Raw genomic sequence first — 42,221 nt, 5'->3', positions numbered from 1 at the left:
CGTACGCGCACCGACTCGCCGCCCGCGGGGACGTGTCCGGGCGGGACCTCGCGGCGCGCGAGGGGGGGGGGGGCGGGCGGGGGGGGCGCCGGCGGGGTGGGGGGGGGGGGGGGCAGGGGCGGTGGCCCAGGCGGAGATCGCCTCGAAGACTGGGGCGAGTGCCCGGCCGCTCGCGGTCAGCTGGTATCCGCCGCTTCCGCTGGGCCTGACGAGTCCGTCGGCGGCCAGGCGTTCCAACGGCTTGTAGACGGCGGTCAGTCCGTAGCCGGGCATGGCCTCACTCGCCAGCGTCTTGGCGGTCGCGGTGCCCCGGGCCTGGAGGGAGAACAGGATCGGGGTGGCGTGCCGCGGTGCGAGCAGCGCGACGGCGTCGTCGATGTTCTGGGCCGGCGCGATCCGCTCGGGTTCCAGCTCGCCGGTGTGCTTGTTGGCGACCAGCTCCTTCTCCAGATACGTGTCGCCCCAGGACGCGATCAACGAGAGGACGGGCAGCAGCGCGGCCCCGCGGCGGGTGAGGCCGTAGGTGACGTGGCGCGGGGCGTACTCCGTGCGCTCGATGACGCCGGCGTTGGTGAGGTGACGCAGCCGGGGGTGGAGCTGCCCGTCCGCCAGCCACGGCAGCCTCGGCTTGAACTCGGCGTAGCGCAGTGACTGGGAGGAGACGGTCATCAGCACCCACACGCTCCAGCGCGGGGCGAGCAGGTCCAGGGTCTTGGTGACGCCCAAGAGATCGTTCGGTGTGGCGGGCGGCGCGGTGGTGGCCAAGAAGGTGGCTCCTCAAGCGGTACGGGTGGGTCAGCGGGTGCGGGAGGTGGTCGCCGTCGGTGTGGCGGGGGCCGGTACAGCCGGCGGGTGGGTGTCCGGGGCAGACACCCGGCGCAGGCCGCCCAGGACCGCGCTGGTGCTCTTGGCGTAGGCATCGCGGGTGGCGACGGACTCGGCGATGCGGCGGGCGCAGTCGAGGATGTGGCCGGCGGCGAACCGGCCGATCTCCTGGTCGGGGGCGGTGAGTTCGCGCAGCCTCTGCAGCTGGAACGCGATGTTGCGCTCAGCCAGGGCCAGGTCGCCGTGGGTGCCGGTCAAGGCGGCGAGCAGCGTGGTCTCGCCGGAGGCGTCGGCGATGGCTTCGAGTTCGGTGAGCGGCTGTCCGTACAGCGCCTCGATGCGACGGGCGACGAGCTGGGATACGGCTTGGGCCGGGGTGTCGGGCTGGGGCAATCGGTGGACTTTCAGGGACGTCGTATCCGCACCGCCCCGGCGCGGGGTGCTGCCGGGGCGGGCGGAGCGGTGGCGGCGATCTTGGGGCTCAACCCGGGGCGTGCCGGGCCTGCTTGGTTCGGCGCCGGCATGGTGCGCAGCAGCTCGTCGAGCGCGGCGGTGCAGCCGTCGCGGCCGGCCAGCGCCGCCTGGAGCCAGTCCGCGTCCCACCGCAGGTCCTCGGCGGACAGGTCGCCCATGTCCCCGTCGGGTCCCGTCGCGGCATGGACGCGGTCACGGACGCGGGCCACCTGCTCCTCGGCGACGGCGAGGAAGCTGCGCAGTTCCAGCGACCGCTGGAGTGCTGCAGTGGCCTCGCCGCGGGCGGCTTGCGCGTACAGCTCGGCTACCTCGGCGCCGAACGCTTCCTGCAGTGCCGCATCACGGCTGCTTGACTTGTCGATGACGCTCACCGCGTGGCCCCGCGCGCCGTGGTGTTCCGCGTGCTGGGCAGCGTGGGCGGAGAGGTGGGCAGGGCCGGAGCGCGACGAGCAGCCGGGGACGCGCCGCGCCACACTCCGGGTCCGCGCTTGCCGGGCGCGTTGGGGTCAAGGAGGTACTTCACGACCATGGCGCGGCCGTCGCGAGAGGCGACCGCGGCGTTGACCTGGTGGGCCAACTCCATGACCGGATCGTCGAGTACGTCCGGCGGCTGGGTGCCCAGCGCCTCGACGAGCGCGTCCTCGGCGGTGTCGAGGGCCTGCTGCGTTTCGGCGAGCAGGCCGAACCAGTGCACGACGGTGGTGGCCTCGGGGTTGGCCTGCGGTGCCGCCTCAACAGCCCTGAGCAGGTCGGTGAGCGGCATCTGGAATCGGTCCTCGATGCGCTCGGTGATGACGCCCATCACGTCTTCGCTGGCGTCGAGCACGAAGAAGCTCCCTTCGTTGCGGGTATTCCGGTGTGGGAATGGGGAATGGGGTGCCGGTCGGCTAGTCCAGGCACATGTAGACCTCGCGGTAGACGTACGTTCCGGACACCCAGCCCTTTACGCCGGTGGTCTTGTCGGTGATGTAGTGCCAATTGCCGTGGGTCTTGTGGACGGTGAACTTGTGGCCCCGGTAGAGCACGCCGTGGGCGGTGGACTTGCTGGTCGCCTTCGAGCGGATCGTCACGGCCTTTGCGCCGATCACCCACGGTCCGAGCCGGTCACACGGGCGGGTGGCCGGAGCCGAGACCGCTGGTCTGGAGGGTGCGGCCATCGCGCTCGGAGCGGATATGACCGGGAGGGCCAGTGCACCCAGAACGGCAATGGATGCGGCGAATTGGGTGGTGCGCATGCGGAATTGACCTCCATGGCGTGGAGAGGGAATGCGGAAGCAGCCCCAGGCAGATGCCGTGCGGGCTGAGAACAAGAGTCCGGAGAATCCCCGGTTTCGGTAACCGGGGATTGCGTGCTATGTTCCGCGCCGCCTCGCGCGACTGACAGCAATTCACCGTGGAAGGAAGGTGAAATACCCACCGGATAGTGGGAGTTCAGCGGCTCGGCCCGCGGGGCGGGGCGGGGCGTGCCAGAGGGCCGGGGACGGCGGTGACGGGCCGGGTCGCCGGCGAGGCCGTCGGCAGCGAGGGCTTGTCTCCGTTCCAGTGCGCTTCCCACCACTGAGTGGCTGCCTCGAAGCTCTGGAAGCCGCCCTCGCGCAGCGTGTGCGTCCACTCGGTGGTGTCGACCTCTTCGAGCAGCACGCGGAAGGGCATGGCCGCCTTCTCGTCGACGGCACGCAGCATCACGGTCGTCTGGATCGGTTCGTCGTCGCGTGTGTAGCTGGTGAGCAGGGCGAAGTGGTCGCCGTCGCTGCGCAGGCGCTGCTCCAGCACGCGGGTGGCGTCGTTCGCGGCCGTGGTGCCCATGCCGGGCAGGAGGATCTTCTCCTCGGGGCAGCCGCGGGCGATCAGCCAGGACTGGGCTATGGACGGAAGCGGCAGCTCCGCGTGGTCGAACTGGTAGGTGCGCGCGGCCGAGTCGCGTTTGAGGTGCAGAGCGACCAGCTGCGGTTCACCGGGGATGCCCCAGGTGACGGCACCGTTGTGCATCACGTAGAAGCTGTGCTCGGCATCGTCGCTGTGGTGCTCGGCGAGGACGGTCATCGAGCCCTGCTCGATGCCGATGTGTCCCCAGAACTGATCGGCGACGTGGTCGTTGACGGCTTCGTATCCGTCGAGGCGGAAATCGGGTTCGTGGGTGGGCATCGGTACTTTCGGACGTGACCCCGGCGGCGGCGTGCGCGGAGCACGGAGCGCGGTTCAGCGGCGGGTACGGGAGACGGTGGGGAGGGTCGGCGGCAGGGGCGCGGGCGTGGTCCGGGGCGGGCCCCCGCGGCGGGGCGCGGTCAGTAGGGCGCGGCCGGCATCGGTGAGCGTGACGGGCTGCCCGGCGTGCACCGGGTGCGCGGTGTCGCGCTGCACCAGGCCCATCTCCTCCAGGTGCTGCAGCTGGGCGTAGGAGATGCGGGTGCGGGTGGGCGTCGCCACGGCGAGGCGATGGGTGACGAGGTGCTCGTGCAGCTTGGCGCCCTGGGCGATGGCGAGCAGGGCCGCGACGTCCTTCGCCGGGATCTGCGGAGGCGTCTGCCGAGGAGCGGTGGCCTCGATCGGCTCCAGCACCGCGGCTGCCGCGGTCTGCTTCGCATCGCGGACGTCGGCTGCCGTCGCCAGCTGATCGAGAATGCGCTCGATCCGGGCGAACAGCGCCTTGTTTACAGGCAGTTCACTGGCGGCGAGACGAGCGAGACGGACACGGTGGAAGGTGACGTCCCGCTCGGCGGTCACCAGCTCGCGGTGCGCGTCGGCCAAGGCAGTGTGCGGTGCGTCGAGGAATCCGCCGTCGCGGTGTTGGCGCAGCACCTCGACGCCGTACCCCACGGCGGCCTCGATCCGCTGATCGAGGGCGGTGGGCATCAGCCCGTCGGGCGGGGGTGAGGTCATGTCGGAGCGGTTCCGGGGTCCGGGGCGAGCGCCTCCAGGGCGAGTCGGACTTCGACGTACGGTCCGTCGCGGGTATGCGTCGTCGGGCCGAGCCGGTCGAGGAGCCGGAGCATGGGCGCGTTCGACGCCTGCGTGAACGCGGACAGGGTGTGGGCCCCTCGCATGCGGGCGTGGCAGGCGGCTTGGCGGGCCAGGGCCGTGCCGATGCCCTGACGCTGACGGTGGTCGGCGACCTGCAGTCCGAGGTCGACGACCCCCGGCTCCCGGCTGACGGGCCCGACGCAGACAAGGGCCACAGGCCGCTCGTCGGCGCCGAGCCCGATCCAGCACTGCGCGTGGGCAAGCAGCCGGGACAGGTCGCGGGGCGCAAGGCGGGCGCGGCCCCAGCGGCGCAGCAGGTTCTGCTCGGAGCACTGCGCGTGGAAGGCGGCGACCAGGTCCCAGTCCGTCTCCGTCACCCGCTGGGTGAGCGCGAGGGCGGAATGCCTCAGCAGGAGCAGCTCTGGCAGACGGCCAGCAGGTCGGCGCGCCGGTAGGCCCGGTAGCGGCTGCCGTCGGCCGCACGCGGCTTGCAGGGCTGGACTCCGTAGCCGCGCAGGAGCAGACCCAGCCGCAGCGCAGTGAGGTCGGCGTAGCTCCAGCGTCCCTCGGCCTGGCCGGGCAGATCGCGCAGGCGCTCGACCAGCTCCGCGGTACTCACGTACTCCGGGGCGCCCCCGTCGTCAAAGACGGCAAGGCAGGCGCGCACGATCGTCTGCGGGCGACTGGGACAGGAAAGGAACTCCTCGCACGCGTCCTCGTGGAGGTCGTCGAAGTCGTCAAGATCGTCCGGCTCTTCGAAGTCGTCGAACTCGTCGAAGCCGTCGAGCCCCTCGAAGTCGTCGAAGTCGGGTTCGTAGTCGGGCTCCTCGTCGTCCAGCGGTTCGTACTCGGCCGAGGGCTCGGCCTCGTACGCGGCGGCGCAACAGCACGAGGTGGACAGGAGCGCGCTCAGCTCTGCCCCGGCCGCCATCCGCTCAACGAGCAGGTCGGTCAGGGTGTTCAGCTGCTCAGCGGGACTGACGCCGGGAAGCTCGGCGTCAGCCAGCTCGGTGAGCTGCCGGTCGAGGTCCTGGACTTCGACGAACACATCGACGATGGCGCGATGGTGCGGGTTCTCGGTCACCTGGGCCGGCGCGAGTACGGCGGCGGCGACCTGATCGATCAGGGTGGGGAACTGCTTCAACGAACGGGGCCCTTCAGGGGCGGGGGCAGTGCGGGTCGGGGAAGGCCGGGCATCGCGTAAGGCGGTGGTCCCGGCTTGGGTACGGGCGGGCGCGTGTCCAGCTGCGGCGAGCGGGTGCGGGCCGCGTGGGTGCGCTCGCCCAGGGGGCGCCGGCGGATGCCGAGGCGGGCGCGGGCGGTGTCGTACACGTCGTGCGCCTCGCGCGGGCGGACGGCCACGACGTGGATCTCGATGGTGTGCGTGGAGTTCGCGGGCGCCGGCCGCTGGGCGTAGACGATGCGCCAGGCGTTGCGGTGATCGACGTAGACCTTGCGGCAGCCGACGAGGTCGCGGGTGAGCTTGGCACCGAAGAGGCGCGCGTTGACGATGTCCTGAAGCTGGGCGAGCGCCAGGTCGCGGATATCGACGGGGGCTTGCAGGAGGTCAGTCAGGGCACGGGGATCGAAGGACAGGCCGAACTTCGGCCGGTCCTCGTGGCCGGTCATCCGCCGGCCTGGCCCGGCTCGCCGGTCTCCTCCTGGCCCCCGGGGTCTTCCGCCTCCTCGGTGGCGGCGGTGGTCCGGTTCGAGGGGCGGGGGCCGGGCAGCAGGCGGTGCGCGGGCCGGTCCGGATCGGTCATGCACGCGGACAGCGGTCCACCTGCGGCACGGACAGTGGCCATGGCGTGGGTGAGGAAGTCCCTATGCCACACGAACAGCCCGGACAGTCCGGCTTCGGCGTCCTTGTGCTGCTGGTAGGCCAGCCACAGGGCATGAAGCCAGGCGACGACGTCGGGGTGCTCCTGCCACTGGTCGCACCACGGCGCGGCGGTGGTGACCTCCGCGCCGTAGACCCGGAGGAGGAAGTCGTCGACCCAGTCGGACAGGGCGTCGAGTTCGTCCTCGTACTCCTCGTCCTCCAATTCAAGGATCGGACGCGGCTCGGGCGGCGCGGGGGTGGGAGGCAGGCCCGCAAATCCCGGCAGTCCGTATGCGGCGAACGGCGAGTCCGGTGGCGGTGGTGCGGCGGCGAGGCTGTCGATCTGGCGGCCGTGCTCTGCGGAGCGATCCAGCAGCATGGCGACGTTCGCCTCGACTCTCGCCAGATCGGCCTCCGGCAGCCGAACCGGCTCCATCTCTTCCCCCTCCGGGGGGAGATGGGCGTCAGGCATCTGGACCGGATCCTTCTCCGCGTCGTCCGATGGGTTTATGGATTCAGGCACGAAAAGGGGCCTCCTTGGGCCGCAGCCATAGGGCGTTAATTGCGGCTCCAACCATCCGGAGAATCCCCGGTTTCGGTAACCGGGCCTTCGCTGCTATAACGCTGCGCGCGGCACGACGCGAACACGCCGTACGCCGCACCGCACGGCAGAATCAGCCTCAGACGACGAGCGTCAAGTCTTCCTGAGAAAGAGTCTGTTGCAGTGTTTCGGTGAGACGGTCGGCTACTGGTGGAGTGTGGATATTGCAGATGGGCGCTATTCCTTGGTGTCGCGGGTGGAGTCCTGGTCTCTGACGGCGAGGTAAGCGGACCAGTTGGGTTGGGTGTAGGCCGCCCACTTGTGCGCGGTGTCGATCGAGATGTCCAGCAGCTCAGCGAGTACGGGTGCCGGCAGCTTCTCGGCGAGTGCGACGAGCGCGGCGATGCGTGCGGGCTGGATGTGGAAGCCGTGACGGCGCATGAGGAGGCTGAAGCCGGGTGCGGACATCGGCTGGCCGGGGATGTTGCCGGGGAACAGCCACTGCTGGGTCGCCGCCGCGGGCGGCAGCAATGGTTCGTCCCGGGTGGTGTCGGCGAGTTCGGTCAAGAGGTCGGCCATGCGGGGTGGGAGGAGGAGTGTGCTGGTCCGCAGGCGGAGGTAGCTCTCGGTCCCGCTCTGCTGGATGTCGGCTGCGGTCAGGTGCCGGATCCGGCTGGCAGACAGGCCGTAGAGGAGGGTGAGTGCTCTGCCTGCGCGAACGCGTAAGGGGAGGGCATCGGAGTTCAGGCATTCGCGCAGTTGCGCCCAGCGTTCGTCGTCGGTGAGGAACCGACTGTTACGGGAGTATCGGACTGGGGTGATGTCGTGTGCCTCGCCCAGACCCCGGCGGTGCGCCCAGGTCAGGAACATGCACAGGTCGTGGCGGCGGGCGGGTCCGGCATCGAGCCAGTCCTCCAGGTGGCCCTGGCGCAAGGTGGCCAGGGTGAGCTTGCGGCTGTCGAGCCAGCTGAGGAACTCCAGGATGAGGAGGGCTTCCACGCGGATCTTGAGAGCGGGGCCGACGACGGATCGGCGGCGGGCGCTCTGGCGGCGTGCCTTGCGGAGCAGTTCCCACTGAACGTAGGGCTGCAGCAGTTGGCCGTGCCGGGGTGGGCGCTCGGCGAGGAGTCGGTCGAGCCATGGGCTGATCCGGTCGAGCGATTCCTGGCGAGGTGGCAGGACGTTGGTGCGTACGAGCAGTGCTCGGACGTAGCTCTCGTCGTGGCCGGCGGGTAGTGCGTCCAGGGTGGCGTGGCTGATCGGCTCGCCGCTGGCGGCGAGGCGGCCGAGGAGTTGGGAGCAGGTGGTCGTCTGCAGCCAGGTGAGCATACGCACGGGGTTCGGGGTGGAGGTCAGTTCTTCGATCAACGGGGTGAGCTGGGCGGGGACTTGCCCGGTGGGGGCAGTGAGCAGGTCGCGTAGGCGGGCGTGGAGCAGGCACCGTGCGCACGTGCCGTGCGCGTAGGCGTCCGCGGTGGCGCAGGTGCGGCACGGAGGCGGCGATGCGTGTCCGGCGCACGGGCCGCAGATCCCGGTCCCGTTGTCGTCGCAGCCGGTGAGGGGGCGGACTTGTCCGCAGGTGCGGCATCGGCGTCCGCCATAGCGCAGTCGGGCGTAGCAGGGCTGACACACCGGGCCGAGTGGCCAGATTGCGGCGGTCGGACGGGACCGGCCGCAGTGGCCGCACGGCCGTTTCGGCTTGGGCATGCACCGGCGGCAGGCCCAGTGTTCTCCGGCCAGGCGCTGGCAGTCGCGCTGCTGACCGCAGAAGGCGCAGGTGGCGTGCTGTGTGGGCCGCCGATAGCAGCGGTAGCAGCACGCCGGCTGAGTCTCGGTGGCGCGGCGGGACAGTGGGGCGACGCCGCCGCAGAGTCCGCATTCTCCGCGCTCGCGCTGATCGCGGTAGCAGCGCGGACAGATCGGGCCGTCGGTGGTGAGAGCCTTGACCAGGTCGATGGTGTGGCAGCGGGAGCACTCGCGTTGCGGCCGATCCCAGCACCGTTCGCACACTGGTTGGCCGTCCTCGCGGCGCACGGCCGGTATCCGCGACTGTCCGCAGTCGACACAGGGCTGGGTGACCTGCGGGTCAACGCGATAGCACCGAAAGCAGATGCCGCCATCCGGCCGGCGCGCGGCGATCAAACCCATCTTCCCGCAGCGGGCGCAGAGCTTCGGTGTCCGCCGCGGTCGGCACGTGGTGCACAGACGACGCCCGTCGTGGAGCGTCATCCGTTCCTGGTCGGCGCCGCAGCCGGCGCAGACGGGCAGCGTGACGTCGAACCCGGAGTCTCGCAGCAGCTTGGCCAGCCGACGCAGCGCGACGGGGAAGCCGGAGCCGGGATCTCGCAGCGCCGTCGGCCGCTCATGGAAGTACGTATCGAGTTCCCGCGCGGGGCGCTCCGTCCATGCCCGGGCATCGCGAAGCGCCTGCTCGGCCTGCCCTGGGTCAAGCTCGGGGTACCTCGCACCAAGCGCAGCGATCAGGCGTTGGCGGACCTCGTGGAGGCTGCCGGGTCGTGCGTCGTAACGACGGCTGTCGCCTCGATCGCTCATGGCTATTCGGGTCGGCGGATCATCGACCGGCGCACCTGCGGCGGCGGAGTGGGCGCCGTCTCGCCGGCCGCCTTGGGAATCTGCCGGTCGACGACCTGGATGTCGATCAGGTCATTCGGCATGCACTGCAGGATGTCGCACAGGGCCGCCAAGGTGTCCATGGACAACCGCTGTGGCACCTGCGTCACCAGGCGGTAGACCTGTTCCCGGGAGAGCTGCACGCCTCGCTCGGCGAGCAGCGGCACCAGTTCGGAGGTCTGGAACATGCCCTGCTCGGCCATGAGATGGCGCAGCCGCCAGCCACAGCCCATCTTCCGGATCACGGCTTCTCACCCCACAGGTCGTCGTGGTGCTCGGACAGGACGCGGCGCAGGAGGCGGGTGCGGTACTCATCGGACACCCCGGTGTACAGCGCCGTGGTGGAGGCATGCAGATGACCGACCTGCTCTTGCACGAACCGTTCCGGATAGTCGAACTCCACCAGGTGGGTCACGTACGAATGGCGCAGGCAGCGCGGGTCCAACTCGGACGCCAGCCCGGCCAGATCACGTACCGAGTTGAAGATGTCGTTCACCGAGCGCCGGTGCAGGCGCCCACCACGCTCGGTGACCCATAACGCCGGATGGGTGCCGGCCCGCAGCAGCGGACGCACCTCGCCGACCCACTGCTCGAGCACCGGCACGACCCAGTCCATCTCCGGCACCAGCAGCACCGTGCGCCGCTTCGCCGCACCGCCCCGTGATGCCTTGCCGAACCGCACATACACCGCGCCGAACTGGCCGAACCGCGCGGTCCGCGGCACCCGCCGGAAGTCGACCAGATCCAGTCCGACGGCTTCCTGACGCCGCAGACCGAACGCGTAGATCACCTTCAGCAGCGCCGCATCCCGCATCGCCGGCAGAGCACCTTTGACCCGCCGGGCACGGATCTGCTCCACCCTGCTGTCGGCCGCGTCGAACAACGCCTGCACCTCGTCGTAGTGCAGTGGCCGACGACGCGGATCACCCTCGTACTCCGCCACGTGCAGCACGGTGTTCCACTCGTGGAAGACCTGCTGGGGCACCAACCCGAAGCGCTGCTCGCACTCGCCAGCCCAGCTGTAGCGCGGGTCGCTGATGTAGGCGCAGAACATCTTGATCGAGATCTCGTACCCACGCGCCGTCGACACCATGATCGGCTTGGAGCCGGACCGCAGATGCGCGATGAACGCCTCGGCTTCCGCCGGCGTCCACTGCCATGGGTACTGGCCGGTGAAGTCCGCCATCCGCCGGATCAAGGCCAGCCGTGGCGCGATCGTGCCGCTCTCCTGCAGGAACCGCGATCGTTGCTGCCGGGCCCAGCCTTCCAACATGCCCCGGAAGACCGTGGACTCCGGATCCAACGGCCTTACATTCGCAGCCAGTTCCAAGACCGCTGGCCCCGGAGACTCGACGCCCGTCACCGTCCACCTCCAGCGTTGCAGTCGATGCATCATCGTTGCGCCGAACGTGGACGTCGGGGAATCCCCTGATCGTGTGCTCCGGGACCACGGTCTGCGTACCGCTACTCGGCTCCCGGACCTGCGAGAACGAAGTCTTCCTGGCTGCCCATTTGTTGCATCGTCTGCAATAGCCGCTCATTAGCGATCTCGGCGTACTGCTTGGCCTTCTCGACGCCGATGAAGTCGCGTCCCTCCAGCAGCGCCGCGACCCCGGTCGACCCGGAGCCGCAGGTGAAGTCGAGCACCGTGCCGCCCTCCGGAGCGATCTGCACCAGCTCCCGCATCACGGAGACCGGCTTCTGCGTGATGTGCTGGCGCGCCTTGCCGCTGGGCTGCGAAGCGCTGTAGAGGCCCGGCAGGTAGACGGGGTTGCGGGCGGCATCGATCGGGCCGTTCGACGCCCAGACGATGAATTCACAATTCTGGGTAAACCTCCCCTTTTGGGGCCGCGCCTGTGGCTTGTGCCAGGCCAGGACGCCGCGCCACAGCCAGCCGGCGGCCTGGATGGCGTCCGTGGTGATCGGCAGCTGCCGCCAGTCAGTGAACAGCAGGGCGGTGCCGCCGACCTTGGTGAGCCGGTGTGCCTCGGTCATGATCTGGGTCAGCCAGAAGCCGTACGACCTTTGGTCCATGTTCTCGCCGGTGAAGTCCGGCAGCTCGTGGCCGGCGTCGGCGGAGGTGTACTTCTGCTTCGCGGACCGGGAGGTGCGCTCCTTCGCCGTCCGCCCGCCCGAGTTGTACGGCGGGTCGGTGATGACGGAGTCGACGCAGTTGTCCGGTAGTTCAGCGAGGACGCCGAGCGCGTCGCCCTGGTGCAGGGAAAAAGGCAAAGAGATACCCCAATTCGGGTCGGGTGAGATGAGGGGAGAGGCGCTCCAGCTCGCCTGGATGACCCCACAGGACCGAATGCGGGCGGACGGCTCCGCGGTCTGCGACGTGAGGGGGCGAGGGGAGAGCCAAAACTGTAGGGCACGATCCCCGGTTGAGCGCTATCGCCGCCGAAAACCCCGAAATAGAGCCTTGATCACGAACGATTTCGGCAACCGGGGATCCGCCCCTACTGTTTTGGAACTGCCCGGCGAACACCGCCGATGGCACATCCCCGCCCCTGCCTTCGTGGAGGTATCCCCATGTCCTGGCACACCTGATCCGACGCCCCGTGCCGGCGCGAGCGGCAACTCGCAACGGCACACGGGCCACCCGAATTACCCACCACCCGGCCCACGCGCCCTTTCCTCACCGACGCACGCGCCGCCGGGATTTCACCAAGGACCTCGCTGTGACATCGCTCTACCCTCCCCTGCCCGCGATCCGCCCGCCGGCCCGTGACCGCCTTCCGGGAGGCGGACCGGATTGAAGGGCCTAGCCGCCGGCATCGGCGTCGTCGTCCTCTCTCCGCTCCTGCTCGCGGGCACCGCCATGATGATGGCGTCCTCCAGCGAAGCCTCGACCACCGCCTCCTTCAGCGGCTGCCTGACCGGCATCGACACCGCCGAGGTGACCAAGGAAGTCACCAAGCTCCTCGACGGCGCGTCCGGCAAGGACGTCCACATCCAGGGCCTGGACCTTCCGGCCGAACAGATCCCCAACGCGCAGACCATCGTGGCCAGCGGCATCAGCCTTGACGTCCCCAAGAAGGGGCAGATCATCGCGATAACCACCGCGATGCAGGAATCACGGCTGCGCAACCTCAACTCCGGCGACCGGGACAGCCTCGGCCTGTTCCAGCAACGCCCCAGCCAGGGGTGGGGAACCGCGCAGCAGATCCGCGATCCGGTCTACGCCTCCGAGCGCTTCTACAAGGCGCTGCTCAAGGTCGACGGCTGGCAGCAGATGAAGGTCACCCAGGCCGCCCAGGCCGTCCAGAAGTCCGGCTACCCGGACGCGTACGCGCAGTGGGAGGACCTCGCCACCGCGCTGCAGAAGGCCATCGCCGCCACGTTCCCGAACGCCGACAAGGACGAGACCGCCAAGGACAAGGATGCCGAGTCCAGCTCCGGCGGGTGTACGCCGGACAAGGATGGCACCTCCTTCGGGCGGATCCCCGAGGGCAGCGTCCCGAAGGGATACAAGATCCCAAAGGACGCCGACCCGAAGGCCCGCAAGGCCATCGAGTGGGCCATGCACCAGCTCGGCACCCAGTACCAGTGGGGCGGCTCGTGCACCGACTCCCACGGCCCCGACCCGATGGCCCGCTGCGACTGCAGCTCGCTGATGCAGCAGGCGTACGCGCACGCCGACGTCAAGCTCACCCGCACCACGTACACGCAGGTCAACGAGGGCAAGGCCGTCTCGGCCAAGAACCTCCAGCCCGGTGACCTGATCTTCAGCCGCGGCACTGCCGCCCGGCCCGAACACGTCGGCATGTACATGGGCGAGGGCCTCGTCATCGAGGCGCCGCGCACCTCAAAACCGGTCCGGATCACGCCGATCAAGGACTGGGAAATTTTGGCCGTCCGCCGCGTCCTCTGACGCCGCGTGCCGCCCGGACACCTCCCGGGCCGCGCCCCGCCGGGCCCCCTTCTCGCGCCGCGAGCGCACCCCTCCTCTCTGTCTTTTCCCTTTCGCCGGCCCCTGCACGGCCCGCGCACGCAAGGAGCCCCGCCACACCCATGCCCATACCTCTCGCAGACCGCGCCGCCGTCCTCCTCGCCTACGACCCAGGCATCTCCCCCAAGGGCGGCGGCCTCCCCGGCCTGTCCGTACTGAAGAACGTCGTCAACAGCATCAACCTTTTCGGCATCGTGGCCGTCGTCGGCGCCTTGGCCGTCTCCCTCGGCGTGTGGGCCTGGGGCCACCACACCGGTGGCCACCAGGCCGAGGCCAACGGGAAGAAGGGCGCGACCGTGGCCGCCGGAGCCGCGCTCGGCCTCGGCGCCGCCAACGGGGTCGTCGCCTTCTTCAGCGGCCTGGGGTCGCAGGTCCACTGATGCCGAAGCGACTCCCCTCCCTGTCCGGATACGGCGTGACCTGGTCCGCCAACAAGCGCGTCGCGATCGTCGCCCTGGTCATCACCGCGCTGCTCGCCCTCGCCGCGACCGCCGCCTGGTTCACCGGCCGCGGCGAACATCACCAGGCCGCTGACACGCCTTCGCAGAACAGCAGTTCCTCACCCTCCGAGGCCGCGCCGAAGCCCGCGGCCGGGTCGGGGTCGGTTCCGAAGCCTCCGCAGATCGCTGAGCCGGTCGCCTTCGCCAAGGCCACAGCAGCGATGCTCTGGTCGTACGACACCCGCGACACCACCCGGGACCAGCAACTGGCGGGCATGCGTGCGTGGATGACCAAGGAGACCAAGTACACCGACTGGGCCTCCGTGTCCGGCCAGGTGCCCGACCCGCTGCTGTGGTCGCGCATGGCCGACCAGGACCAGCACGCCAGTGTCACGGTCACCGAGGGCCACTACCCCGGCGCGTTCAAGCAAGCCCTCGCCGAGGACCCGTCCGCGATCACTGAGGCGTACATCTACGTCGTCACCGTCAACGGCAAGCAGCAGATCGAGTGGAAGAAGGGCGGCGGCGGAGCCGAGGAGCGCGCCGTGACCCTCGCCGTGCAGTGCCGGCCCAACCACGACTGCACCCTCGCCGCCATCGCCCCCAGCGTCACGCAGTGACCCACCTCACCAACAGATAAGGAGGTCAGCTCCTCTTGGGTTTCTGCGACTTCCCCGTAGCGGACAAGCTGTGTGCCGTCGGCGAGGCCGTCGACTTCGCCTCCGACCCCGGTAAGGCGATCGGCGACTGGATGGCCAAGAGCGCCGGTGAACTCGCCGCCGCAGCAGCCGATCTGGCTGCCAAGGCGGTCGACGCCACCACCAAAGTCGATCTGAACGCCGGCTGGTTCCGCGACAACTACGAGATGCTGCTGCCGATCGGCCTGGTCATCCTCGTGGCCACCTTCTGCGCGCAGCTCGTCCGGGCCGCCGTCAAACGCGACGGCCAAGCCCTCACCCAGGCGTTCACCGGCACCGCCAGCGGCGTGATCTTCGCGTTCGCCGCCATCGCCCTGACCACCGTCGCCATCGAAGTGGTCGACGCCCTGTCGGCCGGCCTGTTCAAAGCATCGAACCTGTCCATCGAGACAGCCGTACGCCGCATCGTGAAGGTCTCTCAGATCCCCTCATTGGCGGGCCTGGGTTGGCTGGTCGCTGTGTTCGCCGGGCTCGGCGCCGCCGTCGGCGCGTTCCTGTACTGGTGCGTAATGCTAGTTCGCAAGGTCGGCATCCTCGTCATGGTGACCTTGGCGATCTTCGCCGGGGCCGGCGGAGGCTGGGAGGCCGCCCGCCGCTGGCGCCGCGGCTGGATCGAAGCCACCGCCACCCTGGTGGTCAGCAAGTTGCTGATGACGATCATCTTCGTGCTCGGCATCGCCGCCATGGGCAAGACAGAGGCCAAGGACGGCTTGGGCGCACTCGCCGATGTCATGGCGGGCATCGTGATCATGGTACTCGTGCTGCTCTGCCCGTACGCCACGTTCAAATTCGTCCACTGGGCGGCCGAGGGCACGGACGGAGAATCGATTCACCGCGCCGGTGGTGCCGGCGCCCAGCTCGCCAAGCAGCACGCCGAGAAGGCCACTCGCAAGGCCGCCGCCGCAGTCGCCACCGCCGGTACGGGCGGCGCGGCAGCCGGAGCAGGCGCCGCCCAGGGCCTCGAAGCCGCAGGCGGCGGATTCCCCGGCGACATCGCCGCCAACCCCACCGGAGGAAGCGGCGGCCAGGAAGGCCAAGGCTCCCAGGGTTCCGGAGGCGACGGGATCAAGGACGGCCTGGAGAAGGCCGTTCAGCCGCCCCCGACCAGCCCCAGTGACGACACCAGCGGCCAGGTAGGCGGCGCGCCGGGAGGCGGCGCCGGTTCCGCATCCGCGCCCAGCGGCGGCAGCGGCTTCATGTCGCAGCCGGGCAGCGGTGCCTCCACACCCCCGCCGCAGGGCGCCCCACCGGCACCGGACTCGGCCGGCACCAGTGGGACCGGCACACCGCCGCCCCCGCCCACCGGCCTGTAGTTCCTGCCCGACTCCGGGGCGGCACGCGCCGCGCACTCCTTCGCCGCGTGCCGCCCTGGCCACCGCCCCGCGCACCCCCGGAACGGCCCTTGTCTGATCTCACTGTCACACCGCTCACCGTCAAATTTCCCCACCGCTCCCGGCGCGGCATCCTGCTCGGTCTCTCACGGCCGCAACTCGGCCTGGTCTCGTGCGCGTTGGCGCTCCTGCTGGCCACGGTGGTCTCCACCGGACTGCTCGGGGCCATCGCCCTGACACCGCTGTGGGCCGCAGTCGCCGCCCTGGTCGCCATCCGCCGGCACGGCCGCTCGCTGATCGACTGGGCGCCGATCGTGCTGCGCTTCGCGCGGCGGCGCCGCACCGGGCAGACCCTGTGGCTCGCCCGGCCGGTCACCCGCCCCCGTCAGGACGGCGTCCTGCACCTGCCCGGCACGGCCGCCTCGCTGCGGGTGGTCACCCCCGGCGACTCCGCCAACGGCGCCGCCGCCGTTCACGACCCGCACCACCAGACCCTGACCGCCATCGCCCGAGTCTCCAGCCGGGCGTTCGCCCTGCTGGACCCGGCGACGCAGAACCACAACGTCGCCGGATGGGGCCGGGCCCTGGCCGGCATCGCCCGCACCGGACACGTTGCCACCGTGCAGGTCCTGGAGCGCACCGTGCCCGACAGCGGCGACACCCTCGCCCGGCACTGGAGCCAGCAGGGCCACCCCGAGACACCGGTGGCCGGACAGGTCTACAGCGAGCTTGTCTCCTCCGCGGGCCCGGCCGCCGCACCGCACGAGGCGTACCTGGCCATCAGCCTCGACCTGAAGGCCGCCAAGCGCCTGATCAGCCAGGCTGGCGGCGGACTGCCCGGCGCCTTCACCGTCATGGAGCAGACCACCAGCTCGATCGCGCAGGCCGCGCGCAGTGCCGGACTGATGGTGACCGGCTGGCTCTCGGCGCGCGAGATCGCGGCCGTCATCCGCACCGCCTACGACCCCAAGGCTCTCTCCGCGCTGCAGCAGTGGTCGGAGTCCGGGCGGGCCGAAGCCGACCCGGCCGCCGCCGGCCCGGTCGTCCAGGTCGAGGAGTACGACCGGCTCGCCACCGACTCCGCCCGGCACGCCACCTACTGGGTCGAGGACTGGCCCCGCACCGAAACGAGCGCCGGCTTCCTTCACGGGCTGATGTTCACCGCCGGGGTCCGCCGCACCCTCTCCCTTATATACGTGCCACAGGGGCTCGAGTCCGCGATGCGCGACGTGCAGCGCAAGAAGGCCGCGATCATCGCCGACGCGAACGAGCGCTCGCGACGCGGGCAGGTCGACTCCGAAGCCGACAGCGTCGAGTACGCGGACGTCAAGACCCGCGAGCGCCAGCTGATCGCCGGGCACGCCGACGTCGCCCTGACCGGCCTGCTCACCGTGTCCGCCGAGACCGACGCCCTCCTCGACTCCGCCTGCGCGCAGATCGAAACCGCCGCCGTCACCGCCCAGGTCGACCTGCGGCGCCTGACCTTCCAGCAGCCCGACGCGTTCACGCTCGGCGCCCTCCCCCTCGCCCGCACGGCCCTGTAACGCCCGCACCGGCCAACCCGCCGACGTCCTGCCGCCGCGGCAGGAAGGAACCTTTCCCCTTTGACCTCTGCCATCCCCGTCGGTGACGCGTACCCGTACCTGCGGGCCGCCAGCGCCGGCATCCGCCACCATGCGCGCACCCTCGCCCCTCGCACTCAGCACCCGACCTCGGCCACCGACCGTGCGCACCTCGACGTGCTGCACGCCCATCTGACCGCGCTGCACCAGCTCCTCGACCTGCTCGCCGAGACCGCCCGGCCCCCGCACCCCGCCGCCGGCCGCCAGCTCGCCACCGCCCACACCCGGCTGTGGCAAGCCACCGCCGCGGTCCACGACGCCTTCCACCTCCTTCCCGTGGCGGACGCGACCGGCACCGAATGCCACCCCGAACGCCTCCCCGAGGGACCGCCCGTCCTGACCATCTGCCAGCGCCACCTCGCCGCTGGCCACGTCGTACGGCGCAAGACCACACCGGCCGACTTCAACTCTCCGCCGTCTGGCCGCACCACTACCTGCGCCCAGTAACCCCCATCACCGAAAGGGCCTGTATGCGCAAGCTCAAGCGCTCCACTTCCGCCGCCGTCATCGTCGCCACGCTCGCCGGCACCGCCGCCCTGGCCACCGCCGCGCCGGCCTCCGCCGCCAGCTATCACTGCACGACCAGCAGCTACACCGTCGACGACCCGTCGTACACCGGCCCCGACTCCGACAACTGGGACTTCGACGTCCAGCTCTGCGCCAAGCGAAGCGGCGGCTACATCTACACCACCGCCACGGTCAACTGGGACGGCCCCTACGCGAGCAACCAGCACACCAGCCTCACCTTCAACAAGGCGAGGTTCCACCTGCAGACCAGGAAGTCCACTGCCGGCACGGACCCGGTCGTGAAGTACGGCAACTACACGGGCCTGGAGAACGCGCTGGAACACAGCAGCGGAAACGGCAACGGCTCCTACAAGACGGGGACGCTCAAGACCAAGGCCAGCGGCCGGTACCAGTACATCGGGGACGGCTACATCGAGCTGGACTGGTCCGGCGACGGCCAGGGCTACCGCAAGCCTCTTCTGTTCAGCGCCTCGCCGCGTGTCTGACCTGCGCAGTGCGTCCTGAACCCGTCACGTGAAAGCCACTCTGTCATGAGCCACCGGCCCGCGCGCCGCGCCCGCCGCGCCAGCGCCAGCCCGCTGTTCACCCCGCACGGCACGGATCGCGCCTCCCGCAAAGCTGCCCGTCGGCAGCTCGCCGAGGCAACCGCGAAGGCCCGCTCCGAAGCAGCCGCCCACACCAGCGGCGTCGGCGTGGAGGAACAGCAGGTGCCCGCGCCGCTCTTCCCGCCGGCCGGGCGGCCCGGTCCCGCGTCCTCCCGTAACAACAAGATCAAGTTGCCCGCCCACCGCATGACCACCGCCACCGCTTCCGGGGCGTACCCATTCCTCGCCGAGGGCGGACTGGGCGCCGAAGGCATCTACATCGGCCGCGACGTCCACGCCGAGGCGTCCTTCTGCTTCGATCCGTTCGCGCTCTACGGCAAGATCGAGGGCTTCACCAACCCCAACGTCTTGTTGGCCGGCGTGATCGGGCAGGGCAAGTCGGCGCTCGCCAAGTCCTTCGCACTGCGGTCCATCGCCTTCGGCTATCGCGTGTACGTCCCGTGCGATCCCAAGGGCGAGTGGACGCCCGTGGCCCAGGCGTTGGGCGGCACCTCCATCGCCCTCGGACCGGGACTGCCCGGCAAGCTCAACCCGCTGGACGCCGCGCCGCGGCCCAACAGTGTCTCCGAGGCCGACTGGGCGGGCGAGATCCGCAAGCGCCGTCTGCTGCTGCTCGGTTCCCTGGCCCGCACCGTGCTCGGGCGGGACCTGCTGCCGATGGAGCACACCGGCCTCGACGTCGCCCTGGACGCCGTCGTCGCCCGCGCCGCAGCGAGCGGTCGCACCCCCCTGCTCGGCGACATCGCCGCCACGCTCAACGACCCCGACGAACTCGACCGGGTCGGCGGCGTCATGTCCGGCCGCCTCGGCGACGCCTCCCGCGACCTCGCCCACGCCATGCGCCGATTGGTGCACGGCGACCTCGCCGGCATGTTCGACGCGCCCAGCACCGTGGCCTTCGACCCCAACTCGCCCATGCTGACCATCGACCTGTCACGCCTGGGCGGATCCGGCGATGACACCGCCCTCGTCCTCGCCATGACCTGCGCCTCCGCGTGGATGGAATCCGCGCTGTCCGACCCGAACGGCGGGAGGCGCTGGATCGTCTACGACGAGGCATGGCGCCTGATGCGCCACCCCGGCCTGCTCGCGAGAATGCAGTCCCAGTGGAAGCTCAGCCGCGGCCTGGGCATCGCCAACCTCATGGTCATCCACCGGCTGTCCGACCTGCTCACCGCGGGCGACGCTGGATCCCGCGGCCGTGCGCTCGCTGAAGGTCTGCTCGCCGACTGCTCCACCCGCATCATCTACCGCCAAGAGACCGACCAACTCCATGCTGCCGCAGCGCTGCTGGGGCTCACTTCGGTGGAAGCCGACGCGATCTCCCACCTCAACCGCGGCCGAGGGCTCTGGAAGGTCGCGGGGCGCAGCTTCATCGTGCAGCACCTCCTGCACCCCCACGAGCTGACGCTCTTCGACACCGACGCCCGCATGCACTGACCCCAAAATCTTCGACCGCACCGGCTGCCACCTGCGACTTTTCAGCCCTCACCACCGGGAACCCATGCCCCCAGCCCGCACAGACTTGAACGTCTTCGCCACCGACCTGTCCTTCCGCCTGCCCGGCCTCTGGAACAGCGAGTACCACCACCACGCCACCTACCCGGACCAGTTCCCCCTCACCGATCAGCTCTGGGACCTCGGTCATGTCGACTGGGTGGTCAGCGAGTTCGTCCTCACCCACGACGCCGTCCTGCACGGCCCCGGCGGCAAGCGCCTGTACGTCACCGACCGTCCGCTGCACCCGCACCAGTTCGTCGTAGCCCCGCTCGAGCCGGACGACGCCCGCTTCAAACCCCACCACTTCGTCGGCGTCGCCGAGCCGAACGGCATCGCCGTCCCCAACGACCCCGTACGCGCGTCCACCCGGATCGCCCGCCGGCTCCTGCCCCGCTATGAGCACGCCCTTGAGGCCGTACGCCGCAACGCGGCCGAGCAGCCCGAGCCTCCGCACCGGCTGGCTCCGCCGCGGGTAGCCCAGGTGGTGACGCTGACCTGGTACGACGACGGGGCGCTCGGGGCGCCGTACGGGAGCGTGCCCGAGCAGGCGCGGATGACGCTGTACGCGTACGGATTCCAGTACCACCCGCACCAGGCGGCCTTCCTGCTGCCCGCTGCGTACGGCAAGGACGGCCGTGCTCTGCGGATTCAGGCGGTCGCCCGCCGACTCTCCGAGCAGGGCATCGGGGTGAACCTGCGCCACGCCGCACCGACCACGACCGCCGTGCTGCCGCGCTCGCGGCCCACGGCCGCCCCCATCCATCACCGCTGACCGCGCCTTCGCCCGGATGACGGTCTGCGTCCCCGCCGGGGAGGTGCACACTGCGCTACCTCGGCACTCCCTCAGGGCCTGACATACGGGCCGCAATGAGCGCCGGACGCATCGGCTGTATGACCACCCCCGCGCAAGGCAGCCGCATCCCCGAGGGCGCCCTGTACGCCTGCGACAACTCCAAGTTCGGCAGCGACGGCAAGGGCCGCTACTGGCCCGGCGCCGAAGCGTGGTTCGCCTGGCTGTCGCGAACCATCCAGAGGTACGGGCCGGATCGCTGCCTGTGGGCACTCGCCCCGGATCAGCCGTTCAACGCCGCGGGCACCCTCACCGAGTCGCTGCCGTGGCTGGCCCGCATCCGGCAGCTCGGCGTCCCCGCAGCCTTCGCGGCCCAGGACGGCTGCGATCACCCCGGGCTGCTGCCCTGGGACAGCTTCGACGTCCTTTTCCTGGCCGGCTCGACCGAATGGAAACTCGGCGCGGTAGCCGAACGGCTGGCCCGCGAGGCGAAGACCCGCGGCAAGGGCGTGCACATGGGCCGTGTCAACTCCCGGTCCCGCCTGGGGATTGCCGAGTGGTTCGGCTGCGACAGCGCCGACGGCACCTACCTCGCGTACGGGCCCGACAAGAACCTTCCCAAGCTCCTCAAATGGCTCGACGAACTCGACGGCAACCCCTCCCTCCTCGGCGGCGCGCACCCCCTCGGCGCCCCCGACCCCGTGCCGAGCACTGCGCTCCCGCGCGAAGCTCCCCGTCGCCGCGCACCACCGGGTCAAGCGGCTGCCACGAGAGCACAGAAGTCCCCGCTCACGGGGTCACACGCTCCTGCCGTACCGCCAGCCGGACGTGCAAGCGCCCGAACCCGCTGACCGCGCCGTCACCCGCCGCACACGATCAGGAGTCCATCTGCCCTTCCACTACGACCAGGTCAGCCAGCTGCACTCGCTGGCAGAGCGCATCCACAACGCGGCCGACGAGCTGCCGCTCACCGACTCGGTGCACTCCGGCGTCAACAACCTCGATGACCTCGACGACAGCACTCGCGACATCGCCGGACTGATCACCCACCTCACCACCGTGGCAGCCTTCGGCGCGCGCACCGTACGACGCGGTCGAGACCCCGAGGCGGACATCACCCGGCGCAAGGTCACCCAGCTCACGCACACGGTCGGCGCGCTGGGACACGCCCTGGCCGACCTCGGTGAAGCCGTCGCCCACGCCGGCGTACTGCACCAGCTCGCCGCCTCGCCACGCTCGACGCAGCGCAACGAGGCCATCGAGTCCACGCGGGCTCTGCTGCATGCCCGGATCGACAGTGCCCGCGGTCGACTCCACAAGTCGGGGGCCCGACTCCACCAGGCGGCCGACCGGCTCACCGCTCCGCCAGCCCCGTCCCGCAGCCCGAGCCCGAGCGTCACCGCGCCCGTCCCTCGGCCCGGCCCAGCTACTTCCCGCACCCGCTGATCCATCCGCCCATGCCCCTGGAGCATCCCCATCCGCAACGCTCTCCGCGCCCTGCCCCTGCTCGTCTCCGCCGTGCTGCTCGCCGGTGCCGCCACCGCCTGTACCAACGGCGATGACGCAACGCCCGCGAAGCAGAACCCCACCACACCCGCCGCGCCGAAACCGGTGCCCGCGCTCAGTGACACACAGGCCCGAGCCGTCATCACCCACTACTCAAAGATCAACAACAAGGCCAACGCACAGCGCGACCGCGCCCTGCTCGACACCGTCGAGGACGGCCCGACGTACGCGATGTCCGTCTCGGACTACACCGAGACCGAGGGCCTGCCCAAGGCGGACCGCAAGCCGTACAAACCGTGGTCGTACGACACCTCCACCGCCAAGCTGTACATCCCGCGCTTCACCGCCGGCCAGGATCGCTGGTTCGCCGCCGCACTCTCCGGCGAGAAGGGCAAGGACCCGAGCCGCATCGCCGTCTTCGCCGAGCAGCCGAAGGACAAGCGGTGGGAGCTGGTCTCCGTCGTCGACCTCGGCAGCAAGACGTTGCCGGATATCGCCCTCGACCGAACCGGCTACGCCACCGCGGTCACCACCACTGGCAACAAGCAGCTCGTGGCCGACGCCAACGTGCTGCGCACCGCGGTGATCGACAACTTTGCGACCGGGGGGACGAACACCGGCACCAAGGTCTTCGACCCGACCAAGGCCAGCAAGCAGCAGATAAAGGTTCACGACAAGACGACCCGCAAGTTCGGGAAGCTGGGCACCACCGTCTTCGCCGGGGGCACCAACCGTTTCAAGGACGCCTACGCGCTGAAGACCAGCGACGGTGGCGCACTGCTGCTGTTCGCCCACACCCATACGCAGACCGACGCCGTCGCACATTCCGGGCTGCAGATCAACCCCGACAAGGACGACAACGCCTGGCTGCACGGCATCCCGCGCACCTCGGTGACGTACACGTTCGTCTGCACCGACGCCGCCACCGTGCCGGCGAAGGCCGCCCCGTCCCGCCTGATCGGCTACACGTGCGCCCGCACCGACGCCTCCGGCCCGCCCGTCGGCTCCGCGCCGACAGACCGCGCCTAGCGCGCCGGAGGAACACCGTTGTCCCTGCCCCACCCCGACTTCGAGCTGTACGACAACGTCGCCCGCACCACAGAGCAGATCTCCGCCCATCGAGAGAACCGGCCCACCGCCGACGACCCGGACCCATGTGGCCGTCCCTGGCCTGCCGGCGCGCCCCGCTCCGCCACGCGGCCCCATTCTCTGAACTCCCACCAGCAAAAGCCCATTTCCGTCATGACCGTTTGACGGAATGCCATTGGCTGGATGTGTGGGGCGGCGCGGAAGATAGCACGCAATCCCCGGTTACCGAAACCGGGAATTCTCCGGACTCTTGTTCTCAGCCCGCCCACCCGCCTGGGGCTGCTCCCGCATTCCATCCTGACGCCACGGAGGTCAACTCCGCATGCGCACTGCCCTCGACTGGCGGGTGTCCGCTCACGATCAGCGGCGGCGGCTCGATCACCCATGAACCCAATCTTTGTAAGGAGCAACTCCGTGTTCGCATCCGGCTTTTTCAAGCGCACCCTGCCCATCGCCCTGGGAGGCGCACTTGCCGCCACCGCGCTCTCCACCGCAACAGCGTCCGCCAGCTCCGGCTGGTGGGCCTCCAGCGGCGGCGGTGCCGAGGGCTACTACAACCACGTCAACGACCGCGTCACCGCATGTGACATCAAGACGGACGGCTACAAGGCAGCGGTCCAGATCCTCGCGAACGATGGCCGCTTGCTCACCACCGTCACGGACTCCTACAACAACGGCAACTGCTCTTGGCGGACGCCGACCCTTTTCCAGGGCACGCACAAGATTCGGGTCTGCGTCGTGAAGGGCAACGCACGCCCCGTCAAGTGCAGTGCGGCCCACACATTCTCCGTCTGACTCTCCCACCCCCTGTACAAGATTGTGGTTCCCGCATGCTTTGTTAGAAACGATTCATACCCCACCCGTCACCTCTACCGAGTCCGTACGGCCGCCTAGTTGAACACAGTCATACAGGCCGTCCTCGGCGACGGGCACGGCGGCCTCGCCGAGCTGCACGCGTTCCTGGAGACCGCGGCCGAGTGGCGCGAGCGCAACCAGGAACCGAGCATCGCCGCCCGCTACCGCCAGCACGCCGAGCAGCTGTCCGCACTCGCTGACCAGCTCGCCTACCTGGGCGAGGAACACCTGGCCAGCATCTACGGGCGCACGAACCGGTCAGCACCCGCGCAGCCCGCGCCCACCCATCGCGCCGGCTCCCGCCGCACCCGCTGCGCGCACGCGCTGCCCCATCCGCTGACCCCGCCCACGACAGGAAGATCCTCTGTCCACTCGTTCTGTCATCGCCCGCCCCACCGGCGCCGGCTACGCCGGCACATACGTCCACTGGGACGGCCACCCCAGCCACCGCCTGCCGCTGCTCCTCGCCGCGTACCAGCACCGGTTCGCCGGGAACTCCGAGACCCTGGCCGCCTACCTCATCGACGGCGCGCCGGAAGGCTGGTCCTACATCGGCACCGACCTCCTGGACGGCGCACCCGATGCCCTACGCCAGCACCTGACCGCCGGCCGCGACGAGCCCGGCCGCCCGTACCCCGCCCAGCCGACAGTGCCGCCACTGATCTACACGGAGCGGACAGCGTCCCGATTGAGCTGGGGCTACGTCCTCCACCCGCAGGGCATCGAAGTGATCGCTCTGCAGGCGTACAGCCGCGGTCCCGTCGTCGCGTGGGACACCGACCCGCGCAGCCGCATCGTCGCCCATCCGGGTGCGTGGCATCCGGACTCGCAGGCCCCGATCGTTGCGCCGAGCACCGCACCGCGCCTGTCCACCGCCGCATCCGCATCGGCGCCGGCGCCCCGCAAGACCGCCCGCCGGTAGCCCCGGCGCTCCCGCACCGTCCCGACCGCAGCCCCGCCCGGAGAACCCGCTGTCCCCACACTCGCGCCCGGAGATCACCGTGGTCATCGCCACTCAACTCCGCCCGGACCGCCTCGCGTTCCTCACGGCGATGCATGCCAGTCTGTGCCGTCAGAGCGTTCCATGGGAGGCTGTCGTCGCCCTTGACGGCGCCGACCCCGCCCGGCTACCCGCCGCCCTGGCCGCCGACTCTCGTATCCGCACCCTCGTCCTGCCGCGCCCGGTCGGCGCGGCCTGCGCCCGGAACTTCGCGCTCACCGAAGTGCGCACCGAGTACGTCAACTGGGCTGATGACGATGACGAATTCACCGACTGGGCCATGGCGGTGCGGCTGCGCACCCTGGAGAAGACAGGGGTGGGATGGTGCGCCGGGTACAGCCAGGACCTCCACCCCGACGGGACCACGACCCTGTGGCGACCCCCGACGCCACCAGGTCGGCACGAGGCCGGGGACGTGTGGCGGTACTGGAGGGACCCGGCCGACACCATCCCGCTCGGCCCAACCACCCTCCTCGCCCGTACCGACCTGGTGCGGGCGGCCCCCATGGGCGGTCTCGTCCAGGGCGAGGACTACTGCGCTCTCGCCGTCACCTGCCTCGCCCCGGGCATCGTGCTGCCCGTACCGGTCTACCGGTACCGCAAGCACGCCGGGCAGATGACCGCGCAGGACTCGTACGACCAGCTGGAGGCGCGGGCGCGGGCCTTCGCGCACCGCTTTGGTGTCAGCCTGCGCGCCGCGTCCCTGTCGCTGCGCGACTCCGGCCCTGCCGCCGCGTAGTCGAGACGGCCGCTCACCCACGCATCTCTCCCACTCACCGAAAGCACCTATGCCCGACACCCCCGCCCAGGGCCGGCCCCGGGAGAAAGTCCTCATCTCTCCGCGCTACCTGGCCGCCAGTCTCCCCTCCACCCACCAGCACTTCCTGGACGTCTTCGCCCAGGAGGCAGGCTGGAGTGCCCACACCGACGACTCGTCGTTGACCGCCAACAGCCCCTGCGGGCGCATCACCATCCGCCACGACCAGTCGGCCGTGGGGCGAGCCCCGCACCTGGTGATCTCAGCCCGCAGCGACGAGGACGCGCCCGAGAGATGGCGGACGAGCGCCAGCGGCGCCGTGCCGATCGAGTTTCTCTCCACGCTCCTGGGCACCCTGGCCGCCGAACTGGACGCCGACCCGGATCACGTCGTCTACGGAATCGGCGCCGAGCCCGGCATGTTCGAGCTGCTCGTCGACATCGACGCCTGGAACCACTTCGACGCCTCCGGGCTCTCCGGATTCATCTCACGGGACGGGCAGGCAGCCGTGATCGGCCGGCCGCCGGATTCGTCGGCCCCTCCCATCCACGGCGACGCATGCATCGCCTGGCACGTAGCCGCCTCCCCGGACGACCTCGGCCATCTCTGGGACATCTCCTTCACCCAGCAGGCGCCGGACTTCCTCATGCATGCGGTCGTCGCCAAGACCCTCGATCCCCGGCCCATCCTGCGCTCCACGGCCTTCCCGTTCCCCGCAGCTGTCGTGCCCCTGGTGACCATCGAGCACGTCCCGTCGCCTCGGCCTCCCTCGGCGCAGCCGTCACCCGCCGAACCAGCGCGCAGCCCCGAGCCCAAGCGCACCCCGAAGACCCGCTGAGCCCCCCCATCCGGACGAGGCCGACCGCGGGCTCGACCCACCAGGACCTTGATGCCCGCCACCGCCACCCAGATCACCCTCAGTACCAGCCGCACGCTGGGCCTCGTCGCCATCGCCGTCGGCGAGAAGTACCGGCAGGCCAACCAGGCCCTCAAGGCAGCCGGGTTCAGCCGCCTGCACAACGGCGCGCACACCGCGTCACTGGCCGACGCGCAGGCTGCCCGGCGCACCGCCAGCGCCCTGGTGCACCACGCCCACGCACACGGCGCCACCATCGTCACCAGTTCCCGGCCCTACCTCGGCGACATCGGTATCGAGATCGCCGCCCGACTGCCCGGCACCTGGAGCGCCGAGCTGGAGATCTACAGCCACCCGCTGTGGCAGGAAGACCTCTGGTACGGGCTCTGGGAAGCCGGCGAGATCCACCAGGCCATCGAAGACCACCGCCTCTCGGTCGCGTCCGTACTGAAGAACGGCACGGGCACCGAGCTGCTGCTGGTCGAGCGGCCCGGCCACCGCAGCGGCTACCTGCTCGGCGCGCTCACCGAGCATGAGAAGGAGGACCTGCACAGTGATCCCGTCACGCCGCGCAGCATGGTGCTGCCCGCCGACCCGGGTCTCGCCGCACATGCCGTGACCCACACGTTCCTGCCCGCCTACCGTCGCGCCCTGCACCACCGGGACCTGAACACCGTCCTGTCGGCGCTGGAACGCATCCGGGAGGAACACCAGACCCTCCAGGCGATCAAGGACTCCGGCCGGTACAGCGACGCAGTGCCACTCGGCAACTCGCGCCTGGTCGCCGGAATGGAACGAGACTTCGCCGACCACGCCTGGCTGGAGTTCCGTCACATCCTCGAACACGCGCCGCTTCTCCTCTCGCGCTGCCGCCCTGTCGCAACCGCCTGGCCCGACGACGGTGCCGCACTGACCCGGCTTCGCGAGGCACTCGCCCGCAGTCAGGACACGTGGGACGAGTGGAACGGTCTGAGCCACGAGCTGCACATGGTCCAACGCAGGACGTTGTCGGCCCACGAGTGGAGCCAGGTGCGTGGGCAGATGGGCCTCGCCGTCCTGCCGGCCATCGAGACCTGGCTCGGCGACAGCGAGGCGTTCGAGCGTCAGGTCCGCGCGGCCGTACCGGGCGGGCTGGCGGCTCTGTCCGCGCCCAGCCCAAGGCTGCTCACCGCCCGCCCCGCTCCGCCGCCTGCGCCCCGCTCCGCGGCAGCGCACCGCTGACCGCTCCAGAAAGGATGTCTCTCTTCTGCCCGACCACTTCCGCTTCGAAATCGACCCCGACCACGGATTCGTGGCCGCCGCCACCGCCAACATCCCCGCCCACCTCGCCAACTGGTTCCTGGTGCGGGAGCAGTTCGAGCCCATGCCCGGCACTCCGGGCCTGTACCGGCTCACCAATCCCGAGCAGGACGGGATCCGCCGTACCCGCCAGGCCGTGCACGACCTTCGACGCCACGGCTACGAAGTCCAGGCCGACTACAGCCTCGACCCCGGCCGCAGCGCCTCCCAGCCTCGGCCGGCCGTGCGCAACGGGCTGATGGAACGCCGCAATCGGATTGCGCAGGCCGCGGCCACCCGCTCCCCGCAGCAACGCGGCGCCCCAACCACCAGCCGGCCCGAGGTTCTGCCCCAGCCCGGCGTAGTGCCGGTGGGCGGCCGTACCCAGGCGGCCGGGAAGGGACACGGCCGATGAGCGACGAGCCGATCCGCATCATCCGCGGCCAGGGTGGCGAAGTCGACGTCGAGGGTCCGGTCGACGGCTTCGCCGCGAGCGTCCTCAAGCGCGCCGGGTTCGACACCTATCCTCAGCTGCGCGGCGTCTGGATCCGCTTGCCGTTCGATCTGGGCCGCACCTGGGAGAACGAGCACGCGACCTGGGCGGCCGAGATGCTTGCTGCCGCCCGCTACAGCGTCGACCTCGACCCTGACCTGCGCGTCACCCCTCCCGCCGCGTCCTCGCCATCAGCGCCGCGCCGCACGAAGACCGCCATGACCGCGCAGTCCCCTCCCGCCGGCACTCCCCGGCGGCAACGGCGCTGACCCGCTGGTTCGAAACGAAAGCCCTCTGCCCTGACTTCCTCCGCCGCCATCACCCTCCACCTCAGCTCCGGCAACGAGATCGTCGCGCTCCCCAGCGGGGAACGGCACCAATGGGCCACGACCGCACTGCAACTGGCCGGATTCACCCAGAAGCACGAGAACGACGCCCACCGGCTCTCACTCGCCGATACCGCCCGAGCACGCCAGGCGCTCACCCAGCTGCACCAGACCGCCCAGGACTGCCAGGTCGAGGTCATCACCAGTGAGCGGTCCTACTTCGGCGACATCGCGCACGCCGTCGCCCAGGGGCTACCCGGCCAGTGGGACGTGAGCATCGAGCACTACCCAAGCGGCTCCATCCCCGCCCAGCACCTGAACTGGGTATGGGAGGCCAGCCCCGTGCTGTCCACGCTGGCCAAGTACCGCATCCCCGGCGTGGCGGTCCTCTGCGACGGCGGCGGCACCGAACTCCTCCTGGTCGAACGCCCGTGGGACAGGCGATACCTGATCGGCACCCTGCTTCCGTCCCCGGACCACCTGAACGTGATCGGCGCCGGGCCCAGCACCGCCATCGTTACCACCGCCCGGATGGCAGTCGCCGACGTGTGCTCGCGCCTGCTGCCTGAGTTCGCACACCTGGTGGACCTGGCCCGACTCCGCGAAGTACAGGACGACCTCGACTGGGTGCACAGCGTCGAGCCCGGCACCGTGGACGCCGTCGAGTTGGACGCGGCCCTGGACCGGTTCCTCACCCACGCGCCCTACCTCCTCGCGGCCACCCGCCGGGCAAGCGTCAAGCTCCTGACCGCCAGCGAGATGGCCGTCCTCGTCCGCTTCGAGAACCTCCTCGCTCAAACCCAGGACGCTGCCGGCGCCCAAGCCGTACCCGAGCCGCACGGAACGGATGAGGCCCTGGCGCTGTGGCTCGAAGCCGGCGAAAACCTGCTCGACGTGGTCCGTGCCGCCACCGCCAACCCCGCCGCAGAACCCTCCCGACCGGCCGTTACCACCGCCACGCCGCCGAAGCCACCGGCAGCAGTCACCGCCGCACGCACCCGCTGACCCTTCCCCCTTTCGCCCCCCCCGCCAGACGATCACGGAAAGCACGCCGCGTTGAACTCCCGTACCAGCTGCCCGCCGGGCCGCACCGCCTCCCGGCCGTTGCTCGCCGAGCGGCATGTCGCCCGGCTGCTGCTGGGCACTCTGGTCGGGCGCCTGCCCAACGGCATGGCCCCCGTCGCGATCCTCCTGCTGGTCGCAGAGCAGGGCGGATCGCTCGCGACCGGCGGGCTGCTGTGCGCGCTGTACGGGCTCGCGAGCGCCATCGGGCAGCCGGCGCTGGGGCGCATGGTCGACCGGCGCGGCCAGACCCGGGGCACGACGGCCGCCGTCCTGGTCACCACGGTCTGCCTCCTGCTGCTGTCGTACACCGACGCCGTCGCCACCCCGGGGCTCGCGGCCGGATTGGTCGTCCTCGCAGGGCTGAGCACGCCGCCGTTGGAGGCGAACCTGCGCGCCGTATGGGGCGCTGTGCTCCCGGATTCGGCGCGGCGCCGCGCCGCGCTCGCACTCGACACCGGCGCCCAAGGGCTGATCTACGTCGCCGGACCTCCTCTGGTCGCCACGCTGTCCGCCTTCCAGGGGCCCGGCGTCGCCATGACGGTCACCGCGGTGCTCGGGCTGCTCGGGGCGAGCGTGGTGCTCAGCGCCGCACCCTCCAGAAGGTGGCATCCCGAAGGTGCACGCACGGGCGGGTTCCTCGGGCCCCTGCAGCACGGAGGGCTGCGGTTGCTGTTCCTCGCCGTCTCCGGCGTCGGCTTCGCGCTGGGGGCGATGAACGTGTGGGCCGTGTCCATGGCCGAACGGCACGGCATGGCCCTGCTGTCCGGGGTGATCCCAGCCGCGCTGTCCGTCGGCAGCCTCGTCGGCGGCATCCTCTACGGCCGGCGCAACTGGCCTGGCCACCTGAACGGCCAACTCCGCACCGCGGCACTGCTGTTCACTCTCGCGTGGGCGCCGCTCTCCGCGGGCCCCGGGCCGTTCGCCGTGACCGCACTCACGGCCCTGCCGGGCCTCTTCCTCACCGCATTGGTCACCAGCGCATTCCTGACGGTGGATGCGCTCGCGCCCGCCGGCACTCGCACCGAGGCGTACGCCTGGCTGATCGCCGCGGTCGGCGCCGGCCAGGCGGCGGGTACCGCGCTCGCGGGCGCGCTCTCCGCGCAGCCGTACACCGCCGCACTCCCGACCGCGGGAGCCTTCACCTGCCTGCTGGTGCTGCTCGGCGCCCGCCGCCGCCTGGCCGTTTCAGACACGACACGCCGCCGGGGCCGGCATCGCCGCACACCGGCCCCTGCCGCGCCGCCGGAGCCACGTCGCGCGATGACGGCGATGCCTCCTCCATCAACTGCCCCGCGACGGTCCGGGCCCTGAACGCTCATAGTCGCGGAACGCACTGGCGTGCCGAAAACACGATGGCGCGTGCGTCCCACCCCCACCCCCAGCCCCAGCTCCGGATGCGGTCGGTTTTGAGCAGGTCAGGGACGGGAGCCTCGCGCCTGGACGGAATTGAATGCCCGTCGCTCGAATGGGTGCCCCACCGCTCCACAGCCGCGCCGGGCGCCGCGAGCCGCCCCGGTCACCCGGCCATCGGCCGGACCTGCGGACATCCGCAGTACCTCTCGCTCACGGCCGTGGGAAGTGACGCAGCCTCACCCGAGAGTTTCCGGCGACAAACATGACGCCGCACACATTTGGGTGGCCAGGTCAAAAAAGCCAGCCTGCCTCCCCATCATTTGACACACCCGACAAATCAAAGATCAGGGCGATCATTTCGATTTCACATCGACCATTTTGGTGGTGCGGCGAAAAATGTCGGGGACGCATTTCCACTTCGGTAAAAACACTTCGGTGGTAGGGTCTTGAGCGTCATCCACAATGACGGCGGGGCCTGCCCGGCCTCCAACCAGCACAGACCCCGCCAGGGTTTGACGTGGATGCCGGGTAGGGGCCCTCCGCGTGCGGCGGGCCCCTACCCGGACACCCTGGCTAGGGCAGCCAGGACTTGACCAGTTGCGCGATGCGCACAGCGATCAGCCCGAGTTGCACCATCAGGACACCAGCCCTCAAGCGTCGAAGCCAGCGCGCCCGCAGGCGACGCCAACTCCTCGGCCGCTTGACCGGCCCTTCATTATCCAGGGTCACGTCTATCACCCCCTTCCGACTCTCGCTGGAAAAGGGCTTTGCGGGATCAACTTACCACCCCGAAGGGTGCTCGACTCGCCGCTGAAACGCGTGACCTCTGACCACTCCGTGGGCGATTGAGTAAATTAGTGAATGGCCCCCGCCTCCCTCCAACGGCGATATCAATACCAGCTTTAGACCGGACCCGCAGGTCACCCCCTGTTTCCTGCAAGCCTTAAGAGTCATTCACCGATCCGGATGACCCTGATCCAGTTTCGACACCCCCTCAACATATGGCGCAAGTCACATTGCCTGCCCTCTGCGTGAGCACCTCGGACCCGCGCGGCCTCGTCACACCCCTGCTGCGCCCAGCGCCGTTCGTCACGGCCGACTGCACCACGTGCTCTGACCCGATTCCCCACAACTATCTGGAGCTCTATGACCGTTGTTGGTACACCCGGCTATCAGAACGTGCGGAAAGGCGAGTCAGGTAGCTGCGGGGCGGTGAGACCCGCCCTGGAGCATGTCGGCAGTCATTGCCCATCGTTCGTGGTCCAGCCACGCACCGTTGATGTGCTGGAAGCTCCTGGCCCGCCTCGCCTTCGCCCAACACCCCACCGCTTTCCCGCCACCACCGCTAGGAGATCCGCCTTGCCCGAAGCACCAGCAGAGCCGTTCATGACGATCCGGCACACCATCACCGGCGAGATCACCACCACCGGCTACAACGCCGCCGCCCGGCGGATCCTGCTCCAGGCCGGCTTCGAAGAGACGCCAGGCTGCGCCTGCCGAGCGACGGAACCCGGTACGGAGCGGACGCACGGGCCTACTCGGCAGCCAGCGAGCTGCTCGTCGCCGGCCACCCCCTGCACCTGGACCGAGCCCTCGGCCGGCCGGTGAGCGCCGACGGTACGCCCCGGTTGGCCCGGTCGCCGATGCCGGCACAGTCCGTGATCCGCTCCGAGAGCGGCCAGCCCCTGCAGCGCATCACCAACCCCGCTCGCACCCGTACCTGTTGAAGGATCCTCATTGACCACACCCGGACCGCCCAGTCCAGCGCGGACCAAGGGCGGCGAACTACGGGCCAAGGTGGCCCGGCTGCTGGCCGACCGGCCGGCGGACACGCACACCATCGGGGACATGGCCAGGCAGCTGGGCCACTCCCACGGCGCCGTCCGCAACGCCGCCCTCACCCTGGTGCGACGCAGCGAGGCCGACCAAAGCGGGACCGGACAACCGGAGTTCCGCGCAAACGCGAAAACCGCCGCAGCCGCGCAGACCGCTGTAATCAGCCCACCGGGCACCCACGCTCCCCGCACCCATGCAGTCACGGCCCGCACGACCACTCCCGCAGCAGCCGCCCCCAGGCAGACCGGCCCGATCCGCCGCGCGGGGGGCCAGCTCTACCACCCCCGGGAGCTGGCCGATCTGCCCGACGTCGAGGCGTTGAACCGCCTGCGCGACGCCGACGTGCCGGTGCTGCTCTACGGCCCTCCGGGCACCGGCAAGACGAGTCTGGTCGAGGCGGCGTTCCCGGACCTGCTCACCGTCGCCGGCGACGGCGACACCACGGTCGGCGACTTGATCGGCGAGTACACACAGGACGACGCGGGAGCCTACGTCTTCCAGTACGGTCCGCTGGTCACCGCGATGACCGAGGGCCGCGCCCTGCTGATCGACGATGCCACCTTGATCTCACCGAAGGTCCTGGCGGCGCTGTATCCCGCGATGGACGGGCGCAGGCAGATCCAGGTCAAGGCCCACAAGGGCGAGACCATCAAGGCCGAGCCGGGCTTCTACGTGGTGGCGGGCCACAATCCCGGCGTCCACGGCGCGGTGTTGACGGAGGCGCTCGCGAGCCGGTTCAGCGTGCAAATCCAGATCGGCACGGACTATGACCTCGCCCTGGCCTTGAGGATCGATGCCCAGGTGGTCCGGGTCGCCCGACACCTCTCCCACCAGGTCGAACTCGGCGAGCTGGGCTGGGCCCCCCAACTGCGGGAACTGCTCAGCTACCAGAAGACCGAGGCCGTCCTCGGCACCAAAGCCGCGCTCGCGAACCTCGTCGGCATCGCTCCTGTGGAGGATCGCGACGCCGTCGCCGACGCCGTCATGAAGGCTGTCGGCGTCAAGAAGATCGCTCCTCTCACCCTCGGCAAGCAGCTCCCCGCCTCGGCCGCCCGGCAGCCCCCGGGCAGCACCGGCTCCGCACACCGGGGCCGCCCGCGATGAGCGCCCATCACCACGTCCAGTCCCCCGCCACCACGCCAGACGACGACGCCGACCTCGCGCGCTGGGACGACGACGGCGCCCCGCCCGCGCAACCCCGCTCCTCCCCGGCCGCGTGGCTGCGCGTGGGAGCCGAACTCGGCGATCGGCTGGTCGCCCTCTCCGGCCGCCAAGACCTCCTCGTCACCTGCCGCCCCGGCACGCGCAGCGGCGCACCGGCCGCGTTCTTCCCCGCTCTGGGCGAGGTCGAGTTCGACGCCGGCCTGTTCGCCCCTCTCCAGCCGCACGAGATCAATCCGCGGATCGTGGGTGACGAGGAGCGGTATCCCGCTGCCTGGGGAGTGTTCGTCCACGAGGCCGCGCACGCGGCCCACTCCGTCTGGACACAGCCTGCCGGAGCGGACCCCCGTGTCGTCGAGGCCGCGCTCCTACTGGAGGAGAGCCGCGTCGAAGGCGCGCATCTGATCAGGCGGCCCACGGACCGCACGTACCTGCGCACCAGTGCCCGAACCCTGGTCATGCCCGACATCGCCCACCCCACCCTCCAGGGCATCGAGCAGGCCGCCGCCGTGGCGGCCCTGATCCTCGGCCGCCGTGACGTCGGCATCCTGGACGCCGGCGAGACCCGGGCCGTCGCCGATCTGTGCGAAAAGGTGCTGGGCGCAGACCTGCTGACCACCCTCACCCGCATCTGGACCGCAGCCCATCAGTGCGCCGACCACGACGCCACGACCATGCTCGCGCGCGGTCAAGAATGGTGCGACGCTCTGGACGCCGCGGCCCCCGCCCTGCCCGTGCCGGAGGGCCTCTCCGATCTGCTGTCCGGCGCCGTGGGGGTCGTCATGGACAGCACGGCGGCCACCGACGCGGCCGACCTCGCGGCACAGGACGCAGCGGCCAACGCCATGGCGTCGCGGTCCAAGGCGCAGGCTCAGGACCGCGCCCAGCGGGCCGGCCAGCGACGCAAAGCCGCCGCCACCGCCAAGTCGGTCTTCAACACCCGTGGCACCACCGTCAACCCCGACGGCACACCGGCGCCCCGCAGCAACCCGGTCACCGGCACCCGCCGGCCCACCACCGCCGAGCAGAAGGCCGCCGCGCGCCTGAGCCGCGCCCTGCGCGCCGCCGCCTACCGCGAGCGGACCGAGGAGCGGACCACCAGCCCCACCCCGCCCGGCCGCCTCAACATGCGCGCAGCCCTCGCCCGCGACGCTCAGCGCGCGGCCGGGTCGGTCCCCACCGCGGAACCGTTCACCCAAACCCGCCGCCGGAACACCCCCACCCCACCGCTGCGTGTGGGTATCGCCGTCGACGTCTCCGGCTCCATGCGTGCCGCCTGCGCGCCCGTCGCGTCCGCTGCCTGGATCGTGGCACGCGCAGCAGCCCTGACCGACCCCGACTCCCTCACCGCCACCATCGCCTATGACAGGCACCTGACCGCATTGACCCGACCCACCCACCGAGCACCAGAGCGCGTGACGACGTTCGATGCCAACGGCGGCCACCACAACCTCGGCGACGCCATCGACGCACTCAACCACGGCCTCGAACTCAGCCGCCCCGGCGCCGGCCGCCTCCTCGTGATCGTCACCGACGCCCGGTACGGCAGCGACGAAACCGCTCACGCCGTCACCCGCGTCAAGCAGCTCACGACCGCCGGCTGCGCCGTACTCCAGCTCACCCTCACCGCGGAGTCCCGCCACTTGCCGGGGACCACCTTGCTGCACCTGCCCCGGCCCTCCAGCGCTCCGGTCGCCATCGCCACGGCGGCCACAGACGCCATCCGCAGGACACGCTGAGACGACGCAGAAGACAGAAAGCAGGAACAACCACGTGGCAATTGTTGGTACAGCGGGATGTTCCAACGTGAGGAATGCCATGGCTCGGCCGGTTGGCTATGAAGGTGTGAACGGGAATCGTGTCGCGATGGGTGCGGGTGTCGCTGATCCCTTCTTGGCGTGATCAATTGCGAAATCTTTTGATGTCGATGTCGTATGTGGAGGACAGACGCGGACGTTCGGCGATGTGGACTCCGTCGCATCTCAGAGAGGTTCGACGATGCCGTACCGCACCGCCGTTGCCGTAGTCGCGGTGAGTGGCGTCCTCCGGCGCTGGCCACTGACACTCTTGGTCCCCCGGCACGACGGCGTCGGGGGACCAAGAGCGTTAGGCCAGGTATCCGCGGGCGCCGTCACGAGTGCACACGGCGTGGCCGGCCGGAGGGTGTGCGGTGACTGGTCAGGGTGTCGGGGCTGCAGCCATCTCCGGCCTCTCCGACGCATTGTCACCGGGTGAGGCAGAAGATTTGGTACGTCCGGGGAGGAGGAGGGTCATGGGGATGCCGAGGGCGGTGAATGCGGTGGCCCACCAGAAAGCGGTGCCGAAGCCGTCGGCGAGGGCGGCGGGGCTGCCGGCGCCTGCGAGGGTGTGCTGGAGGACGACGGCGAGGACGGCAGTGCCGACGGAGCCGCCGATCTGCTGGACAACGCGCTGGAGGATGCTGGCGTGGGGGACCTCGGTGGGCTTGAGGCCGACGTAGATCGCGCTGGTCAGCGGGATGGTGGCGGCACCCATGCCGATGCCGCGCACGAGCAGGACGGCCATCAGGAGGATGTTGCTGGTGGAGTCGGTGACGAACGCGAAGGGGACGGTGCCCAGAGCGACGACGGTGAATCCGGCGAAGGCGACCCAGCGCGGTCCGATGGTGTCGGTGTACTTGCCCGCGAGGGTCCGCGACATCAGGGTGCCCACGCCCTGGGGGATGAGCAGGAGACCGGCGGCGAGAGCGTCACGTCCCTGGACCTGCTGAAAGTACAGCGGGAGCAAGAGCATCGCGCCGTAGAGGGTGATGCCGGCGATGAAGCTGAGCACGCTGGCCGCGGTGACGTTGCGATGCCGGAAGAGCTTGAGGTCGACGACCGCGCTCGCGCTGCGCGGCCAGGCCCAGGAGACGAAGGCGGCGAGGAGCAGGAGACCGGCGATCAGGGGGGTGAGGACGCGGGCCGAGGCGAAGCCGGAGTCGCCCTCGATCTGGGAGAGCCCGTAGATGACGGCGGCCACGCCCGGGGAGAGCAGCAGCAGGCCGACTGCGTCGAGGCGCGGTCGGGGGGCGCCGGGGACGGGCTTGTCGTCAGGCATGTTGCGTACGGCGAGGTAGAGGCCGAGGGCGCAGAAGGGGATGTTGACGAGGAAGATCCAGTGCCAGTCGCCCACGCCGAGGATGATGCCGCCCAGGACGGGTCCGAGAATCGGGCCCAAGGCGGTGGGCAGGGTGATGGTGGCCATGATCTTGCCGAGGTTGCGGCCCCGCGCGGCCTGCATGATCAGCGTGGACATCAGCGGCATCATGATGCCGCCGCCGATACCCTGGACGACACGGAAGGCGATCAGACTTTCGGCGTTCCAGGCCAGCGCGCACAGAACCGACCCGAGGAAGAAGACGCTCAGGGAGGCGATCCACAGGCGTTTGCCGCCGAAGCGGGCCTGGGCCCACCCGGTCAGCGGGATGGTGACGAACATGGCCAGCAGGTAGGCGGTGCTGACCCACTGGATGGTGCTCAGCGACGCGTGAAGGTCTGCGGCCAGGTCGTTCAGGGCCACGCTGAGGATGGTGGTGTCGAAGACGACCGCCATGGCCCCGGCGATGACGGTGAAGGCCAGGCGCCACACGGCCGGGTCGACCTTCTCGGGGTCCGCCGGTGGTGAGGCCGGGCTGGTGGGTGAGGTGCTCACGAACGCCCCTAAGATGCGAGAATGAATCTTAAGTAGCGTAGGACGCGAACTTTAGATGCGCAACCGCATCTAAAGATGGAAGGGGATACGCATGGCCGAGCGGCGCCGTGGCGCGGAACTGGAGAGCGCCCTGCTGGACGCGGCGTGGGACGAACTCGTGGACGTGGGTTACGCCCACTTCACCCTGGACGCAGTCGCCGCCCGCGCCGGCACGAGCAGGCCAGTCATCCACCGGCGCTGGCCCGACAAGCAGCAGCTGATGATCGCGGCCCTCACCCATACTGCAGCTCGCCATGCCGTCTCCGTGCCGGACACCGGAAGCATGCGCGGGGACGTCCTCGCCCTGCTGCGCGACATCAACGCCACCCGCGCCCACTTCGTTACCGCCATGAGCATCCAGCTCGCCGCCTACTACCGCGAGACCGGCACCACCCCCGCCGACCTGCGCGACCACCTCCACGCAGGACGCCCCACCACCCTCGAGACCGTCTTCGCCCGCGCCGCCGACCGCGGCGAGATCGACCCGGAGCGCATCACCGACCGCATGAAGTCCCTCCCCTTCGACCTCCTGCGCCACGAACTGCTCACCACCAACACCCCCGCGGCCGACACCACCCTCGAAGAGATCGTCGACACGCTCTTTCTTCCCCTGGTCCTCGCCCCTGCAAGGGCAGTCTGAGCCGACTTGTCCGGATGACACGGCAAAGGCGAAGGACGTGACAGTCCGCGAGCGTTATGCGGCTGCCGCCGTACAGTTCACCGAGGACGTCACGGCTCTTGCGGCTCGCAGGCCATCGAGATCGACGAGCACGACGCCCTGCCCGCCGAGGCCGTCGCTGCCTCCCTCGGCAGCGGCAACCTCATCGCGGTGGCCGACCTCAACGAGGGCGAGCGCGTCCTCGACCTCTACGCCGGAGGCGGCATCGACCTCCTGCTGTCCGCCCGACGCGTCGGCCCCACCGGCAAGGCATATGGCCTGGACATGACCGAGGAGACGCTCTCTCGCTGGCCAACCAGAAGAAGCCGGCGCTACAACGTCGAGTCCCTCAAGGGCATCATCGAGGCGATCCTGCTCCCGGCGAACACCGTCGACGTCGTGATCTCCAACTGCGTCATCAACCTGTCCACGGACGAGCCCGTGGTGTTCCCCGAGACATTCGGCCTCCTGGCGCCAGGCGGACGGATCGGCATCTCAGTCGCCCTCGCCCCGCCCCATCGCGCCGAACGCGGCCGCTACGTCGGCTGTATTGCTATCGCCCTGTCCTTCGCCGAATATCGTGAGGGTTTGGTGGTGGCCGGCTTCACCGACATCAAACTCACTGCGACCCACGCGGTCGCCGACGGCGTGCACTCCACTACCGTGCCCATCAGCGTTGCCTCCGGTGCGGCGCTGCCTCTGGTGACGGACAACTCCGGCTGCTGCAGCTGAAGCGAGGTTGGACGGCGGCACATCCGGTCACGGTGTGCGCGGCGCCGTGGCCGGATCTTCGTAGTTCGCCGGTATGGCGATGTCTGCTCTGCGGGCCCGGTGGGCGGCATAAGGGCCCTCCTCGCCACCGCTCTCGGCCATCCAGTTCGCGGCGGTCTGCTCGCTGAAGCCAAGCAGGCGACTGAAGACGATCGCAGGAAGTTCAGCAGCGAGGTCCATGAGCGAGGCATTACGCGTGGGCCGGGGCCGGATGCCGAGTGCCTTGAGCCTGCGGGACATGCTGACCGGCTCCATCGGGCGTCCGGCGCGAGAGCCGGGGAACAGCCAGCGGCTGGGGCCGGGCTCGAGAAAGTGGGCCTTGCTGACCGGGTGGCGCATCACTTCGCGGACCATATTGTCGAGCGGCGGCGGAATCTCCACCGGGTGGGTGCCCAGGCGCAGTCGCAGTATGGTGCCGTCGTCGAGAACGTCCTCCCGGGTGAGTGCGCAGATCCGGGACGGGGGCTGCGCGAACAGCAGCAGGAGCAGTCCGGCCGTGCGGTCGCGGACGGCGATGCCGGGCTCCTGGACAAGCCGGTGCACCAGGGACCAGCGGATGTCGGCCGCGACGATGTCGGTGGCGAGCGAACTGGTGCAGTAGGGGGCCGTCAGGGCTCGGGTGTGCTGGTGGCGGCTGGTCCAGTGCAGGAAGGACCGGATCCGCAGACGTTCAGCCGAGCCCGTGCTGAGGTAATCGTCGATGTCGTGCTGCGTGCACGTGGCGAGGCTGCTGTCCCGGCTGGGCAGCCACTCCAACAGTCGGACGACCGATCGGATCTCGTGGCGGATCCCGCAGGCTTGTCCCGGGCTGGTCGGGCGGTGGGCGGGCTGTCGGTGCAGGCGGCGCAAGGGCTGCCAGCGCGCCCACCGCTCAACGATCCGCCGCTCCCCCACGTCGGGAAGACGGCCCAGGACCTTCGGCAGCCACTTCTCGATCCGGGCGAGGTGTTCGTCGCGGACGGCCAGGACGCCGTGAGCGACCAGGAGTGCACGCAAATGCTCGGCCATCGCCTCGTCGGCAAAGGCGTCCAGGCTCGCGTGGGTGACGGGGCCCGACGCGGTCGCGAGCGTCCGGAAGGCCGCGCGACGGGCCGGGGCTTTATGTACCCATCGCAGAACCGTGCGGCCATCCAGTGTGCGCAGCAGTTCGACGACGCCTTGGAGTTCGGGACGGATGCGGCCGTCGGATCCGGCGAAGACGTCGCACAGACTGCGGTCGCGAGCGCAGTTGGGGCACATCCCTCGGTGGAAGAGGCGGGCGACGGTCCCGCAGCGCTCGCAGGGTTTCTTGGCGCCGGGGTGCTTGCTCCAGCAGGTCTGGCACAGGCGTCGCCCACCGGGAACGAGCGCGGAGATGCGGTAGGTCTTGCCGCAGCCGTCGCACGGTGACGGTGGCGTGCCGCATGTGGCGCAGAGAGGTTCACCCTCCGCTGTGCGGTTGTTGACCCGGCGCATCTGCCCGCAGCCCACGCATACCGCCTGGTGCCGGGCCTTTGCCGTGCACGGCTGGCATCGTGGCGCCGGCGTCGAGGCGAACCAGCACGGCCGCCATGCTCCGCAGGTCGCGCACAGGGCGTAGGGGTTGGAGCAGCACGCCGGGCACAGCCCGCCACCGTCTTCGGTACGCCTTCGGCGCAGGCGCGTCTGTCCGCAGCCGTCGCACCGACGGTGATTCAACGGGTCCTTCTGTCGGCAGGAGCCGCACACCGCCCGGCCCTCACCGTCGTGACCGCTCACCGGCCGGTTGCGGTCGCATCGTGCGCATCGGGCCGTCCGGTTCTTCGCCCAACAGTGCGAGCAGCAGCGCACGCCATCGCGCATGCTGACCAGGTTGGTGCTGGCGGTGCACCACGGACACAGCGGCACCACGACACTCCGCGCACCGTGATCCACCAGGATCTTCGCCAGTGCGGAGACTGCCTGCGGGCCATGTGCGCCCGCGCCCGTCAAGAGGTCAGGGCGGTCCGACAGCGCCCACCACAAGCGCAGTTGCCCGGCGCGGCTGCGCTCCGCCTGCCTGACCGCGCCCGCCAGCACGTCCGGCTCGAGCCCCGTGGACGCAGCGAGCAGCTGCGCGATCTCGTGTGCCGGATCGATTCCCTGGTCGGGCAGGTGCTTGCGGCAGCGCGGTCGCCCCTGCCGGTCCCGGCCGCAGAAGTCGCGTCGGCCGCACTCGACGCAGCGGCGGTCCTCGGTTCGGGACCGGTTGTAGCACGTGCCGCAGATGCGGCCCTGCGGTGAGGTCGCGGTGAGGGGCCGCTGGCGGTCGCACGCGGCGCACCTCGGGAGCACCAGCCCCGAGGCCCCGCCCTCGACCAGGTCGCGGATCAGCCGCTCCACCAGTCGCGGCACCTGCGGCAGGCCCGAGGTCAACAGGGACGGATCGCACTCCAGTATCCGGGCGAGTTCGCGCCGCTGTGGACGTTGCCGGAACACCCGCTCCACCGCATTGGTCACCACGCTCGGCCCGCAGGATGGATCGACCGCGGCGACCACGTCGGCCACGACCGCCTCGGGCTCGGTCTGCCACCGCGGCAGCTCCATCTCGGCCATCTACTTCGCAGGCCCGTCCTCGGGCGATGGGAGAATCCGGGCCCGGCGGGGGCGGAACTCCCCTACCCCCGCGCCGCCGGACCGGCCCGAACTGTTCTCGCCGGCCGCCCGGCGGGCGGCCGGGGCCGGCGCCGCCCCCCGGTCGATCAGGTCATCCAACCCGCACCCCAGAAATGGCAAAACGGCCAAAACCACCGCCACGGTAAGCAGCGCGGGCCGCGCGGTGTCCACCC

43 protein-coding genes and 2 pseudogenes are annotated in these 42,221 nt (G+C 70.3%); 26 read left to right on the top strand and 19 right to left on the bottom strand.

Going from position 1 to position 42,221, the window contains the following annotated elements; translation table 11 throughout:
• The 15 genes from ACFWR9_RS08580 to ACFWR9_RS08510 form a co-directional block, all read right to left on the bottom strand.
• On the bottom strand, window positions 1–765 hold a 765-nt coding region (locus tag ACFWR9_RS08580; protein WP_383837545.1), incomplete at its 3' end, for a winged helix-turn-helix transcriptional regulator.
• 30 nt (window positions 766–795) lie between these two features.
• A complete protein-coding gene (locus ACFWR9_RS08575) occupies window positions 796–1,218 on the bottom strand; it encodes a hypothetical protein (RefSeq protein ID WP_383837542.1) in 423 nt (140 codons plus the stop codon).
• A gap of 11 nt (window positions 1,219–1,229) precedes the next feature.
• On the bottom strand, window positions 1,230–1,670 hold the full coding sequence (locus tag ACFWR9_RS08570; RefSeq protein WP_383837539.1) for a hypothetical protein: 441 nt from the start codon (window positions 1,668–1,670) through the stop codon (window positions 1,230–1,232).
• Window positions 1,667–2,125 carry a hypothetical protein gene (locus ACFWR9_RS08565; protein ID WP_383837536.1) on the bottom strand — a complete coding sequence of 153 codons (459 nt, stop codon included), beginning with the start codon at window positions 2,123–2,125 and terminating at the stop codon, window positions 1,667–1,669. Before ACFWR9_RS08565 ends, ACFWR9_RS08570 begins: the two co-directional genes overlap by 4 nt.
• Window positions 2,126–2,186: 61 nt before the next feature.
• A complete protein-coding gene (locus ACFWR9_RS08560) occupies window positions 2,187–2,534 on the bottom strand; it encodes an SH3 domain-containing protein (protein ID WP_383837533.1) in 348 nt (115 codons plus the stop codon).
• Window positions 2,535–2,730: 196 nt separating this feature from the next.
• On the bottom strand, window positions 2,731–3,444 hold the full coding sequence (locus tag ACFWR9_RS08555; RefSeq protein WP_383837530.1) for a hypothetical protein: 714 nt from the start codon (window positions 3,442–3,444) through the stop codon (window positions 2,731–2,733).
• Window positions 3,445–3,498: 54 nt separating this feature from the next.
• Window positions 3,499–4,179 carry a hypothetical protein gene (locus tag ACFWR9_RS08550; RefSeq protein ID WP_383837527.1) on the bottom strand — a complete coding sequence of 227 codons (681 nt, stop codon included), beginning with the start codon at window positions 4,177–4,179 and terminating at the stop codon, window positions 3,499–3,501.
• Window positions 4,176–4,637 carry a GNAT family N-acetyltransferase gene (locus ACFWR9_RS08545; RefSeq protein ID WP_383837524.1) on the bottom strand — a complete coding sequence of 154 codons (462 nt, stop codon included), beginning with the start codon at window positions 4,635–4,637 and terminating at the stop codon, window positions 4,176–4,178. The genes ACFWR9_RS08550 and ACFWR9_RS08545 overlap by 4 nt, the downstream gene beginning before the upstream one ends.
• A gap of 29 nt (window positions 4,638–4,666) precedes the next feature.
• Window positions 4,667–5,404 (bottom strand): DUF3631 domain-containing protein, encoded by a 738-nt coding sequence (locus tag ACFWR9_RS08540; RefSeq protein WP_383837521.1) that lies wholly within the window; start codon window positions 5,402–5,404, stop codon window positions 4,667–4,669.
• Window positions 5,401–5,889 carry a hypothetical protein gene (locus tag ACFWR9_RS08535; RefSeq protein ID WP_383837518.1) on the bottom strand — a complete coding sequence of 163 codons (489 nt, stop codon included), beginning with the start codon at window positions 5,887–5,889 and terminating at the stop codon, window positions 5,401–5,403. Before ACFWR9_RS08535 ends, ACFWR9_RS08540 begins: the two co-directional genes overlap by 4 nt.
• Entirely contained in the window at window positions 5,886–6,554 is a 669-nt protein-coding gene (locus tag ACFWR9_RS08530; protein ID WP_383837632.1) for a DUF4913 domain-containing protein, read from the bottom strand. Before ACFWR9_RS08530 ends, ACFWR9_RS08535 begins: the two co-directional genes overlap by 4 nt.
• Before the next feature lie 306 nt (window positions 6,555–6,860).
• Entirely contained in the window at window positions 6,861–7,958 is a 1,098-nt protein-coding gene (locus tag ACFWR9_RS08525) for a hypothetical protein (protein WP_383837515.1), read from the bottom strand.
• Between the two features lie 1,220 nt (window positions 7,959–9,178).
• Window positions 9,179–9,499 carry a helix-turn-helix domain-containing protein gene (locus ACFWR9_RS08520; RefSeq protein ID WP_383837512.1) on the bottom strand — a complete coding sequence of 107 codons (321 nt, stop codon included), beginning with the start codon at window positions 9,497–9,499 and terminating at the stop codon, window positions 9,179–9,181.
• Window positions 9,496–10,617, bottom strand: coding sequence for a tyrosine-type recombinase/integrase (locus ACFWR9_RS08515; RefSeq protein WP_383837509.1), 1,122 nt, complete (start codon window positions 10,615–10,617; stop codon window positions 9,496–9,498). Before ACFWR9_RS08515 ends, ACFWR9_RS08520 begins: the two co-directional genes overlap by 4 nt.
• 101 nt (window positions 10,618–10,718) lie before the next feature.
• On the bottom strand, window positions 10,719–11,486 hold the full coding sequence (locus ACFWR9_RS08510) for a DNA-methyltransferase (protein WP_383837506.1): 768 nt from the start codon (window positions 11,484–11,486) through the stop codon (window positions 10,719–10,721).
• A gap of 523 nt (window positions 11,487–12,009) precedes the next feature.
• On the opposite strand from ACFWR9_RS08510, the gene ACFWR9_RS08505 reads away from it, so the two are divergent.
• From ACFWR9_RS08505 to ACFWR9_RS08445, 13 genes are all read left to right on the top strand, one after another.
• A complete protein-coding gene (locus tag ACFWR9_RS08505; RefSeq protein WP_383837504.1) occupies window positions 12,010–13,128 on the top strand; it encodes a C40 family peptidase in 1,119 nt (372 codons plus the stop codon).
• Window positions 13,129–13,268: 140 nt separating this feature from the next.
• On the top strand, window positions 13,269–13,586 hold the full coding sequence (locus ACFWR9_RS08500) for a DUF6112 family protein (protein WP_383837501.1): 318 nt from the start codon (window positions 13,269–13,271) through the stop codon (window positions 13,584–13,586).
• On the top strand, window positions 13,586–14,266 hold the full coding sequence (locus tag ACFWR9_RS08495) for a hypothetical protein (RefSeq protein ID WP_383837498.1): 681 nt from the start codon (window positions 13,586–13,588) through the stop codon (window positions 14,264–14,266). The genes ACFWR9_RS08500 and ACFWR9_RS08495 overlap by 1 nt, the downstream gene beginning before the upstream one ends.
• 35 nt (window positions 14,267–14,301) lie before the next feature.
• On the top strand, window positions 14,302–15,657 hold the full coding sequence (locus ACFWR9_RS08490; protein ID WP_383837495.1) for an ATP-binding protein: 1,356 nt from the start codon (window positions 14,302–14,304) through the stop codon (window positions 15,655–15,657).
• 89 nt (window positions 15,658–15,746) lie between these two features.
• A complete protein-coding gene (locus tag ACFWR9_RS08485) occupies window positions 15,747–17,219 on the top strand; it encodes an SCO6880 family protein (protein ID WP_383837492.1) in 1,473 nt (490 codons plus the stop codon).
• A gap of 60 nt (window positions 17,220–17,279) precedes the next feature.
• Complete coding sequence (locus tag ACFWR9_RS08480) at window positions 17,280–17,744, top strand: DUF6238 family protein (protein ID WP_383837489.1); 465 nt, start codon at window positions 17,280–17,282, stop codon at window positions 17,742–17,744.
• Window positions 17,745–17,767: 23 nt separating this feature from the next.
• Window positions 17,768–18,310, top strand: a complete 543-nt coding sequence (locus ACFWR9_RS08475) for a hypothetical protein (protein ID WP_383837486.1) — start codon at window positions 17,768–17,770, stop codon at window positions 18,308–18,310.
• A 45-nt stretch (window positions 18,311–18,355) separates the two neighbouring features.
• Window positions 18,356–19,870: an ATP-binding protein gene (locus tag ACFWR9_RS08470; RefSeq protein ID WP_383837483.1), complete on the top strand. Its 1,515-nt coding sequence runs from the start codon at window positions 18,356–18,358 to the stop codon at window positions 19,868–19,870.
• An 85-nt stretch (window positions 19,871–19,955) separates the two neighbouring features.
• Window positions 19,956–20,702 carry a hypothetical protein gene (locus ACFWR9_RS08465; RefSeq protein ID WP_383837479.1) on the top strand — a complete coding sequence of 249 codons (747 nt, stop codon included), beginning with the start codon at window positions 19,956–19,958 and terminating at the stop codon, window positions 20,700–20,702.
• A 95-nt stretch (window positions 20,703–20,797) separates the two neighbouring features.
• Window positions 20,798–21,571 carry a hypothetical protein gene (locus ACFWR9_RS08460; RefSeq protein WP_383837476.1) on the top strand — a complete coding sequence of 258 codons (774 nt, stop codon included), beginning with the start codon at window positions 20,798–20,800 and terminating at the stop codon, window positions 21,569–21,571.
• Window positions 21,549–22,166, top strand: a complete 618-nt coding sequence (locus tag ACFWR9_RS08455; protein WP_383837473.1) for a hypothetical protein — start codon at window positions 21,549–21,551, stop codon at window positions 22,164–22,166. Before ACFWR9_RS08460 ends, ACFWR9_RS08455 begins: the two co-directional genes overlap by 23 nt.
• Window positions 22,167–22,238: 72 nt before the next feature.
• Window positions 22,239–23,255, top strand: a complete 1,017-nt coding sequence (locus ACFWR9_RS08450; protein ID WP_383837470.1) for a hypothetical protein — start codon at window positions 22,239–22,241, stop codon at window positions 23,253–23,255.
• Between the two features lie 474 nt (window positions 23,256–23,729).
• Complete coding sequence (locus ACFWR9_RS08445; protein ID WP_383837467.1) at window positions 23,730–24,110, top strand: hypothetical protein; 381 nt, start codon at window positions 23,730–23,732, stop codon at window positions 24,108–24,110.
• Between the two features lie 54 nt (window positions 24,111–24,164).
• Here the strand turns inward: ACFWR9_RS08445 and ACFWR9_RS08440 are convergent, their stop codons facing one another.
• The gene (locus ACFWR9_RS08440) at window positions 24,165–24,398 is read right to left on the bottom strand and encodes a hypothetical protein (RefSeq protein ID WP_383837464.1); all 234 of its coding nucleotides are present in this window, start codon (window positions 24,396–24,398) and stop codon (window positions 24,165–24,167) included.
• A 460-nt stretch (window positions 24,399–24,858) separates the two neighbouring features.
• On the opposite strand from ACFWR9_RS08440, the gene ACFWR9_RS08435 reads away from it, so the two are divergent.
• The 11 genes from ACFWR9_RS08435 to ACFWR9_RS08385 all read left to right on the top strand — a co-directional run bounded on the left by ACFWR9_RS08435 (window position 24,859) and on the right by ACFWR9_RS08385 (window position 36,034).
• Complete coding sequence (locus ACFWR9_RS08435; protein WP_383837461.1) at window positions 24,859–25,092, top strand: hypothetical protein; 234 nt, start codon at window positions 24,859–24,861, stop codon at window positions 25,090–25,092.
• Window positions 25,093–25,171: 79 nt separating this feature from the next.
• Entirely contained in the window at window positions 25,172–25,909 is a 738-nt protein-coding gene (locus ACFWR9_RS08430) for a glycosyltransferase (protein ID WP_383837459.1), read from the top strand.
• A gap of 49 nt (window positions 25,910–25,958) precedes the next feature.
• Window positions 25,959–26,765, top strand: coding sequence for a DUF317 domain-containing protein (locus ACFWR9_RS08425; RefSeq protein ID WP_383837456.1), 807 nt, complete (start codon window positions 25,959–25,961; stop codon window positions 26,763–26,765).
• 51 nt (window positions 26,766–26,816) lie between these two features.
• Window positions 26,817–28,004 carry a hypothetical protein gene (locus ACFWR9_RS08420; protein WP_383837453.1) on the top strand — a complete coding sequence of 396 codons (1,188 nt, stop codon included), beginning with the start codon at window positions 26,817–26,819 and terminating at the stop codon, window positions 28,002–28,004.
• 70 nt (window positions 28,005–28,074) lie between these two features.
• Window positions 28,075–28,476 carry a hypothetical protein gene (locus ACFWR9_RS08415; protein WP_383837450.1) on the top strand — a complete coding sequence of 134 codons (402 nt, stop codon included), beginning with the start codon at window positions 28,075–28,077 and terminating at the stop codon, window positions 28,474–28,476.
• The gene (locus ACFWR9_RS08410; RefSeq protein WP_383837447.1) at window positions 28,473–28,823 is read left to right on the top strand and encodes a hypothetical protein; all 351 of its coding nucleotides are present in this window, start codon (window positions 28,473–28,475) and stop codon (window positions 28,821–28,823) included. The genes ACFWR9_RS08415 and ACFWR9_RS08410 overlap by 4 nt, the downstream gene beginning before the upstream one ends.
• Before the next feature lie 327 nt (window positions 28,824–29,150).
• A complete protein-coding gene (locus ACFWR9_RS08405) occupies window positions 29,151–29,885 on the top strand; it encodes a hypothetical protein (protein WP_383837444.1) in 735 nt (244 codons plus the stop codon).
• 51 nt (window positions 29,886–29,936) lie between these two features.
• A complete protein-coding gene (locus ACFWR9_RS08400) occupies window positions 29,937–31,256 on the top strand; it encodes an MFS transporter (RefSeq protein WP_383837441.1) in 1,320 nt (439 codons plus the stop codon).
• Between the two features lie 1,428 nt (window positions 31,257–32,684).
• Window positions 32,685–32,906 carry a hypothetical protein gene (locus ACFWR9_RS08395; RefSeq protein WP_383837629.1) on the top strand — a complete coding sequence of 74 codons (222 nt, stop codon included), beginning with the start codon at window positions 32,685–32,687 and terminating at the stop codon, window positions 32,904–32,906.
• A 189-nt stretch (window positions 32,907–33,095) separates the two neighbouring features.
• Window positions 33,096–34,238: an AAA family ATPase gene (locus tag ACFWR9_RS08390; RefSeq protein ID WP_383837626.1), complete on the top strand. Its 1,143-nt coding sequence runs from the start codon at window positions 33,096–33,098 to the stop codon at window positions 34,236–34,238.
• A complete protein-coding gene (locus ACFWR9_RS08385) occupies window positions 34,235–36,034 on the top strand; it encodes a hypothetical protein (RefSeq protein WP_383837438.1) in 1,800 nt (599 codons plus the stop codon). Before ACFWR9_RS08390 ends, ACFWR9_RS08385 begins: the two co-directional genes overlap by 4 nt.
• A 439-nt stretch (window positions 36,035–36,473) precedes the next feature.
• On the opposite strand, the gene ACFWR9_RS08380 is transcribed toward ACFWR9_RS08385, so the two are convergent.
• Window positions 36,474–37,967, bottom strand: coding sequence for an MDR family MFS transporter (locus tag ACFWR9_RS08380; protein ID WP_383837435.1), 1,494 nt, complete (start codon window positions 37,965–37,967; stop codon window positions 36,474–36,476).
• A gap of 91 nt (window positions 37,968–38,058) precedes the next feature.
• Between ACFWR9_RS08380 and ACFWR9_RS08375 the strand changes: the two genes are divergently transcribed.
• Together ACFWR9_RS08375 and ACFWR9_RS08370 are read left to right on the top strand one after the other, a co-directional pair.
• The gene (locus tag ACFWR9_RS08375) at window positions 38,059–38,646 is read left to right on the top strand and encodes a TetR/AcrR family transcriptional regulator (RefSeq protein WP_383837432.1); all 588 of its coding nucleotides are present in this window, start codon (window positions 38,059–38,061) and stop codon (window positions 38,644–38,646) included.
• A gap of 37 nt (window positions 38,647–38,683) precedes the next feature.
• Window positions 38,684–39,396: pseudogene (locus tag ACFWR9_RS08370) on the top strand (methyltransferase domain-containing protein).
• A 27-nt stretch (window positions 39,397–39,423) separates the two neighbouring features.
• Here ACFWR9_RS08370 and ACFWR9_RS08365 read toward each other — a convergent pair.
• On the bottom strand, window positions 39,424–41,979 hold the full coding sequence (locus ACFWR9_RS08365) for a hypothetical protein (RefSeq protein ID WP_383837429.1): 2,556 nt from the start codon (window positions 41,977–41,979) through the stop codon (window positions 39,424–39,426).
• Between the two features lie 9 nt (window positions 41,980–41,988).
• A pseudogene (locus ACFWR9_RS08360) lies at window positions 41,989–42,221 on the bottom strand (hypothetical protein); the annotation flags it as partial.

Origin of the sequence: Streptomyces sp. NPDC058534, from assembly GCF_042717365.1 — a bacterium.
GTDB lineage: Bacteria > Actinomycetota > Actinomycetes > Streptomycetales > Streptomycetaceae > Streptomyces.
Note: the sequence above shows the minus strand (reverse complement) of the source record. Positions and strands in the feature narration are given on the sequence as shown.

Excerpts from the sequence above, each read along its gene's own strand:
- ACFWR9_RS08560 (WP_383837533.1), bottom strand. The coding sequence starts at position 2,534 with ATGCGCACCACCCAATTCGCCGCATCCATTGCCGTTCTGGGTGCACTG.
- ACFWR9_RS08555 (WP_383837530.1), bottom strand. The coding sequence starts at position 3,444 with ATGCCCACCCACGAACCCGATTTCCGCCTCGACGGATACGAAGCCGTC.
- ACFWR9_RS08550 (WP_383837527.1), bottom strand. The coding sequence starts at position 4,179 with ATGACCTCACCCCCGCCCGACGGGCTGATGCCCACCGCCCTCGATCAG.
- ACFWR9_RS08535 (WP_383837518.1), bottom strand. The coding sequence starts at position 5,889 with ATGACCGGCCACGAGGACCGGCCGAAGTTCGGCCTGTCCTTCGATCCC.
- ACFWR9_RS08530 (WP_383837632.1), bottom strand. The coding sequence starts at position 6,554 with ATGCCTGACGCCCATCTCCCCCCGGAGGGGGAAGAGATGGAGCCGGTT.
- ACFWR9_RS08500 (WP_383837501.1), top strand. The coding sequence starts at position 13,269 with ATGCCCATACCTCTCGCAGACCGCGCCGCCGTCCTCCTCGCCTACGAC.
- ACFWR9_RS08495 (WP_383837498.1), top strand. The coding sequence starts at position 13,586 with ATGCCGAAGCGACTCCCCTCCCTGTCCGGATACGGCGTGACCTGGTCC.
- ACFWR9_RS08475 (WP_383837486.1), top strand. The coding sequence starts at position 17,768 with ATGCGCAAGCTCAAGCGCTCCACTTCCGCCGCCGTCATCGTCGCCACG.
- ACFWR9_RS08470 (WP_383837483.1), top strand. The coding sequence starts at position 18,356 with ATGAGCCACCGGCCCGCGCGCCGCGCCCGCCGCGCCAGCGCCAGCCCG.
- ACFWR9_RS08460 (WP_383837476.1), top strand. The coding sequence starts at position 20,798 with ATGAGCGCCGGACGCATCGGCTGTATGACCACCCCCGCGCAAGGCAGC.
- ACFWR9_RS08425 (WP_383837456.1), top strand. The coding sequence starts at position 25,959 with ATGCCCGACACCCCCGCCCAGGGCCGGCCCCGGGAGAAAGTCCTCATC.
- ACFWR9_RS08420 (WP_383837453.1), top strand. The coding sequence starts at position 26,817 with ATGCCCGCCACCGCCACCCAGATCACCCTCAGTACCAGCCGCACGCTG.
- ACFWR9_RS08410 (WP_383837447.1), top strand. The coding sequence starts at position 28,473 with ATGAGCGACGAGCCGATCCGCATCATCCGCGGCCAGGGTGGCGAAGTC.
- ACFWR9_RS08395 (WP_383837629.1), top strand. The coding sequence starts at position 32,685 with ATGACGATCCGGCACACCATCACCGGCGAGATCACCACCACCGGCTAC.
- ACFWR9_RS08385 (WP_383837438.1), top strand. The coding sequence starts at position 34,235 with ATGAGCGCCCATCACCACGTCCAGTCCCCCGCCACCACGCCAGACGAC.
- ACFWR9_RS08375 (WP_383837432.1), top strand. The coding sequence starts at position 38,059 with ATGGCCGAGCGGCGCCGTGGCGCGGAACTGGAGAGCGCCCTGCTGGAC.
- ACFWR9_RS08365 (WP_383837429.1), bottom strand. The coding sequence starts at position 41,979 with ATGGAGCTGCCGCGGTGGCAGACCGAGCCCGAGGCGGTCGTGGCCGAC.